The sequence below is a fragment of the Plantactinospora solaniradicis genome (assembly GCF_042658085.1).
Classification (GTDB): domain Bacteria; phylum Actinomycetota; class Actinomycetes; order Mycobacteriales; family Micromonosporaceae; genus Plantactinospora; species Plantactinospora solaniradicis.
Genome location: NZ_JBHSPR010000039.1, coordinates 1 through 54,683, shown reverse-complemented (window position 1 = coordinate 54,683; position 54,683 = coordinate 1). Strand labels below are relative to the sequence as shown.

The window sequence follows — 54,683 nt, the reverse complement described above, 5'->3', positions numbered from 1 at the left end:
TGGGCCCGGCCGGCGTTGCGCCGGACGAGGACGTCCTCCGGAACCAGCAGCACGGCGTGCGTGGTCAACGCGTCCCGTCGGCGGGCCACGGCGTGCACCAGGGAACGCTGCTGCCGGTTCAGGCCCGTGGCGTCCCAGACGGTCGTCCCGCCGTCGGCGAGTCGCCGGTCGAGCCGGTGCAGGCCCTCCCGGAGGACGGCCGCGTTCGCGCGCTGGTCGGCGCGCGAACCCCGGGCCTGTCGCAGGTCGTCCAGGGACACGACGCCGTCGACGCCGGGAAGGCTACGGGCGACGGTGCTCTTTCCGCTGCCGGACGGCCCCACGAGCATGACGAGGCGGGGGAAGTCCCCGGACCGCCACCGCCAACTCGCCGCAGGTGCCTCGCCGGGTGTGCGGATCCGGCCCTGCGCGTACGCCTCCCGGGTCTCGGCCCAGCACCGGTCCGCCACGTCCGGAGCGTGGTCACGCAGTGCCGACCGCAGTTCCGCCCGCAGCGGCTCCAGCGGCGCCACCCCGAGCAGGTCGGCCTCGTCGGCATGCAGCTCCGACCAGGCGACCTCCTCGCGCGCCCGCACCGCGGTCCCGTCGGTACGGCCGGCGAGTACCGCGACGGCGACCGCGTGCAGGACCGCGAGATCGGCCGCGACGGCCAGCCGGACCAGACCGGCCCGACGCTCCTCGTCGGGAAACCGCCGCTGCAGGCCGGGGTACAGGCCGACGAGATCGGCCACCCGCCGCGCCAGCGGCATCCCGACCGGCGACACCAGCCGGGATGCCAGCCACGTCCGGGGGCTGCCGTGGAACAGTGCGGCCAGCACACCGGCGAGCCGGAGATCGCCGGCCCGGCCCAGCAGCGCGAGTCGCGCGCTGACGTCGGCCACCGCCGCCTCGGCACGGTCGACGGCCACCGCCCCGGTGCCGGTGGTGCCGTCGACCGCGACGCCGTTCACTGTGCCGCCGTCGACCGTGGTGCCGTTCACTGTGCCGCCGTCGACCGTGAAGCCGTCGATGGCGGCCCCGCCGATCCTGACGGTGTCGTCGTCGACAATGGTCGGCTCGATGGCGCCGGGACGGCTGGCCGTCCGCAGGTCGGTGCCCGTCATCCCGGTAGCGGCCAGCAGCCGCGGTACGTCCACGGTGCCACCGGACCGGACCTCCCAGAGCGGGGCGAGCGGTCCGAGGCCGTTCTCCACCACCGGGGCGAGCATCCAGTGTTCGTCCGTGCGCACGTGGTGTCGCCGTACCCACTTGGCGACGCGCCGGCCGAACTCGTGCTGGGGAAACCCGGCGACGGTCCGCACCACGTACCCCTCCTGGCGGGCCGGGTCCAGCCGCAGCGTACGCAGGATCCGTTCGTCGAAGGTGCCCCGCCACAGCACGGGCGGAACCGGAAGGCCCAATCCCCGGGTGAACCGCACCGTCCGGTCCCAGTCCAGGCAACGGTCGCCGGCCCAGACCGAGAAGGCGTAGAACCAGCTTTCCAGATTGTGATACCCGATCGAGTGCCGGGCATAGACGTTCTCCCCGCAGATCCGCCACCCCGACGGCACCCCGGCGGCGATCCTGCCGTGCAGGGCCTTGATCCAGGCGCGGGACGGGTGGTGCGCCGAGTCGAGGGAGCGGGCGTGCAGTCCGTCCCGGTACAGCGTGGTGTTCTCCCCGTCGAGTTTCTCGGTGACCACGACCTCCCGGCCCAGCAGCCCCGCCAGGCCGCTGACCCGCAGGTCGTCCGGGGCAACCCCCGCCGACCATGGCAGGTGGGGGGTGCGGGGGTAGGGCACTCGCATGATCCGCTTCCGTGACGACGTGGCGATCGGGAACGGTACGCAACTCCGGCAGCCCCGAACCACCCAATTAGGTCAGCGGTCCCGTATGGCACCCTCGGTTCCCGGAATCCGGACCGTGGATTCCGACGCGTGAAGGGGGCCGACAGTGAGCGATCCGACGGCGACCCGGGCCGACCGGGATACGGCGGTACGGAGCCCGACGTCGACCTCCCGTTGGCTGGCCCGGGTTCCCGGCTGGGGCGGCCGCGCCGGCTGGGGTGCCGATCCGCGCGGGCGGTCGGGCTGGCAGCGGGGCCGGATCGTCGCCTCGCTGGCCGGGCTCGTCGCCTGCCTGCTGGCCTTCCACGACGTCGTACCCAACAGGGTCGGCCGGCTCGGCAGCCTGCTGGAGACGTTTCTTCCCTGGCTCGGCCTGGCGATACCGGTACTGCTCGGCGCGACGGTGCTCCGTCGCTCGTTCGTCGCCCTCCTCGCCCTGTTGCTGCCCGTGGTCGCCTGGCTCGGCGTCTTCGGTGGCCTGCTGCGGCCGGGGGACGGCACGCCGTACGACCTCACCGCGGTCGCGCACAACGTCAGCGACGAGAACCGGGACCCGGCGGGCACCGCGAGGGCCCTGATGGAGGTCGAGCCCGACCTCATCGCCCTGGCGGAGTTGACCCCGCCCGCACTGCCGGGCTACGCGGAGACACTGGCGTCGACGTACCCCCACCACGCGGTGCGGGGCACGGTCGGACTCTGGTCGAAGTTCCCTCTTGCGGACGTACGCCCGCTGGAGATCAGACCGGCCGGGCTCGGCGCGGACTGGAACCGTGGTCTGAGGGCGACGGCCCGGACGTCGCGGGGCGACGTCGCGGTGTACGTGGCTCACCTGCCCTCGCTGCGGCTCGGGTTGCCGGACGGCTTCGGATCTGCCCGGCGGGACGAGAGCGCCGCCCTGCTCGGTGCGGCCGTCGCCGCCGAGCAACTGGACGAGGTGATCCTGCTCGGCGACCTCAACGGCACGGTCGACGACCGTGGGCTGGACCCGGTCACCTCGCAACTGGGTACGGCGGGACCGGGTTTCGCGTTCAGTTGGCCCGCGACGTTGCCGGTCGCCCGGATCGACCAGATCCTGGCCCGATCGGCGACCGTCACCAGGGTCTGGTCGCTGCCCGCGACCGGCAGTGACCATCTGCCGATCGCGGCCCGCATCCGGTTCTGAGGTGTTAAGAAGGGGCCCTTCCTCTACAGAAAGCGATAAGAAGGGGCCCTTCCTTACGAGCGACGCTGGCGCACGTACGCGAGCACCGCCTCTCGGGTGGTACGCACCCCGAGTGCCTCCCGGGCCTGGGCGATCCGCCGGTTCGCGGTCCGCAACGACAGGAACTCGGCCGCTGCCGCCGCGGCGATCGTCTCGCCGTCGGCCAGCCGTTCCAGCAGCGCCCGTTGCTCCGGGATGAGCCGGCTCAGCGCCGACTCGTCGTCCGTCTCCGGCTCGTCGTCCGGGTCCTGGTACACCGGTCCCAGCCGGCTGAGGTCGTCGACCAGGGCTCGGCCGATCTCGCCGGTCGGGTCCACGATGGCCACCACACCCGCGCCCCGGGCGGCGGCCAGCACCGCCAGCCGGACCGTTTCGGTGTCCGGCACCCGCCCGAACAGCACGAGCTTCGCCGTGGCCAGGTCCCAGCTGGGCTCGGCCACCGCGAAGCCCTCCCGGGTCAGCCAACCGTCCCGGGCCAACCGGCGCAGCACGCTGGTCGCGTCCGTCGCAGAGGGCACGACGTAACGCGGTGGATCATTCATCGCCGCATCCTCCGCACCCGTCACAGCACCTCCAGCGCCAGCGCAGCGGCCTCGGTACGGGTGCGTGCTCCCAGTTTGCGCATCCCGGACCGGACGTGGGTTTCCACCGTCTCAGCGGATATACCCAGTTGGCCGGCGATTCGTCGGGTCGGCTCGCCGGCCGCGACGAGGCGCAGCACCTCGCGTTCCCGGTCGGTGAGGTCGCCGTCCGAGCGGGCACCACGGTTGTCGCGGCGCACCGCGTGCCGGCGAAGTGCCCGACGGGTCCGGCCCAGCAGCACCACCAGCCCGGCCTGCTCGGCGCGCTGTTCGGCGGTCAGCAGCGACGGAACGCCCCGCGCCGGGTCCGGCTCGTGCAGTCCGGCGGCCAGCAGGCAGCGCACTTCCTCCCGGACCGCCAGTTCCCGCCAGGCGTCGGCGGCCAGGGTGAAGCCGGCCGGGTCGCCGCCCGGCGCGTCCCAGGCGGCCAGCGTCTGGCGGACCGGGGACGGGCCGGTCGGGCCGTTGCCGGGCCACGGTGCGGCGTCGTCGCCCGGTGCCGGTCGGGGCTGGCTGCCGCCGGGCATCGGGTCACCGTCCGGTGCGACACCGGACAGGTTGCCGGATCCGGTCGCCGCCGCGTCGCTCCCGGGTTCGGCACCGGCGGCGCGGGCGCCGTCGTAGGCCGCCCACCGGGCGGTGATCTGCCGGAGGCCGTCGATGAGTGGCGGCCCGCCGGACGGTGGCCAGCCGGCCCGTTCCGGTTGACCGTCGAGCCAGGCCGCCTCCCGGCTGACCCAGTCGAGCAGCGCGTCGAGCGTCGCGGACCCGATCGTGGTCGCCGCGAGCCGGGCGCGGGCCGGGCCGAGCAGTCCGCCGTCGGCCTCGACCAGGCTGGCGGCGGCCACCGCGTATCCCCGGGCCGGACCCGGGAGCGTGCGGTCGGTCAGGTCGCCCGCCCGGCGCAACGCCTCGTCGGGGCCGAGGGTGGGCAGCCCGCCCCGCAGCGCCGCACACCAGAGCCGGGCCGCGAGGAACCGGGTCTGCCAGCTGTAGGCCAGGTCGGCGACGCATGCCTGCTCGGCCGCCTCGGCGACCTGGCCCGCCTCGCCGAGCCGACCGTCCGCGATCAGCGTCTCAACGAGCGACCAGGCGCTCCACCGCGCCGACAGCGGGTCGCCGGCCGATCCCGCCGCCGCGGCGGCGGTGGCCAGCGCGGCCTCCCAGCCCGGGTCACGGTTCGCGGCCTGTGCCGCCGCCAGCGCGGCCCGCAGCCCAGGATGGGCCGGTTCCCGGCCGTGGGCGGCGAGCAGCCGCGCCGTGGTCCGGGCCGCTTCGGCCGGCTCGGTGCCGAGTTGGGCGAGCAGCACGATCCGGTCCCGGGCGGCGAGCTGCTCGGGGGTGGCCGAGTCCGGTATCCGGGCCACCGCCGACCGGGCGCCGGCCAGGTCGCCGAGTTGGACCAGCGCCTCGCCCCGGAGCAGGTCCGGATCCACCCCGAGCGGTGTGGCGGTGGTCAGCACCCGGACCGCCGCCCGGGGGCGACCGCAGGCCAGCGCCGCCTGGGCGGCCGCGACCCGGACCGCCGGTTCCGGCTCGACTCCGGGCAGCCCGCAGGCGAGCAGCAGCGGTTCGGCGCGGGCCCCGGCGGTGTCGGCGGCGTTCGCCGCGACAAGTGCCAGCCGGTACGCGGCCGCGCCGTCACCGGCCGCGGCAAGGTGCCGGACCGCCTCCTCGGGTGGTACGAGTTCGGCCAGCCGACGGTGCAGTGCACGGCGACCGGCGTCGTCGAGCAGGCCGGCGGCGATCTCGGCGACGTACGGCGACACCGGGGCGACGACCGCTCCGACACCACTGGCGGATTCGCGGGTCACCAGGCCGGCGTCGGCGAGTTCGTCGACGCCGGTGCCGAGCACGGTGGCCGCCGCCGGCCGGCCGAGCAGTCCCAGCGCGGCCATCGCGGTCCGGGCCGGTCGGGTCAGGTCGGCCAGGGCGGTGGCGACCGCGTAGCCGACCTGCTCGACATCGCGCCCCGCCGGATCGGGGCCCGGTGCGTCGACGTCGGGCCGCCGAGCGGCGGACTCGTGGTCGGACCCTTCCGGCTGGTGGGGAACGCCGGGCCGGGTGGCCCGCCGGCTCGCGGCCCGGCGGGCCAGCGTCACCACGGCCAGCGGTACCCCGCCGGCCCGCCGGACCACGTCCGCGACGGCCGTGGCACCCAGCCCGGGAGCGACCCGGGCGGCCAGGGCGGTCGCCGGTTCGACCGGCATCGGCGGCACCGCGAGCCATCCCGCCGCGGTGGCGCGTAGCGCTGTCACCGCCGCGGCCGGCAGCCGGTGCGGGGTACGCAGCGCGACCGCCACCCGGCAGTGCGCGGCCAGCGGCAGCAGGGCGGCGAGGGTGGCCGGATCGACCCATTGCAGGTCGTCCAGGAGCAGCAGGCCGGTGCGTACCCGCGACCGCACCGCCTCGGCGAGCAGCGCCGGATCGTGCCCGGGAAGCCGGACCCGGACCGCCCGGGCCAACGCGAACGCCGGCTCGGTCGGCAGACTGGCGAGGCCACCGCCGGCGAACACCGGTCCCCGGAACGCGGCGCCGAGCCGGGCCAGCGCGGTGCTGCGTCCGCCGCCGGGCCCGCTGTGCAGGACGACCAGGCCGGGCGTGGCGAGCAGCGCGGAGCCTACCTCGACGACGTCACGGGCCGCGTCGCCCGGCCCGTCGCGGCCGATGTCCGAAAGATCACTGGCTCGGAACTGATCGGACAGGTCGCCGACCGACGCGTGCCGCACTGGTCCTCCCCGCCCGGATTGGCGGCCACCGCCGCGTGAGACGGTGGCACGAACATGGGATCCTGCGCCGGCAGGATATTCGTAGTGTGATGTCCGGCAGGGACAGCCCGCCCCTGCCGCCGTGTCGGAAGGACAGCAGACGAGATGAGCGCGTGCCACCACCGGGTTCCGACCATTGTCGCCGACCGCACCGCCGGCTGACGAGTCATGGGCCCAGGTCCGCTCAGCGCCCGGGTCGCCGGCCTCTGCGACGAGGTCGGGCCCCGACTCGGCCCTGCTACCCAGAACCAGGTGCTGGCGATACGCCGGCGGCTCGACGAACCGCTGCGGGTGGCGATCGCCGGCCGCCTCAAGGCCGGAAAGTCGACACTCGTCAACGCGCTGATCGGCCGGCGGGTGGCACCGACCGAGGTCGGCGAGTGCACCCGGATCGTCACCCAGTTCCGCTACGGCACCGCCGACCGGGTCGACGTGGTCCGGCGGGACGGCAGCCGGGTCAGCCTGCCGCTGGACGACGCCGGCATGATCCCGCAGCGGCTCGGCGTGCCACGCGCCGAGATCGGGTACGTCGACGTGACGTTGACCAGCGACCACCTGCGGGACCTCACCGTGCTGGACACCCCCGGCCTGGCGTCGACCAACACCTCGGTCAGCGCCGGGGCGCGACGGTTCCTCTTCGAGGCGGCCGCCGCCCCGTTCGACGACAACATCGACGACGACTCGGCCGGCGCGATCGCCGGTGCCGAGGCGATCATCTACGTGTTCACCCAGTCGGTCCGGGACGACGACGTGGCCGCGTTGGAGGCGTTCCGATCGGTATCCGCCCGGCTGGCCAGCAACCCGATCAACTCGCTGGGACTGTTCAACAAGGTGGACAAGCTCGTCGGTGGGGCGGCCGACCCGTGGCCGGTGGCCGGACCGCTGGCCGCCGACCAGACCGGGGTGCTCCGCCGGGTGGTGTCGGAGGTGGTGCCGATCGTGGGGCTGCTCGCCGAGACCACCGAGGCCGGCCGGTTGACCGCCGCGGACTGTGAGGCGCTGCGGGCGATGGCCCGGCTGCCGCAGAGCGAGCGGCTGGTGCTGCTCGCCTCGGTCGACCTGTTCACCTCGCGGGACGCTCCGGTGCCACGGGAGCAGCGGGAGCGGCTACTGCGGCTGCTGGACCTGTACGGCATCGGTTTCGCCATCGCCCAGTTCGCCGCGCAGCCGCAGTTGGCCAGCGGGGACCTGGTCCGGCTGCTGTTCCAGGCGTCCGGCTTTCCCCGGCTGCGGAACACGCTCGACCAGGCGTTCCGGTGGCGTACCGATGCGATCAAGGCCGGCTGGGGGTTGTCGAGCCTGGAGAAGCTGGCGAGTCACGCCGCCCGCCCCGAGGACCGGGAACTGCTCCGGGACGCGATCGAGCAGGTGCTCCAGCAGCCGGACTACCACCGGCTGCGGTTGCTGGAGGTGGCCCAACTGGTGAGTTCCGGATCGGTGGAGCTGCCGGAACCGATGGAGCAGGAACTGACCCGGCTGGCGCTCTCCACCGATCCGCGCTGGATCCTCAGCCTGCCGGCCGCCGCTCCGGAGCAGCTCACCCGGGCGGCACTGGAGGCCGCCACCAGGTGGCGGGTCTACGCCGTCGCCGGAGCCAGCCCGGCCCAGTCCCGCGTGGCGCAGGTCGCCCACCGCGGCTTCTTCCTGCTCTCCCAGCGGGTACGGGCCGAGGGAGGTGTCCGGTGACCGCCGGCCGTACGGTCGCCGGGACGCCGGGTGCGCGGACCGGCGGCAGCGGCGGCGGTTCTCCGGAGGCCGCGCTGGGCAGTGCCCTGACCGGTGCGGTGGACGGCGGGCTGGCGTTCCTGCGTAAGGTCGCGCCGGATGCCGCGGCCGAGGTCGACGGGCTGCGCCGCCGGGTGGTGACCCGGCCGTCGGTGGTCGTCGTCGGTGAGACCAAACGCGGCAAGAGTTCGCTGGTCAACGCCCTGGTCGGGGTGCCGGACCTGTCGCCGGTCGACGTCGCGGTCGCCACCTCCTGCTATCTGGAGTTCCTGCCCGGCGCCGAACCCGGGGCGCGGGCCTGGCTGCCGGGGCGGGCCGAGCCGGTCGCGCTGGCCTGCTCGGACCTGCGGAACTGGGCCACCCCGCTCGGGCGGTTGCCCGAGGACCAGCGGCCGCCCCGGCACATCGAGGTGACCCATCCGGCGCCGCTGTTGCAGTACCTGAGCCTGGTGGACACCCCGGGTACCGGCGGGCTGGACCCGGCGCACGCCCAGATCGCGCTGGACGCGGCCAGCCGGGCCACCGCCCTGCTCTTCGTGGTCGACGCCGCCGCCCCGTTCGCCCAGCCGGAGCTGGACTTCCTGATCGAGGCCAGCAAGCGGGTGAACCTGGTGGTGTTCGCGCTGACCAAGACCGATGCCTATCCGGGCTGGCGGACGATCCTGGCCGACAACCGGGCGCAGTTGCAGGCGCACGCGCCCCGGTTCGGCTCCGCGCCGTGGTTTCCGGTCTCGGCCCGGCTGGCCGAGCTGTCCCGGACGATGCCGGCGGAGGCGGCCCGGGAACTCGTCCGCGAGTCCCGGATCGCCGAACTTCAGCACGCGCTGATCGGCCTCGCCTCCCGGGGACACCTGCTGCGGCAGGCCAACCTGCTGCGCACGGTACGCAGTGAGCTGATCCGCTGGGACCTGGAACTCGGCGAACGGCTCCGGGCCACCGATCCCGACCCTGCTGACGTGGCCCGGATAAAGCAGGAGCGGGCGGCGCTGGCGGCCCGCAAGCGTACCGAGTCCCGGCAGTGGTCGCTGGCGCTGAACACCGAGACGCAGCGGGCCCGGGTCGAGGCCACCGGCCTGCTGCGGGGGTACGTCGGCGCGTTGCAGGAGGACTTCCTGAACCGGGTCGACCGGGCCCGTGGCGACGAGATCAGGAGCCTGCCGCAGCAGGTCGACGAGGCCCTGCACGCGCTCTCGATCCGGCTGTCGGAGGATCTGGAGGTCCGCTTCCGGCAGGTCGGCGAGCGGGTGTTGGCGGAGGTGTTCCAGCCCGACGAGCTGCGGTTCGTGTTGGGCCGGCTGAACGCGACGCTGCGGCACGCCCTGGCCAGCAAGCCGCGCCGCGAGGGTGGCGGACCCGACAACATGATGATCGCGCTGTCGGCCGGTTCGATGGCGTTCATGGCCGGCCGTGGCGCGATGGCGGGTGCGTCCGCGCTCGGCGCGGGGGCACTGGTCGGCGGCAGCCTGCTGATCCCGTTCGCCGGGCTCGGGCTGGGGCTGGCCGCCGGTGGCTTCATCCTCTACCGGCGTCGGGTGCAGACCGACCGGCAGCAGGCCCGGATGTGGCTTCGGGAGGTGGTCGCCGACGCCCGGGCGGCGCTGTCGGACGAGATCACCCACCGGTTCACCGACCTGCAGTACGGGCTCACGCTCGCCCTGGACGACGCGATCGAGCGGCGGCTACGGCAGCTCGACGAGCGGATCGCCGAGATCGACTCGGCGGCGGCGATGGACCAGGCCAGCCGGGCCCGGCGCCGGGCCGCGACGCAGGCGGAGCGGGAAACCGTCCGGGCCCGGGTAAAGAACGTCGACGAGGTACTCCTGCGGGCCCGGGCGCTTGCCCCGGCGCCGGCCACCGACTTCTCGGGAGCGGGAACATGACTGACCACTGGGCCGGTTGGCCGGAGGACCAGCCGGACTTCGACGGCCCGGACGGCGGGGAGTTCGGTGACCTGGGCCCGGACCAGCCCGAGGGCGACGGCTACCCGGTCGAGGGCTTCGGCCCGGCCGACGCCGCCCCGGACGATCTGACCGGGGCGTCCGATGCGCCGCCCGAGCCGATCGGGTACGACGGCTTCGGCACCGGATCGCCCGGGTTCGACCCGTACGCCGACGGTGACCCGTACGCCGACGGCGAGGCCGGGACCGGGCCGGACGGGTCGACGGAGGTGCCCGCCGAGGCCGGCTTCGGTTCGGCCGACCCGCCGATCGGCGCGGACCCGGACCTCGACCCGTACGGCGACGAGGCGCAGTGGTCGGAACCGGCCTGGCCGGCGCCGGACGCGTCCGATCTGGGTCCGCCGCCGGAGCCGGTCGACGGCTTCCCGTGGGCGGATCCGGGCCTGCTCGGCGCCCCGTACGCCGGTACGCCGGTCGATCCGACGACGATGGCGGGTCCGGCACCCGTACCGGACGAACTGGCCGACTACGCCGGAACGGAGCTGCCGGCCGACGGCGACCCGTGGGCGACACTGGCCGATTCCGAGGATCCGGCGACGAGCGCGCTGGCCCGGTTCTGGTCGCCGGACAACCGCTGACCGTCGGTCCGGTCCGCCACGGCGGGGGCAACCCTTCGGTGGCCGCCGAAACGTGCCTGTCGCAGACTGGGTGGATGCCCCGCGCCCCGCACGTCGCCGCCCGCCTGGCCGGACTGGCCGCCCTGCTTGCCGACGAGACCCGGGCCGAGTTCTGTCTGGCCCTGCTCGACGGCCGTGCCTGGACGGCGGGCGAACTGGCCCGGCGCGCCGGAGTCGCCGCCTCCACCGCGAGCGAGCACCTCGGCAAGCTCGTCGAGGGCGGACTGCTCAGCGAGGACCGGCAGGGCCGGCACCGGTACGTACGGCTGGCCGACCCTCAGGTCGCGCACCTGGTCGAGGACCTCGCCGCCCAGGTCGCACCCGGGGCGGACCGGCCGGGCACGCTGCGCGCGGCGAGCGCGGGCAGCGCCATGGCGCGGGGACGTACCTGCTACGACCACCTCGCGGGGCGGCTCGGTATCGCGATCGTGGCGGCGATGACCGAGCGTGGGCTGCTGCACCAGCATGCCGGATTCGCGCTCACCGACGCCGGACTGCGCTGGTTCGCCGACCAGGGCCTGGTCCTGGAACGTGCCGGACGCCGGCCGCTGGTCCGGAGTTGCCTGGACTGGACCGAGCGGAAGCCGCACCTCGCCGGGATCGCCGGGGCGGTGCTGTGCCGGCACGCCCTCGACACCGGGTGGTGCGTCCGGATCGGAACCGAACGGGCGGTGAAGGTGACTCCGGACGGCGAGCGGGCGCTGGGCGTACTGCTCGGGATCGCTCCGGCGACGTTGCGCTGATCGGACAGCGACGGCTCCGGCTGGGGGTCGCGGAGTCCGCCGGGCAGGTCGGAACCTCCCGCTGGCACCCGAATACTTCGGTCGGCGCCGAAATGTGCCCAGCCTAGCGTCTCCCGCATGACAAACTCGTCGGACTCCGGCGGTCGGCGGGACTGGCCCGCCCTCGCCGCGGCAGCCGTGACCGCGGTCCTGTGGGCCTCGGCCTTCGTCTCCATCCGCAGTGCCGGATCGGTCTACTCGCCGGGATCGCTGGCGTTGGGACGACTTCTCGCCGGCGCGACCGTGCTGGGGGCGATCAGCCTGCTGCGCCGTACGGGGTGGCCGCCCCGGGCCGCCTGGCCGGGAATCGTCTGCTCGGGTGTCCTGTGGTTCGGCGGCTACATGGTGATGTTGAACTGGGGCGAGCGGGAGGTCGACGCGGGAACGGCGGCGATGCTCGTCAACATCGGGCCGCTGCTGATCGCGTTGCTGGGCGGCAGGCTCCTCGGTGAGGGTCTGCCCGGTTCCCTGCTGGTCGGCATGGCGGTGTCCTTCGCGGGCGCGGTGCTCGTGGGGATCTCCACGTCCGACACCGGCCGGACCTCCGTATCCGGTGTCCTGCTCTGTCTGCTGGCCGCCGTGGCGTACGCCGTCGGCGTCGTCGCCCAGAAGCCGGCGCTCCGGCACGCCGGGGCGCTACCGGTCACGACGTTCGGTTGTCTCATCGGGGCCGTCGCCTGCCTGCCCTTCGCCGGCACACTCGTGTCGGAGGCCGCGCACGCGCCGCTTCCCGCCACCCTCAACATGGTCTACCTGGGCGTCTTCCCCACCGCGCTGGCCTTCACCACCTGGGCGTACGCGCTGTCCCGCACGAGCGCCGGCCGGATGGGTGCCACCACGTACGTCGTGCCGGCGCTGGTGGTGCTGCTGTCCTGGCTGCTCCTGGACGAGGTTCCGGCACCGCTCACCCTGGTCGGTGGCGCCCTGTGCCTGGCCGGGGTCGCGGCGGGCCGCCGCCGGCCGCGACCCGGACCGCCACCGACGCTCCGCACCGGTGCCGGTGCCGAAGCTGGCCCCGGGCTCGTGGTGCCGCGGCGGTGAGCGGTCCGGTGGAGTCGAGCCAGCACCGGGCCGAGGGCCGAAAGTGCCGGTCAGCCGGCCCCCGCCACCACCACGAGCACGACGAGCGCGACCGCCACCAGCACGGCCAGGGATCCGGTCCAGACCAGCCCGGTCGTTCCGTACCAGAATCCGCCGGCCCGGGTGGTGGGCGCGGCGCCGGTCCGACCCGGACCCGGTGCCGGCTGGCCCGTCGGCGGCCCGGCCGGTCCGGCGCCCGACCAGACCGCGCCGGGCCCCGGTCCGGAGGGAAGCACGGGACCCCCGAGTTCCATCGGACCGCCACGCCGCGCCGCCACCAGGTCGCCGGGTTCCGCCGTCGAACCGCCGGGACCGGGGTGGCGGGGTGCCGGATCCGCGGGATGGCCGGGCGACTGCGGGGTGCCGTGGCACAGCGCTCCCTCGGCGACCACCGTCTCCGGCTGGTCGAGCGTGCTGGGGACGATGCCCAGTTCGGCATGGATCAGCCGGGCGGCGAGCGGAATCCGGCTCGAACCGCCGACCAGGAAGATTCCGACCAGGTCGGCGGGATCCAGCTCGGCGGCGGCGATGGTCCGGGCCAGGCAGTTGACCGTCTGGAGCAGCTGCCGACGGATCAGCGACTCCAGTTCCTCCCGGGTGAGGTGGGCCCGGATGTCCAGCGCCGGCAGGTGCACCTCGGCGCTGGACATCCGGGACAGCAGCTCCTTGGCGCCCCGGACGTCGTCGTAGAGCAGCGCCCGCTGCCGGCGCCGCTCGGTGTCGGCCGGGCTCACCAGGCCGTGCCACAGCTCGGGCCGGGTCCCGGCGTAGCCACGGCCGAGATGCTCGACCAGCGCCTGGTCGAAGTCGAGCCCGCCCAGGTCGGTCAGGCCCAGCTCGGCGAGCACCTCGAAGCCGCCCACGGTGCGGCGTACCACGGCCGCGTCGAACGTTCCGCCGCCCAGGTCGTAGACGGCCAGCGCCCGACCCGGTTGCATCGCCGCGCCGAGCACCGTCGGGTAGTACGCCGCCGCCGCGACCGGCTCGACGACCAGGCGCGGGGGCGGCAGGCCGGCGGCGAGCGCGGCGGCGACCAGCACCGAGCGACGCCGCTCACCCCACCGGGCCGGATGGGTGAGCCGGACCTCGTCGACGCCACCGAGCTGCCGCTCCGCCTCCACGGCGACCCGGCGCAGCACCGCCGCGACCAGGTAGGTGACCGGCACCTCCCGGCCGCCGAGCAGCACCGCACCGTCGTCGATCCGTCGCTTCGGATGCGGCTCGAACCGGGCCGGATCCAGCCGGGCGGCCCGCTCGGCGTCCCGGCCGACCAGCAGCGCACCGGCCGGGTCGAGGCAGACCGCCGACGGCAGCAGCGGGGTGCCGTCGAAGAGCAGCGGCCGGCTCCGGCCGTCGGCGTTCCGCACCACGGCGACGGTGTTGGACGTGCCGAAGTCGATGGCGAGCAGCCGCATGGCAGCACCCTACTGTCCCCGGGGTTCACCGTCGGCCGGGTGAAAGCGCCGCCCTCCGGTCATCCGACGGCCAACCGCGCCGGGCATACTCGCTGCGTGATCCGGGACTTCGCCTACCTCGACGCGCCCACTCCGCTGGCCTTCGCCCACCGGGGTGGAGCCGCACGGGGCGACGAGAACACCACCGAGGCGTTCGCCCGGGCGGTCCGGCTCGGCTACCGGTACGTCGAAACCGACGTCCACGCCACCGCCGACGAGGTGCCGGTGGTGTTCCACGACGCGACACTGGACCGGATGACCGGCGAACGGGGCCGGATCGCCGGACTGCGCTGGGCCGACCTGCAGACGATCAGGATCGGCGGTGCCGCGGCGGTACCCCGGCTCGACGACGTCCTCGGCGCCTGGCCGCAGATCCGGTTCAACGTCGACGTCAAGGCCGACAGCGCGGTCGTCGCCACGGCGCGCACGGTCGAACGGGTCGGCGGAGGCGACCGGGTGCTGCTCGCGTCGTTCAGCGACACCCGACTGGCCCGGCTGCGCCTCTTGGCCGGGCCGAAGGTCGCCACCTCGCTGGGCCTGCGCGGGGTGGCCCGGCTACGGCTGGCCTCGCTCGCGAACCGGCGGCTGGCGCTGCCGCCGACGGTGGTGGCCGCCCAGGTCCCGGTCCGGTACCGGGGCGTACGGGTGGTCGACCGGCGATTCGTCGACTACGTCCACCGACTGGGCCTACAGGTGCATGTCTGGACCATCGACGAACTCGCCGAGATGAACGAGTTACTGGACATGGGTGTGGATGGCATCATGACCGATCACGTCGACGTACTGCGCGAGGCGTACCTCAGTCGCGGACACTGGCCCTCCGATCGGTAGGTCGGCCCGGACCACACACCGCCCGACCCCCGCCGAAGGACCGATCATGGCCGAGACACTTCCCGCGACGGCGGAGGACGCGCCACCCAGCACCCGCCACGAACGCGTCGGCTGGTACTTCTACGACTGGGCGAACTCGGCGTTCAACACGACGGTCATCACCGTCTTCCTCGGCCCGTACCTGACGTCGATCGCGAAGGCCGCCGCCGGGTGCGCCTCGGACGACCCGTGCCGGGGCCAGCGGATCGGCCTGCTCGGCATCGACATCGCGCCCGGTTCGCTGTTCCCGTACATGGTGTCGCTGTCGGTGTTCCTGACCGTCTTCGTACTGCCGATGGTGGGCGCCGTCGCCGACCGGTCGGCGCACAAGAAGGAAATGCTGGCGCTGTTCGCCTACATCGGTTCGGCGGCCACGATCGGGCTGCTCTTCCTCACCGGTGACCGCTACCTGCTCGGTGCGGGGCTGTTCCTGGTCGCCAACATCTCCTACGGCGCGAGCATCGTCGTCTACTACTCGTTCCTGCCCCAGATAGCCGGGCCGGAGGACCGGGACAGCGTCTCCAGCGTCGGCTGGGCGATCGGGTACATCGGTGGCGGGCTCCTGCTCGCGATCAACGTGGCGGCGGTGCTGTTCAAGGACTCCCTCGGAATGGACACCGGCGAGGTCGCCCGGTACAGCATGGTGTCGGCGGGCATCTGGTGGGCCGCGTTCACCACCATCCCGCTGGTACGGCTCCGCAACCGCCCGCCGGTGGCCGGGCCGGCCCAGGGACCGCTGCTGGTCGACGGGTTCCGGCAACTGTGGCACACGCTGCGCAGCCTCAAGGCGTACCCGTTGACGTTGTTCTTCCTGATCGCGTACCTGATCTACAACGACGGCATCCAGACGGTCATCTCGCTCTCCGCCGTCTACGGCACCGAGGAGCTGAAGCTCTCCGACGACGTGCTGGTGCCGACCATCCTGATGGTGCAGTTCCTGGCCTTCGCCGGGGCGCTGGGGATGGGTGCGTTGGCCAAGCGGATCGGCGCCTGGAAGACGATCCTGATCAGCCTGGTGCTCTGGACGGTGGTGCTGGCGGTCGCGTTCCGGCTGCCGGCCAACCAGGCGATCCCGTTCGTGCTGCTCGGCGGCGGGATCGGCATCGTCCTCGGCGGCAGTCAGGCGCTGAGCCGGTCGCTGTTCAGCCAGCTGATCCCGAAGGGCAAGGAGGCCGAGTACTTCGGGCTCTACGAGATCTCGGACAAGGGCACCAGTTGGCTCGGGCCGCTGCTGTTCGGCCTGGCGTACGGGATGACCGAGAGCTACCGGGTGGCGATCATCTCGCTGCTGGCGTTCTTCATCGTCGGCTTCGTGCTGCTGCTCGCCGTGCCGATCCGCCGGGCGATCGTCGCCGCCGGAAACGTACCGCCCGCGCGGCTCTGACCTCGGCCGCTCCCGCTTCCGGCGGCGGCTGGCCGGACGGGTCGAGCCGGGACGGGCATCGGCCACCCGCCGCCCGGACCGCCCACTGTGCCCTACTGTGAGGCCGCAGAGCCGTACGAGGCAGGGGGCACGGGATGGAGCCGATCGCGGTGGCGGCCGGAACGACGTTGGTCGGCGCGTTGGCCGGCGACGGATGGCCGGCGGTCCGGGCCGAGGTGGTCGCGTTCTGGCGACGGGTCCGGGCCGGCGAGGCCGACGCCGTGGCCGACGACCTGGCCGAGTTGCGCGCCGAGGTGCTGGCCGCCCGGCGGGCCGGCGATCCCGAGCTGGAGCGGGCGCTCGCCGAGATCTGGCAGCGCCGGTTCCAGGAGCTGTTGCGCCCCGATCCCGGCCTGGCCGGTGAACTGCGATCGATTCTCGAACAGCACCTCACCCCGGCGCTGGCCCCGGACGAGTGGGCTGACCAGGACGAGCGGCCCGACCGGGGGCGGTGACCGGCAGATGACCAGCGGACGACCAGAGTGGTGATCAACACGGCGGGTCGTACGAAAACGCCGGGTGGCCTAGGCTCACCGACCGTGACCGACGACATCCGTACCGACCGGGCCCAGCCGGTCGGAGCCGAGTCCGCCCTGTCCGCCGCGTGTTTCGCCGCCGGCGACGGTCGGTTACGCCACGGTGCCGCCCTCAAGTTCTTCTGGGGACCGATGGACTGCGGCAAGTCCACGATGGCCCTGCAGATGAACTACAACCACGCCCGGCAGGGGCGGCGCGGACTGGTGCTGACCCGGATCGACCGCTCGCTCGGCCCGCAGATCACCACCCGGATCGGGCTGGCCCACGAGGCGATCGAGGTCACCGAGGAACTCGACCTCTGCGAACTGGTGCGGTCGCGGTGGGCGGCGGGCATCCGGGTCGACTACCTGATCTGTGACGAGGCCTGCTTCTACACGGTGCGGCACGTCGAGCAGATGGCGGAGCTGGTCGACCGGTACGACGTCGACGTGTTCGCGTTCGGCCTGGCCAGCGACTTCCGCTCCTGCCTGTTCCCGGCGGCGCAGCGATTGTTCGAGCTTGCCGACGAGGTGTGCCGGATCCAGGTCGAGGTGCTCTGCTGGTGCGGCCGGCCGGGGCTGCTCAACGCCCGGGTGGTGGCCGGGACGGTGGCCCGGGAGGGCGAGCAGGTGGTCATCGGCGACACCGTCGACGCGGCCGAGGTGCGCTACCAGGTGTTGTGCCGGCGGCACTACCGCAACGGCGACCTGGGCGGCAACCGCTGACCGTCGGCCCACGGGACCCCTGACCTCCGGACCGCTGACCGTCAGCCCCAGAGGGCTTCCACGGAGGTCTCCAGGGTGCGGGCGATCCTGATGGCGAGGTAGACCGACGGTGCGTAGTCGCCGGTCTCCATCGCGATGATGGTCTGTCGGCTCACCTCGACCGCGTCCGCGAGCTGCTGCTGGGTCAGTCCGGCCGCCCGGCGCTGGACCCGTATCCCCGCGCCGGCCGCACTGTCCGGCCGTCCCCGTACCGGCCCACCGGTGCGGACCATCAGTCGAGTTCCTCGGCGTCGGCCGCACGCTGCCGGCGGCGGGCGTCCAGGCGTACGCCGACGGCGGCTCCGCCAACGCCGATCGTCGCGCCGAGCGGAACGGCCCAGGCGGGTGGGCCGGTGAGGAGCTGGTAGGCGTGGGCCAGGCCGGACAGGAAGAGCAGGTACGGCACACCGGCGAGCAGGGCCGTGCTGATCGTCCGGGTCGTCCAGCGGACCTGGTGGGGGTTGACCCGACGCCGGGCGACGTACCGGGCGCAGAGCAGGATCGGCAGGTAGAGCAGGACCATCAGCACCACCAGGGACGGCGCCACGGGTCGGCCGCCGATCCACACCAGCGCCGCCGCCGCCCACGGCAGGGCGATCCACTGGATCATGGCGGCCGTCGCCATGCCCTCGTACCAGCGCAGCCGTTCGCGTTCGTCGCCGTAGGTGCGCCCGTCGGGGTCGAGGGCCCAGTCGGCGATCCGGTCCAGCACGGTGACGCGGCTGGTGGGGGCGGGTGAGGTGGTCATGACGTCGAGCGTGACGTCAACTCTTCTTTACGTCAAGAGTTCTTGGCATCAGGTGCGGCGGGTCACGTTCAGAACGGATCGCCGCAGACCTGCCACCGGTCGCCGTCCTTCACCATCGGCATCTCCCGCACGTCAACCGCACCGGAGCGGCGGGTCAGCCTGGCGGTGACGGTGCCCCGGACCTGGCCCCGGTCGGTCGCGACCGCGACGTCGTCGATGGCGTACCGGTTGATCGTGGGCGGCACCGACATCCGCTGGACGAAGTCGTCCCGGCTCCACCGCGCCCGGGTGTCCCCGCAGAGCTTGTCGTAGGCCCCGGCCGCGTCGCCGCTGGTCAGGTCGTGCAGGAACGCCTCCGCCGCGTCCCGCGCCCCGCCGGAGGACTGTCGGACCTGCTGGTAGTTCCAGGCGCCGAGCCCGGCCGCGCCCACGCAGCAGACGAAGAGTCCCGCCGCGGCCAGCGACAGGACGCCCCGCATCCGGCGTGGCCGCCGGGCCGGACGGGCCGACGGCACCTCGTACCCCATGGCACCGACGGTAGAGACGCCACCCCGATCGGCGCAGCGAACCGGCCCGTTCCGGCCCGGTGACCGCCGCCGAGGTACGCCAACCATGATCGGCTCGGGCGGTGCCGTCGGGGACGGCCGTGGTCTACCGTCGGGATCATCCCCGTCACCGATCCCGCCCCTCCGCCGGCTCGACTCCAAGGATCAGACCATGGTGCGTTACGTCCAGGCGGTACCCGCTCCCGCCGACCCGTACTTCGGTGACCGGCTGCTGCGGTCCTGGCTCGACCGCCAACTCGGCGCGGACGGGCATGCCGCCGCCGCCGATCGGCTGACCGCGCTCGCCACCGACGTCACCGGGCCGCTCCGGGCCGCGCACGCCGTCGCAGAGGCGCAGCCGCCGACGCTGGTCCGCTACAGCCCGTGGGGGGCCAGGATCGACCGGATCGAGACCTCGGCCGGCTGGCGGGCGCAGCGCGAGGCCGCCGCCCGGCACGCCGTGGTGGCGCTGCCGTACCTGGCGGAGGCCCGGAGCACCTGGGGGGCGGCGGCCCGGGTCGTCCAACACGCCCTGCTGCATCTGTACGGCCCGGAGTCGGCCACCTTCTCCTGCCCGGTCGCGATGAGCGACGGCGCGGCGGCACTGCTCTCCCGACCCGAGGTCGACCCGACGCTCCGCGACGCCTGGCTGCCCCGGCTCACCTCGACCGATCCGAGCCGGGTGGTCAGCAGCGGACAGTGGATGACCGAGTCGCAGGGCGGCTCCGACCTGGCGCGGTCGACCACCATCGGCCGCCCTGCCAGCGACGGCTCGTGGCGGCTGACCGGAGAGAAGTGGTTCTGCTCGGCGGCCGACGCCGAACTGGCGGTAGCGCTGGCCCGCCCCGACGGCGCCGGTCGGGGCAGTCGGGTACTCGCCCCGTTCCTGGTTCCGCGCTACGCCGCCGACTCGCCGCTGGCGCTGCCGAGTGCCGAGCCGGACGCACCGGCGCCGGGGGTCACCGTGCACCGGCTCAAGGACAAACTCGGCACCCGGGCACTTCCGACGGCCGAGATCGGGCTGCACGACGCGTACGCCTGGCCGCTGGGTGACCCGACCCAGCCCGGCCTCACCCGGGCGATGACCCTGGTCGTGGTGACCCGGGTGCACAACGCGGCGGCCGCGGCGGCGGGCATGCGCCGAGGACTGGCGTACGCCCGCGCGTACGCCGACGCCCGTCAGGTCGCCGGCGGACGGATGATCACCTCGCCGCTGCACCGGGCCACCCTCGGCACCCTCGCGGTGGACGCGGCGGGCGCCTTCGTGCTCGCCGGGCACGCGTTCGCGCTGCTCGGCCGGGTCGAGGTCGGCGCGGATCCCGATGCCGAGGCCGAGCTGCGGATCGTGGCGCCGCTGGCCAAGCTCGCCACCGCCCGGCTGGCGGTCTCCTCGGCCAGCGAGTACGTGGAGAGCTTCGGCGGCGCCGGCTATGTCGAGGACACCGGCGTACCCCGACTGCTCCGGGACGCGCAGGTGCTGCCGATCTGGGAGGGCACCACCAACGTGCTCGCCCTGGACGTGCTCCGGGCGGTGGTCCGGGACGACGCCGCCACGCCCCTGCTGAGTCGCCTCGACGAGGCGGTCGACACCGCCCGTCGGCTGCACCCCGCGCTGGCCGACGCGCTCGGCACCGCAACGGCCGAGTTGCGGAACTCGCTCACCGAGGTCGCCGCCGATCCGGAGGCGGTCGGCGTGGTCGCCGGAGCCCGAGGGTTGGCCCTGCGGATGGCGTACGCGCTCGGCACCGCGCTGCTGGTCGAGCAGGCGGCCTGGGGTGACGAGACGGCGGAGGTGGCCGCCCCGCTCTGGGCGCGGCGCTGGCTGCGCGGCGGCGACATCGCGGCCGACGCCCACCAGGAACTCGACTCACTCGGCTGACATCAGGTCAGGAACAAGCCAGGCAAAACCGGGTGTTCTGCCTAACATTTGGCGTGAATGCCGCCTCGCCGTGTCGGTACGGCGATACCGTATCTCCATGCCGGCTGACCGGTTCCGCTGGAACGACACCATCCCACCGCAGGTGTGACGCCATGGCGATTCGGACAAGGCGTGCGGGCGGGGCGAAGCGGATCGTCGTCCTGGAAGCCGTGGCAGGTGTGCTCGCCGCTCGCGGCTACGAGAACACCCGGTTCACGGACGTCTCGGCGGCCAGCGGCGTCGCGATCAGCACCCTGCAGAACTACTTCGGTTCGCGCGAGGACATGGTCATCGAGGCCATGGAGGTCTTCACCGACCGCGAGGTTAATGCCCTGGGAGCGGTGGCCGCCGCCGAAGCCGATCCGTGGCGCCGACTGGTCGCGCTGGTGGACCGGAGTCTGAACAATTCGGAGAGCACCAGGCAGATCCTCGTCGAATTCTGGCGATCCGCCATGCGGGACGACGACCTCCGCGACTACAGCGCGGAAGTGCAGCTGCGTTACCGGGCGCCGTTTCTGGCCGCCGTACGGGAAGGCAGTGAACGGGGTGAGTTCAGGCTCGCCCACGACGCCGAGGCCGTAACGGACTTCCTGCTTTCGGCCCTGGCCGGGCTGATCATCTCTCGCGTCCAGCACCACTCCACGACGTCGCCTGCGGAGTTCCGCGATGTCCTGCTTACCCAGCTCAGGCTGATGCTGGGCGTCGAAGGCCGACCGTCCGGTACCCGAAAGATCGAGGATCGATGACCACCGTCGAAATCACCCGTTTCCGCTTCTGGCGCTCGCCCGACGATTTCGCCGAGTCCCGGCGCCGGGGCGGTGACCGGCCCGGCATCCAGGCGTTCTTCCCACTGATCGACGAGGTGATCAGCGTCGAGCAGGGAACCACCACCGAACCGGCAGGTGCGTGATGCGCGCAGCGTGGTACGACCGGCAGGGCCCGGCGCGCGAGGTGCTCCAGGTCGGTGAGTTGCCCGATCCGTGGCCGGGCCAGGGCGAGGTCCGGGTCCGGGTGTCGATTTCCGGGATCCACGTCGGCGACCTGGGCAAACGGCAGGGCTGGTGGGGGTCGACGATGTCGTTCCCTCGGGTCGTCCCGCACGGTGACGGTGCCGGGACGATCGACGCCGTCGGACCGGGCGTCGACCCGTCCCGGATCGGCGAACGGGTCTGGGTCTACCTCGCCCAGTCGTACCGCCCGTTCGGCACCGCCGCCGAGTACACCGTGGTGCCAGCCCGGCACGCCGTGACGCTGCCTGCCGACGTGCCGGACGAGCAGGCCGCCGGGCTCGGCATCCCGGGCATCACCGCCCACCGGTCGATCTTCGCCGACGGGCCGGTGACCGGCCAGCGAGTACTCGTCACCGGAGCGCTCGGTGCGGTCGGCCGGGCCGCGTTGGCGGTTGCCCGCCGGGGCGGCGCCACCGTGATCGCGACGGTACGCACCCCGGACCAGGTCGAACAGGTACTGGCCGCGGGAGCGCAGCACGCGGTCGACACCGCCGGTGGCGACCTGGCCGCCCGAATCCTCGAACAGACCGGTGGGGAATTGATCGACCGGGTGGCCGAGCTGGCTTTCGACGCCAACCTGGCGACCAACCTGGAAATCCTCCGGTACGGCGGCGTGATCGCCACCTACGCCACCGGTGCGGCGGAGCCACGTATCCCCTACTGGCCGCTCGGCTTCAAGAACATCACGGTCCGGTTCCTCAGCAACGACGACTTCCCGGAGTCGGCGAACGAGGCCGCCGCGACCGAACTGACAGCCGCGTTGGTCGCCGGTGACCTGCGCTACCCGATATCCGCCCGGTTGCCGTTGGCGGAGATCGCACAGGCACACGAACTGGCCGAACACAGTTCAGCCAGGGGCCGGGTTGTCCTGGAGATCGAAGAAGCCGCGCGATGACCATCCTGATCACCGGCGCGATCGCCGCGTGAGCAGCACGAACCATTGGAACGACCATGATCTGGACAGCCGGTTTCCGTACCGCCGTCATCAGTCCCTACGAGCAGCTCCAGTTCGGTGAACCCCGTGGCTTCGCCGACCAGACCGTACGTCAGGTGCTGCACATGGCCGGTGGCGGAGAAGCCCTCCGCGTACGCCTGACGAACCGTTACGGCCGTACTCCGTTGACCATCGCCGCCGCGACGGTCGCCGTCGGGCACCGGCGGGCCACCCTCACCTTCGACGGCGTCGAGCAGTGCGTCGTCGCGGCGGGCGAAGAGCTCGTCACCGATCCGGTCGATCTTTCCGTTGCCGCCGGGGCAGACCTGGTCGTCAGCCTCCACTTCCCGAAGAAGACCGGCCTGGCCACCTATTCCCACATGCCGGCGGAGGTCGCTCGGATAGCCGAGGGAAATCACGTCACGTCTTCCGCATTCCCTCCGGCCGAACAGGTGGAAGCCAGGTTCTACATCTCGGGTGTCGACGTGCTGGCCCCGCCGGACACCGCGATCGCCGTGGCCTTCGGCGACTCCTGGTTCGAAGGGGTCGGCACCACGACCAGCGCGAACCATCGCTCCGTCGACTTCCTCAACCGGCGCCTCACGCGGGGGTGGGTCGTCAACCAGGGCATCGCCGGAAACCGCCTCCTGCGCGACGGGGTCGGCGAACACGCGCTGGCGCGCTTCGACCGCGATGTTCTGTCGATACCTGCCCTGACCCACGTTCTGGTGCACTTCGGCATCAACGACATCGGTCTTCCCGGCATGCTGGGCGAACCTCCCGCCACCGCCGACGTCCTCATCGAAGGTTTCACCGCTCTGGCCGACCACGCCCACCGGGCCGGCCTGAAGATCCTCGCCGCCACCATCGGCCCCTTCGCGGGCGCCGGGCCCGAGATCAGCACGCCCGAGAACCTTGCCATCCGACGCGAGGTGAACGACTGGATCCGCACGACCGGCGCCTTCGACACGGTATTCGATGTGGCCCGAGCTGTCGCAAACCCTGATGCCCCCGACTACATCCACCCCACGCTGGACAGCGGCGACGGCATACACCTGAACGACAAGGGCGCCGAGGCCATGGCCGACGCCGTCAACCTGGACGACCTCGCGCTCTAGACCAGGTCGACGGCTGATCCTGGCTGCACTCACCTCGATCCAGGCCAGCAGCGATGCCGCTGTGCCGCGAGCGGCTGCGGCGGACCGGTACAGGTCCGGCGCGCCTCGGCAGTCTGGTGGCGAGCAGCCCGCCGAGCACCGCGACGCCGGTGAGCACCCACAGCGTCGGGCGCATGGCGGCGGTGAAGTCGGCCCCGGTCCAGCGCACCTCGCCAGCGCCCGGCCATTCGGCGGCGCCGAACGACATGGCGCCGGTCAGCAGCATGGTCGCGGTGGCGACGCCGAGAGCGGGGCCGACGTTCATGGCGGTCTGCTGGAGCCCGCCGGCCACCCCGGCGGCGTCGACGGAGGCCTGGTGCACGACGACCTCGGTCGCGGTGACCATCACGGTGCCGAAGCCCGCGCCCAGCAGTGTGAAGGCGCCGCCGATCGCGACCGTTGCCGATCCCGGACCGAGCTGGGACATCGACAGGATGCCGAGGGCGACGATCACGGCGCCGGTGACGCTGCTGGCAAGCGTCAGCCGCCGGTGCCGCCACGGACTCGTCGGCCGCACCTCGCTTCGCCCGGCGTTCCGACGGGTCTTCTCCGGCCGGGCGGTCCGCTCGCTGCGCCCGCTCATCGGTGCGCCGGTCCGAGGTGCGCGTCCAGGGTTGCCCGGAGCAGCGGTTCGATCTCGTCGAGCCCGGTGGCGAGTTGGAGGCTTCCCCATCCCCACAGTTGGGCGATGCCGTGCAGGTTCGTCCACAGCGCACCGGCGACGACCCGTGGCGCAGCGCCGGTGCGCTGGGGTCGCGCCCGGACGACCAGGTCGACGAGGGCCTCGAAGAGCGGCAGACTCGTCTCCCGCAGGCCGAGCTGGTTGCTCTCCAGTAGATCGTGCCGGAACATCAGTTCGAACATGCCCCGGCGGGACTGCGCGAAGTCGAGGTAGGTCCGGCCCAGCGCCAGCAGTTGGGCGCGGGGATCGGCCTGGCCCGTCCCGATCGCCTCGGTGGCCCTGTCGCTCAGCTCGGCGAAGCCCTGGCGTGCGATCGCGGACAGTAGGGCCAGGTGGGTCGGGAAGTAGCGACGGGGCGCTCCGTGTGAGACCCCGGCCCGCCGGGCGATCTCCCGCAGCGACAGCGTCGACACGCCCTCGCTGGTCAGCATGGCAACTCCGACCGCCACCAGGCGGGCCCGCAGTCCCTCGTCAGCTTCGCTCATAGACAGGGTCTACCACCGCGAGTAGACAGTGTCTACCAAGACCGTCCGAATCATCCGGGTCGCGTACCTTACGCGGGGCAGGCTGGCCCGCATGACCAAAATCGCCGACCTCATCATGGTCAGCCTCGACAGTCCCGATCCCCGCGCACACGCCGAGTTCTACCACCGGGTGCTCGGCTGGGAGATAACCGCCAGCGCGGACGAGTACGCCATGATCAGTGACGGACACACCTCGATCGGCTTCGGCCTGGTCGAGGGATACCAGCCGCCGGCCTGGCCGGACACCTCCGGCGGCAAGCGCTACCACCTCGACTTCTACGTCGACGACCTGGACAAGGCCGAAGCGAGCTGCGTGCAGGCCGGCGCGGCCAGGCCCGACTTCCAACCGGGCGGAGACCGGTGGCGGGTACTCACCGATCCGGCCGGCCAGCCGTTCTGCGTCTGCCTGCGACCGCAGGACTGATCGGGGGCGGTCACGGGTGCCGCCGTCGGAGGCTGCGGTCAGCTCCGACGGCGTGCCCGGGCCGCCCAGATCGCGTACGCCGGATCCCGGTCCAGGTTGTGCCGGTCCCGGTCGTACCGGCGGGTGGTCCGTGGATCGGCGTGCCCCATCGCGTCCTGCACGTCCTCCAGCGGCACCCCCTCGGCCCGCGCCGAGGTGGCGAAGGCGTGCCGCAGCGAGTGCGGGGAGAGCCGTTCCCAGGCCGGGATGTCCGCCACCCGGGCCAGTCGGCGGACCAGCCGGAACACGGCGTGCCGGTCCAGCCGGTTGCCGGTGGCGGTGACCAGTAACGCCCCGCCGAGCTGCTCCACCGGCCGCCGCTCGGCGGCCGACCGGGCGGCCAGATAGGCGTCCACCGCGTACGCCGAACCGGGCGTCAACGCCCGGCGGCGGGCCCGGCCGCCCTTGCCGACGAACCGGACGCTCCGGTGCCCCCGCTCGTATCCCAGGTCGGCCAGGTCCAGCGAGACCAGTTCGCCGACCCGCAGCCCGAGGTCGGCCAGCAGGGCCAGCACCACCCGGTTGCGCAGCGCGTTGACGCCGGTGTCCGCCTCGGCGGCGGCGAGCAGCGCGTCGACCTCGTCCGAGGTCAGCCCCACCGTGGCGGAATGGTCCCGGTCCACCCGGGGCCGGTCGGCGCCGGAGACCGGATTGGCCGGCACCGCACCCAGCCGACCGAGGAAGGTGTACCAGCTCGACAACGCGGAGAGCTTCCGGGCCACCGTGGCCGGGGTGAGCGGACGTCCGTTCCGGGCGTCGACACTCGACTCCAGGTCCCGGGCGTACGTGTTGACGTGCAGGAAGGTCGCCCCCAACGGGTCGAGTTCCCGGACCGTGCACCAGGAGAGCCAGCCGGCGATGTCCCGCCGGTACGCGGCCCGGGTGTGTTCGGACAGCCGGCGGTTACGCAGCCAGGACTCGGTGAAGTCGGCCGGGGAGTCGGCCACAGCGAGCCGACCGGCGGTCCGCCGGGCCAGGGTGGGAGTGGATCGGGGCACGCGAGAAAGGTTCCCAGATCGACCCGTCTCGGGACCCCAGGCGCGCCCAGGCAACCTTCGGAGCCTTCCCGCACCGGGATAGCCTTCCTGGCGTGCGCGCCAGCCGACTCGTCTCGTTACTGCTGCTCCTGCAGGCGCGGGGACGGATGACGGCCCAGGAACTCTCCACCGCGCTGGAGGTGTCGGTCCGGACCGTCTACCGCGACGTCGAATCGCTCGGCGCCGCCGGGGTGCCGGTGTACGCCGACCGTGGCCCGACCGGCGGCTACCGGCTGCTCGACGGCTACCGGACCCGGCTGACCGTCGACGAGGCGGAGACCCTGTTCCTCACCGGCATGCCCGGCCCCGCCGAGGAACTCGGCCTCGGCACCGTGTTGGCGGGGGCCGAGTTGAAGCTGCTCGCCGCGCTTCCCGGCGAGTTGGGCGACCGGGCCGCCCGGGCCCGGGACCGGTTCCATCTGGACGCCCCGGGCTGGTTCCGCGCCACCGAGCCCACGCCGCACCTCGCCGCGCTCGCCGACGCGGTGTGGCGGGAACGCATGATCGAGATCCGGTACCGCCGGTGGAAGGCGCCGCAGGAGGTGGACCGCCGGCTCGCCCCGCTGGGCGTGGTGCTCAAGGCGGGCCGTTGGTATTTGGTGGGCAGGGCGGATACGGAGGCCAGGGCGTACCGGATAGCCAGCGTGCTCGACCTGACGGTGCTGGACGAGGGGTTCGAAAGGCCGGCGGACTTCGACCTGGCCGCGTTCTGGCAGGGCTGGAGCCGCCGGTACGAGGAGAGCGTCTACCGCGCCGAGGCGACGGTACGGATGACGGTGGCGGCACTCGACCTGATGCCGTTCGTGTTTCCGCCCGCGATGTCCCGGGCGGCGCGGGCGGCGGCCGGTCCGGTCGACAACGCCGGCTGGCTCTACACCGTGGTACCGATCGAGTCGGTCCGGCACGGGCACATCGAGTTGCTGAAGCTCGGCGCCGACGTCGAGGTGCTCGCCCCGGCCGAGCTGCGGACGGCGTTCGCCGCGACGGCCCGGGCGCTGGCGCGGCGCTACCGGGTCGCCCCGGACTGAGCCGCGCCCGACTCCCGCCTCCGCACCGACGCGCGCCCCGGCGGAGGTCCGGGACGCGCGTCGGTGTCGGAGATCAGGACTTGATCTGGCGCTGTCCGCTTCCGGTGACGGTGACCTCGACCCGGCGTGGCTTGGCCCGCTCGGCCACCGGGATGCGCAGGGTAAGCACCCCGGCCTCGTAGCCGGCTTCGAGCTTGTCGGTGTCGAGGGTGTCGCCCAGGAAGAGTTGCCGGGTGAACAGGCCCATCGGCCGTTCCGCGGCCACCAGTTCGACGCCGTCACCGGCCGGGCGCCGACGCTCCGCGCGTACGGTCAGCACGTTCCGCTCTACAGTGCACTCGATGCTGTCCGGATCGACTCCCGGCAGGTCGAAGGCGGCGTAGAAGAAGTCGCCGTCACGGTAGGCGTCCAGGTGCATGACCGCGGGGCGGGTGTTCGTGCCGAAGAACTGCTCGGCGATGCGGTCGATCTCACGGAACGGGTCGGTACGCATCAACATGTCGATCCTCCTCGGTACTCCTGAGCCGAAGGTTTAAGTTGAGTCCAGGTGACTCAAGTCCTCTTCTTTAGTACCGCGATCGGGCGGCTCTCGTCAACCCCGGAGCCGCTTCTCGAACCAGTGCTCGGCGTACGGCGAGACGGAGAACGGCGCGACCTCGTGGTAGCCCTGCCGGGCGTACAGCGCCCGGGCCTCGACCAGATCGTGCCGGGTGTCCAGCCGCACCGTCGTCACGCCGTACGCGAGCGCGGCCGCCTCGACCGCGTCGAGCAGCTGCGCGCCGCCGCCCCGCCGTCGGGCCGACGGGCGGACGTACACCCGGGTTATCTCGGCCACCGGCAGGTCGGCGAAGCGGAGACCGACGCAGCCGGCCGGCTCGCCGCCGTACCGGCCCACCAGGAACAGGCCGGTCGGCGGTCGAAGATCGTCACTCGACTCCTCCGCCAGCACGGCGTCGACCTCGGCGGGTTCGGCCGGACGACGGTGGTACCGGCCGACGATCTCGGTGTAGTAGTCGCGCAGCAGGGCGCTGGCCGTCGCGCCGTCCACGGGTTCGTCGCGGACGGCCCAGGCCCGGGTCGTGATGATCTCCACCTGCCCAGTCTCACCGACGCGTCCAGGGGATATCCGGGCGGTACGCAACGGTGGCGACCCGAACTAACGGGCCGCCACCGCGGGCTCCGGCTCCGGGTTCGGCTCCGGCTGCGCTGCCGGACGGGTGGCGGTGAGTCGGCGTACGCCGGGGACGGCGGCGGTGCCCACGCAGGCCACCGCGACCAGCACCGCGGCGATGCCCAGTGGCACGGACGGCGACCAGGCATCGGCGGCCAGCGGGGCGAGCGCGTACCCGAGTGGCATCGCGGCCAGTGAGAGGAGCCAGTCGTACGAGGTGACCCGGGCGAGAGTGTGTGGCGGGATCTCCGCCTGGACAACCGTCTGCCACACGGGGTTGAGGAAGCCGAGGGCGGCCAGCGCGACGCCGTAGGAGACGATCACCGCCCAGGGTGGCGCCGCGACGGCGAAGAGGGTGAGCGGCAGCGCGTACGTGGCGAGACCCAGGTTCGCGACGAGGATCGGCCGCTTCAGCCGGGCCCGGCCGGCCAGCAGGGACCCGATCAGCAGACCGATCGCGCCCGCTTCGAGCACCAGGACCCAGACACCCTCGCCGCCCAGTTCGCCGATCGCCACCGCCGGCCCGAGGGTGACCAGCACCGCCGCCACACCGTTCCAGACCGCGTGCGCGACCAGGCTGCTCCAGTACCAGTCCCGGGACCGGACCTCCGTCCAGCCCTCCCGCAGGTCGGCGAGCAGTGACCGACGTTCGATCGGCGTGTGGCGTACCCGCAGAACGGCGAGCAGAGCGGCGCTGACGGCGAAGCTCGCGCCGTCGAGGACGAACGCCCAGCCCGGACCGGCCGCCCAGATCAACGCGCCGGCCAGGGCCGGGCCGGCCAGTCCGGTGGCGCTGCGGGCCGCGCCGAGCGCGGCGTTGGCCCGCTGCCGGCCGGGACCGTCGACGATGCCGGCGACCAGCGGCGACGTGGTAGGCATGGCGAAGGCCGACGCGACGCCGCCGACCGCGGAGGCGACGGCGATGGGTAGCAGCGTCGGAGCGCCGCTGAGCAACTCGACGCCGATGAAGACCTGCGTGCCGCAGTGGACGAGATCGGTGCTGATCGCGACGATCCGGGTGTTGAACCGGTCGGCGATCACGCCGCCGATCGGCAGCAGCAGCAGTCTCGGCACCATCGCGCAGCCGAGGACCAGGGCGAGCGCCGAGGCCGAGCCGGTGACCCGCAGCACGGCGAGTGCGAGGGCGGCCGGCACGACCGCGTCGCCGAGCGCGGACAGCGTTCGGCCGAGGAAGAGCAGTTGGAAGGCGCGGAGCCGGAGCGGGTGGGTCACGTCGGGGAGAGTATTTCGACATCGAACCTTTCGTCAACGAATAATTCTGCGTCGACGTAGAGTTGTGGCGTGGAACACCGTGACTGGACCGATGGGCACGTCGCGCGCTGGCTGCCCGTGCTGCCCCAACTCGACCCGGATGTCGAGGCCGCGGTCACCCGGATGAAACTGGTGACCAAACACCTGCGCCGGTTCCGGGAGAACTCCCTGGTCGACTTCGACCTCCAGCGGCACGAGTTCGACACCCTGCACGCGCTCGCCGGACGACACGGCCGGGCGGTGCCGTCGCAACTCGCCGACGACCTCGGCCTGGCGCCCCCGTCGGTGACCGCACGGGTCGACGCCCTGGTCGCCCGGGGATTCGTCCGGCGGACCCCGTCCGCCACAGACCGCCGCCGGATCGACATCGAGCTCACCGACGAAGGCCGGGCCGCCTGGCTCGGCGCGATGGACATCCTCGGTCACGAGGAGTACCGCCTGCTCGGCGCCCTGACCGCCGACGAGCGGAGAACGCTGTCCGACCTGCTGCGCCGGATCATGCTCGCCGCCGAGCAGCCTCCGACGGCCTGAAACAGCCTCCGGCGCCGTGAAAAGTCCGAACCCCGTAGACCCGGCGGTCGCCGCCCGGCCGGGGCAGGTGCTGGCGCAGCGCCGTCACGGGACCGGCGGACCGCCGGATCCTGGCGTCACAGCAGGCCGAGGGCGTGGGCGGCGCTCAGGGCGCCGGCCCGGTTCTGCGTTCCCAGCTTCCGGAACATCCGGGCCTGGATGTTCTGCACCGTCTTCTCCGCGATGCCCAGCCGCCGGGCGGTCTGCCGTACGGTGTGGCCGGAGGCGATGGAGCTGAGGATCTCCGATTCGCGTGCGGTCAGTTCGGGAAGCCCGTGCTGCACGTCGAAGAACCGGGAGCCGATCCCGGCCAGCAACGCGTCCGCGGCGCCGGGTTCGACGGTCACATGGCCGAGGTCGGTCAGCACCAACGCCGGTACCAGGGTCTGCACGACATCCTCCGCCGCCACGACGCCGGACACTCCGCAGCCCAGCGCCGCTATCGTCTCGGCCGGGCTCATCGGCTCGGACCGGACCAGCAGAGCCGGCGCGGTCACCTCGTCGACCCCGGGCCAGTCCGACGGGGCCGGATCGACCAGGACCAGCACCGGCCGACAGGTGGGCGGCCCGTCCTGCCCGGCCACTCGACCCCGGTACCGGACGCCGTCCTCGACGACGACGTCGATGCGGTTGGCCGCCAGCACCGCCATCACCTGGCGCAGCGTCGCCGTCATCGGCCCGCGCAGAACGACCAGCATCGCGCCACCGCGCGATCGGATCCGGGCCCGACGGTTCGGCGACCGGTTGACCAGGCCGAGCGCCGTGGCCCGGGCGATGGCGTGGCTCTGGCTGGACACCAGCAGTTTGCGGTAGATCTGGCGCTTGCGGTTCGCCACCGCACCGGATGACGTCCCGAGCAGCTCCGCGATGCGGCTGACGGTATGCCCGCCGGCGATCAGGGCGATGATCTCCTGTTCCTGATCGGTGAGTCCGGTGTCCGGGCGAACCGGGCCGGACTCCGAACGCAACGCGGCCGCGTGCTGGTGCAGGACCACCATCAGGGCGTCGAGGCTGTGCGAGCCGGGCAGGATCGCGTCCACACCGACCTGCCAGATCGCGGTCAGCTCCGCGCGGGAGAGTTCGTCGTAGACGACCAGCAGCCTCGTCCGGGGGCACCGGCGGTGCAGCGCGGCCAGTGAGGCGAGCGGCTTCGGGCCCACCGCCCCGCCGATGTCGAACAGCACGAGGTCCGGAGCGCGCAGAGCGCACAGCGCCAGCAGATCGGCCTCGTCGGGCACGTGACCGACGACGCTGAATTCCCGCTCGGCGGCGAGGCAGGTCGCCAGCGCGTCCCGGAAGAGCCGCCGAGCCGAGCGGATGGCGAGCCGAACCGACTGTTCCGGTGCGCGGGCTGCCTGCACGCTCGCCTCCCCAGGCTCGCGCCGCCGCCCCGCGTCGTTTGTGATGACGACTTATGAGCGACGTGTTAAGGATGCGTTACATCGAAGGCAATCATTCTTATACGAGTTCTGCGCGCGACGACACCCCGCCTAGGGGATTTCGGCATCCGTCGACCAACCGGTCGAAAAGGGGAACGCCGGGAGCGGCCCGGTGGGCTCGCCGCTCCCGGTCGTGGTCACTGCCCTCGACTCGCCGGATCCACCCCGGCGAAGCGCAGCAGATCAGTCATCCGGAAAGTGCCTGCGGTACGCGCCGGAAGGGTGGGGGTCCAGCCCGGCTGGGCAGCCAGATACGAACCCGGATCGAGCTGGAGGAGCCCGATGAACACCTCGCCGACGATCCGCCCACCCACCGGGCCGAGGTGCAGCCCGTTCGCGAGCATCTCCGCCTCGGCCAGCACGTAGTACCACAGTGGAGTCTGGTTCTCCAGCGCGACACCGGAGCTGGCCAGCTCCTGCAGGTGCAGCATCTGCACCCCCATCGTCTGGGCGATCCGTTGACCCGCCGGAATGCTCCAGGTCAGATGGCGGAGCAGGTTCCGCTGCGGCAGCGAGATCGGTGGAGCACCGCTGGAGATGGCCCCCAACGGCAACTGGAACAGGGGGGTCGAAATCCGACGGTCGATGCGCTTGTTCGGACGCATCTGCCCGTCCTCGAAGTCGAAGAACGTCTGCCACCCGATGAAGCGTCGCGGCGCGCGACGTCCACCCCGCAGGTCCACCGGGTCCGCCTGGCCCTCCCCCGCCGGGTCGAAGATGAAGCCGAAGAAGGCGGTGCCGTCCGGGTTGCCGGCCAGATTGGCCCGATAGGAGGGCCGGACCATGCTGTGCCCGAACCGGTACGCCGCGCCCTGGAACTCGACCGGGATGAACGCCGGCCCCGGCTCGGGGCGGTACCACCGGCGTCCCCGGGTCAGGATGTCCTGTACGGCCGCGGCGCCGATGACCTGCGGCAGGAACTCGTGCAGGATGATCCAGTGGTAGTGCCAGGTGACGAGCTGCCGGGCCCTGGCGAACTGGTCGGCCACCGGCACCCCCTCGGCGGCGAGCCGCGCCACCACCCGGTTGTGGAAGACGATGAACGCCGCGTGCATGCCGGAGATGATCAGGTTCTCGTCGTTGCGCGGATCGCCGATGATTGCCACCCCGTTCGACTGCCGGGGAACGTCCTCGAACAGGCCCCCGGACTCGATCCGTAGCCGGATCCGGTCGGGCTCGTACAGGTGTGGACTGACCACCGGCCCACCGCCGTACACGGTGTCCAGGTCCAGGGCCGGCGTACGGGTGTTCGGCGTGGACTCCGGAGCGGTCGGTACGCCCAGCGGCGACGTCGCGTCGAAGGTCATGTCATGGTCGAGGAACTGGCCGAAGAACGTGGTGCCCGCGGTGTGGGTCGGGTTGTCGGGATTGTTGACGCTCTGCGCCGGGTCGGTGATCAACAACACCGGCCCGACGGCGAGGTTGTCCCGGGCGTCCAGTATGCCGCCGGCCCGGCCCAGATCGGTGAGCGCGGCGCGGCGCCGGTCGTCGGCCGTCAGGAACGACGGAAGCTCCGGGAACATCCGTCCGAACCGGTCGGCCGGGGTCGCCGCGACCGCCGGTGGGGCGGCCACCGCCACGCCCGGCGCCGCGAGCGCGGCTCCGGCCGCGCCGGCACTCACACTGGTCAGAAAGCCACGGCGGCTGACCGCGCTCGGCCGCGCCGGTTCGGAATCCAGGGTCCTGTCCATGACACCCACCTGCCTCAAGCGGCACGACCGGCGCCGATCACACGGGCCGGAAAGCCGTGCCCCGAGCCGCGATTCTCCGCCGGTCCAGCCCGCCTGCGCAGCGCCCCCAAGGCTTTCCGGTGGACGACCGGCCCGCCGGTCCGCCAGCATCCACGCCTGTACAACGGGTTCCTTGCCGCCGGACTCGTCTGGTCGCTGCTGGCCGACGGTACGACAGCGTTCCAGGCCAAGGTGTTCTTCCTCGCCTGCGTACTGGTCGCCGGCCTCTACGGGGCGGCCACGGCCAGCCGGCGGATCCTGCTGGTGCAGGCCGTGCCGGCGGCGATCGGTCAGGCGCTCGTGCCTGCCGCGCACTGATCCGCCGCCGGGACCACCGCCCCGATGGGCTGGAACTGACCCTCGTCCTCCGGCCACGGACCGCACTCAGCCCGGCGGTGTCACCAGCCCCGTCTCGTACGCGATGATCACCAGCTGTACCCGGTCCCGGGCGGCGAGCTTGGTCAGCAGCCGCGCCACGTGCGACTTGGCGGTGGCGACCGTGATGAACAGCTCGCCCGCGATCTCGCTGTTCGACCGGCCGCGCCCGATCAGGGTGAGCACCTCCCGTTCCCGCTCGGTGATGCCCGCGACCGGCCGCGCGGACCGTGCGGCGCCCGACTCGCGGGCCTTGACGAAGTCCGCGATGAGACGCCGGGTGACGCCCGGCGCGATCAGGGCGTCACCGGCGGCGACCACCCGGATCGCCGCGAGGATGTCGTCCACCGCCATGTCCTTGACCACGAACCCGCTCGCGCCGGCCCGGAGTGCCCCGTAGACGTGGTCGTCGGAGTCGAAGGTCGTCAGCACGAGTACCCGGGCCGATCCTGGGCCGGCGGCGATCTGCCGGGTGGCCTCGATCCCGTCCATCCCGGGCATCCGGATGTCCATCACCACCACGTCCGGTTGGACGTCCCGGACGACCCGGACCGCGTCGGCGCCCGTCCCGGCCTCGCCGACGACCTCCAGGTCGGGGGTGTCGGCGATCAGCACCCGCAGACCGGACCGCACCAACGGCTGGTCGTCGGCGAGCACGACCCGGACGCTCATCGCAGCTCCGCCGGCGTGGTCACCGGCTCGTGCACCGGCAGCGTCGCCCACACCCGGAAGCCACCCTCCGGCCGTGACCCGGCGCTGAACTCGCCGTGCAGCAGCCCGACCCGTTCACGCATGCCGGTGATGCCGTGGCCGGCGCCGGGCGTCTGTGCGCCGTGCCCGTCGTCGGTGACCTCGATGTGCAGTTCCTCGGCCCGGTACTCGACGCTCACCCGGCACCGCGCGGTGCCCGCGTGCCGCACCACGTTGGTGACCGCCTCCTGGATGACCCGGTACGCCGACAGTTCGATGTCGGCGGGTACCGGGCGCCGGTCTCCCTGCCAGCGCACCTCCACCCGTACGCCGGCCGCCGACGTGGCGGCGGCCAACTGGTCCACGTCGGCCAGTCCGGGAGTCGGGTTCAGCGACGCCGTCCCGGGTTCGGTGTCCTGCTGCCCCGGTCGCAGCCCACCGAGGACCCGCCGCAGCCCGGCAAGGGTGTCCCGGCTGGTCGCCTCGATCGCCCGTAACGCGTTGCGGGCCTCGGCCGGCTGGGTGTCCATGACCCGGCTGCCCACGCCGGCCTGGATCGCGATGATGCCGATGCTGTGCGCGACCATGTCGTGCAGCTCGCGGGCGATCCGTAGCCGTTCGGCGGTGACCGCCTGGACCGTGGCCTGGGCGCGGAGCGCCTCGGCGTACTGCCGGCGGGCCCGGACGGAGTTGCCGATCATCCAGGCGGCGACCATCGCCAGGGTGGGGATCTCGGGTTGGAAGATGGGATCGTCGTTGACCGGGTGGGTGTAGCCGATGGCGATCTGGGCGCAGAGCGTCAGCACCGCGACGACGACCGAGATCCGGCGTGGCCGGCTCGCCGCGATGAAGCCCACGACGAGGTCGATGGCGAACAGTTGCAGATAGCGGAGGTCGCCCAGGTATCCCGGGGTGTCGAGGGTGATCGCGGCGGTCAAGCCGGCCGAGCCGACGAGCATCAGCGCGAGAGTGGTCAGCGGGCTGCGGCGAAGCATGCCGGCGGGTAGCGCCATCACGATGGCCGGTAGCAGGTAACGCGGAATGCTGTCCAGCACGTTGACGTACAGCCTGTCGTCAGCTGACAGCATCGATACGGTAAGAACCAGAAAGAAGGGGAATGCGACGATTCCACCCCAGGCCAGGGCCGTGCGCGCCGCTGGTGGCACGCGGTGCCGCAGCGGCGGACGGAGGGCAGGCGGGATGGCATCCACGCCGCGAGACTAGCCAGCTCGGGCCGGACCCGGCATCACACCACGGGCGTACGCCCACGGGCTAAGCCTGCTGGGCGATTACCGAGGCGGCCCGATGTCCGGATTCGGCTTCCCGGACAGCATCGACATCGTGATCGAAGTCAACGAAGTCACCAAGCGCTACGGCAGCAAGATCGCCGTCGACAACCTGTCCTTCACCGTCCGCCCCGGCCACGTGACCGGGTTCCTCGGGCCGAACGGGGCCGGCAAGACGACCACGCTGCGGATGATCCTCGGGCTGGACGCACCCACCGCCGGCACCGCGACCGTCTGCGGTGTCCCGTTCCGTACCCGCCGACGGGGGCTGCGCCACGTCGGCGCGCTGCTCGACGCGCACCACGTACACGGCGGGCGCAGCGGCATGGCTCACCTGGCCGCGCTGGCCCGGAGCAACGGCATTCCCCGGCGGCGGGTCGACGAGGTGTTGCAGGAGGTGGGCCTGACCGACGTGGCGCGGCGCCGGGTCGGCGGGTACTCCCTCGGCATGAAGCAACGGCTCGGGATCGCCACCGCGCTGCTCGGCGACCCACCGGTGCTGATGTTCGACGAGCCGATCAACGGGATGGACCCGGAGGGCGTGCTCTGGGTGCGGCATCTCTTCCGCCGCCTCGCCGCCGAGGGCCGGACGGTCTTTCTCTCCAGCCACCTGATGACGGAGATGGAGAACACCGCCGACGAGCTCGTCGTCATCGGGCAGGGCCGGCTCATCGCCGCGGAACCCCTGTCGCGGTTCGCCGCCCGCAGCACCCGGCTCAGCGTCGTGCTGCGTACCCCGCAGCCCGCCGAACTCACGGTGGTGCTGACCGCCGCGGGCGCGCAGGTCGAGCCGACCGGCTCGGACGGCTCGGACGGGGCCGGGCGGCTGGCCGTGACCGGGCTGTCGGCGGATCGGATCGGCGTACTCGCCTTCGAGAACAAGATCTTGTTGCACGAACTGACCACCCGAACCGCCTCGTTGGAGGAAGCATTCATGGAACTCACCGCCGACAGCGTCGAGTACCTGGCCGGGCAGCAGCGATGACCCTCTCCACCGCCGTCCCACCGCCCACCTCGAGCGGGCCCGTCATCGATCCGCCCGCCCGGTTCCGCGACCTGCTCGCCGCCGAGTGGATCAAAATGCGGTCGCTGCGCTCCACGCCCTGGACGCTCGGCCTCGTCACGCTGTTCGTCATCGCCGCCGCCGCCGTCGAGACGTGGGACAGCTACACCGACTTTCCGAGCCTGAGCCCGGAGGACCAGCGGGAGCCGATGCTCGCGTTGGCCGACGCGTTTCCGCTGACCGGGTACTGGACGCTGGTGTTCGTCGCGGTCAGCGCCGGCGCGATCGCCGTCGTCAGTGAGTACGGCAGCGGCCTGATCCGCACCACGACGGTGGCGGTTCCCGCCCGTGGCGCGGTGATGCTGGCCAAGGCGGCCGTGGTGACCGTGGTCTGGACCGTGGTCGGCACGGTCATCGCGGTCGGTTGCTTCGCGGTCTCCCAAGCCATCTACAGCGGGCAGGACGTGTCCGTACCGATCAGCAACCCGATCGCGGTCCGGGCCCTGGTGGCGTCCGCGTTGTTGCCGACGGTCTGCGCGCTGATCGGCCTCGGGCTCGGCGTGCTGATCCGGCACGGCGCCGCCACCATGGTCACCGGCATCTTCACCCTGATCGCGCTGCCGTCGTTCTTCTCGATCACCACGCGCTGGTCCGCCGGGATCAACCACGCGATGGTGCTCACCGCCTGGGATCGCCTGACCGCGCTCTGGCCGCAGCCGTCCGGTGACGGCTTCTACCGCCCCACAGTCACCGAGTCCTGGATCGTCTACGCGGCCTGGCCGCTCGTTGCGGTCGTCGTCGCCCTGCTCGTCGTCCGCCGCCGCGACGTCTGAGGTCCGGGCCGCGACGCCGGAGATCTCCGTACCCCGCGACGCGGAAGATCGACGTGCCCACCTGGGGCCGCTCCCCCGCGTGGGTACGTCGATCTCACCGATGGCTGCCGCCCCACTGGGTTCCCGGGCCGGCAGCCGGGTTCGCGGGCGGTACCGCCCGCAGCCAACGGGTCACCGCCCTGGGTGAGCGGAACAGCAGGACCTGAATGCCGCCCGGATCGGAGTGCCACTGCCGCATGCGCTGTCGCTTCCGGCCGAAGGACGTGAAATGCCATCTGAAGATCGATTCCTTCGAGAGCAGCATCCTGAACGACTCCCGGTTGCCGTTGCACACCGGAGTTCTCGCCAACAGCCGTCCCGCGGTCCGGCGAAGTAGCCGGGACAGCGACACCCAGCGCGGGAAGTCAAGGCACACGATGAGGTCGACCGAGCCGAGCGGAACGTCCATCCAGTTGCCGTACGCCGCGTCCAGCACCCAGGCGTCCCGGTCGCAGATCGCCGCGATCCGCTGCCGCTGCAACGGTTTCGGAACCTGGACCCAGCCCGGCTCCCAGGTCAGGTCGTCGACCGGGTACAACGGCAGGTCCAAGCGCTCAGCGAGCTGTCTGGCCAGGGCGCTCTTGCCCGAACCGCACACGCCGTAGACCAGGATCCTCGACGGAGGGGCGGGTCCGACGGTCATCGGCCAAGGCTAACCGGCGTCCGGTGGCCCGGTGTCCGTCTGCGACCCGTCCGGCCGGGTCGCTCGCGGACGCCCGTCCATCGTGGCCAGCGCAGCCGCCCGCCCCCACAGGTAACGCTGTTCGGGAAGGCTGGTGGTCAGCCGGGCGGCCGACCGGTAGCAGCGACCGGCGCCCTCGAGATCGCCGGCCATCTCCAGCAGGTGCGCCCGGACCGCGTGGAGCCGGTGGTGTCCGGCAAGTTGGTCGTCGGTGTCCACGGTCGCGAGGAGGGCGAGGCCGTCCTGCGGGCCGCGCAGCATCGCGACCGCGACGGCGTGGTTGAGCGTGACGATGGGACCGGGCGCCAGGTCCTCGAGCAGCCGGTACAGCGCGACGATCTGCGCCCAGTCGGTATCCTCGGCACGGGACGCCTCCGCGTGCACGGCGGCGATGGCCGCCTGGACCTGGTAGGGGCCGACCGGGGCGTGGGCCAGCGTGTGGGTGATCAGTGCGACGCCCTCGTCGATGGAACTCCGGGTCCACCGCCCGCGGTCCTGTTCGGCGAGCGGGACGAGACTGCCGTCGGGCCGGGTACGTGCGGGCCGACGTGCCTCGGTGAGCAGCATCAGCGCGAGCAGCCCGGCGACCTCGCCGTCATCGGGCAGCAGCGCGCGTACGGTCCGGGTGAGCCGGATCGCCTCCCGGGTCAGATCACCGCGATGCAGGTCCGGGCCCGAGCTGGCGGTGTAGCCCTCGTTGAAGATCAGGTAGAGGACGTGCAGGACGGAGCGAAGCCGCTCCGGCCGCTCGGCCTCGGGCGGCAGCCGGAACTGGGCGCCGGTCGCCTTGATGCGTTGCTTGGCGCGGCTGATCCGCTGGGCCATCGTCGCCTCGGGCACCAGGAACGCCCGGGCGATCTCCGCCGTGGTCAGTCCGCCGACGGCACGCAGCGTGAGCGCTACCTGCGACGCCGGGGTGAGACTGGAGTGACAGCAGAGCAGCAGCAGGGTCAGGGTGTCGTCGTCCTCGCCCGACAGGTCCTCGGCGTCGGCGGCCGGCGCGAGAAACGCGTCCGGCGGAGTCTGCGCGGCGATCCGGTCCGCCCGGCGCCTGCTCGCCGATTCGCTTCGCAACTGGTCGGTCAGCCGGCGGGAGGCGACCCTGATCAACCAGCCCTCCGTGCTGTCCGGCACACCATCTGCTGGCCACTGCACCGCAGCGGCCAACAACGCCTCCTGCACGGCATCCTCGGCGATATCGAAGTGTCCGTAGTGCCGGGTGAGCGCGGCGAGGACCCGGGGCGCCAGCCGGCGCAGCAGGTCCTCGAGGTCGGCGCCGACGTTCACATCTCCTGGCCGGACATGTCCATGATCGGGCGTACCTCCACGGCGCCGGACCGGGCGGAAGGGAACCGCGCCGCGATCTCGCCGGCCCGGTGCCGGTGCTCGCAGTCGACGACGACGTATCCCGCCAACTGCGCCCGCGTCGCATCATGGGGCCCGTCCTCGACGGTCGGAACGCCGTCGTGGACCCGAACGGTCCGGCCGTCGAGCGGATCGGCCAGGGCCGTACCGGCGACCAGTTCCCCGGACTCCGTGAGCTCGGTGAACAACGTCTCGGTCGGCCCGGCACGGTCGACCCGCGACATAGCCGGTGCCTCGGGTGATCGTAGGAACCCGGGAAGCATCCAGCCGCCCGGCCCGCAGTAGATCAAGATCAGGAACTTCACCCCGACTCCTCCGGCACTCACGATACGGCGGACACCCACGCAGCAGAGGTCGGAGCGGAGCGACCGGTCTCGACATCGCGCCGCGAACCGCCCCCGGACGCTCCGGTGACGACCCGCCGACGCGGCACCGGGCGGGGCAGGACTCGGGAGAACGCGCCCACGATGCCACCGGGCGGCGCGACGAGAGACCTCAGATGCGTTGGTCGCCGAGGACCGAGAGCAGTTGCAGCTTCTCGTAGCTCTCGCTGCCCGGTACCGCGGTGTAGACCAGGAGCGCCTGGGACTGGTCGGGATCCACCAGTGTCTGGCAGTCCAGTTCGAGGAGCCCGACCTGCGGATGCTGGATCCGCTTCGGGGCGCAGTACGGGCCCAGGATGGGATGTTCCCGCCAGATCTCGGCGAACTCCGGGCTGACCGCCAGCAGCGCGTCGACGATGGCGGCCGCACGCGAGCCCCTGCCCTCCCGGGTGTACGCGTCGTGCAGGCTGGCCGCGAAGAGTCGGCTGTGGGTCGGGTGGTCCTCCTCGGGGTAGCTGCGCCGGGTGGCCGGGTCGGTGAACCACCGGTAGTGCAGGCTGCGCGCCAGCCCGGTGTGTCGGCTGTCGTCGCCGAGCAGCGCGATCGCCAGCCGGGTCTGGGTCAGCGTCTCGCCGAGCAGGTTCACCACCTGTGCGGGGGTGTCCTCCAGCCGGTCGAAGATGCGCATCATCCCGGGATTGATGTGGTCCGTGCGCAGGACCCGTCGCGGTGTGGCGTAACCGGCGAGTCGGAACAGGTGGTCGCGCTCGTCGAGGGACAGCCGCAGGCCACGAGCGATCGCGGCGAGCATCTGCTCGGACGGGTGCGGCCCGCGCTGCTGCTCCAGCCGACTGTAGTAGTCGGTCGACATGCCGGACAGCGCGGCGACCTCCTCCCGACGCAGCCCGCCGGTACGCCGTCGCCGTCCCCGGGGCAGTCCGACGTCCTCCGGTTGCAGCGCCTCGCGCCGGGTCCGCAGGAAGGCCGCGAGCCGGTCCCGTTCCATGATTCTCAGTCTTCCCTCCTGTGCCGGCGGCCGGCGGTGAATCCCGACGGCGGCGGACCCGGTCGACGGCGGACCCGGTCGGTGACGGGTTCCGACAGCAGCGGCGATCTCAGACGGCGGCGAAATCGACCCGGGCCAGCCGCTCGGAGAGGTCCCAGAGCCGTAGCGCGTCGGCCTGGTCACGGGCCGACCTGTAGATGGCGAGTTCCGTCGGGCCACCGGTGAACTGGCCGAAGCCGTCCGGGCCGTAGAAGCGCCCGCCCAGCGCCTGCGGGCTGGTGGCGGCGTACAGCGCGGGCAGCAGACCGGCATCGACGGGCTGCACGAATACTCCCCATCCGGCGAGTCGCTTCATGATCGACTCGACGGGCGAGCGGCGTCGGCGGCCCAGGTTCGGGCCGGAGGCGTACAGGTTCGTCAGGGTGGTGCCGGGGTGCGCGACGTTGCTGACGATGCCCCAGCCGCCCGCCGCGCTCCGCCGGTCGAGTTCCAGGCCGAACAGCAGATTGGCCAGCTTCGACTGACCATACGACCGCATCGCCGAGTACCCGCGCTCGCTCTGCGGATCGGCCCAGTTGATCTTCCCGGAGCGGGCGGCGGCGCTCGACATGGTGGTGACCCTGGCCCGGCCCGCCCGCAGCAGCGGCAGGATCCGGCCGGTGAGCGCCACGTGCCCGACATGGTTGGTGCCGAACTGGAGTTCCAGGCCCTCGGCCGTGGCGTGTCGGGTGGCCGGCATCATCACGCCCGCGTTGTTGATCAGAATGTTGATCGGCCGGCCCTCGCGGTTCAGCGTGTCCGCGAGCGCGGCCACGGAGTCCAGCGAGGCGAGATCGAGTTCCCGGACGGCGACGGCGGCCCGCGGCACCGCCGCGCGGATCTTTTCCAGCGCCGTGGCGCCCTTGCCGGGATTGCGGACCGGCAGGACGAGTTCGGCACCGGCGCGGGCCAGGCGTACGGCCAGGCCGAGGCCGATGCCGTCGCTCGCACCGGTCACCACGGCGAGCCGTCCGGTCAGATCGGGTACGGACACGTCCTTCACAACTACTCCCTGGTCAGCGGTGTTCCTCTCGGTCGGCCAAGAGTGGCAACATCCGCCGGTGGGATCCAGGCGACATCTATCCAGGGATCGGTGATACCTGGATAACCGCCGGCCCGCCTGCCATATCGGGGCGGGAACATCCCGTCGTGGCGACGTCCCGGCGCGGACTATCCGCGCAACAGGTCACGCACGTCCGGCCAGACGTAGCGCAGTTTCGCCGGACGTCCGTTGAGGCGGCCCGGTACGTCGCCCGGCGACCGCGCGAATCCCCGCTCGGCCGGCTTTCCACCGTGCGCCGCGTAGAAGTCCTGTGCCGCGGTGTTCTGCTCCAGCACCCACAGGTACATGGCGGCTGTCGCACCCTGGTCCCGTACCGCGCGTGCCGCACGGGTGAGCAGGCCGGTGCCGATCCCGTGCCGCTGCCGGCCCCGCGTCACGTGCAGGTTGTCGACCAGCGAACCCCACCGCTCGTCGTCGTCGAGGACGACGTGGACGAAACCGACGATTCCAGTCCCGACCCCGACCTCGGCCCCGACCTCGGCCCCGGCCCCGGCTTCGGCCCCGGCTTCGGCTTCGGCGAGGATCGTGACCCGGTCCGCTCCCGGTGCCGCGAGTCGGCTCGACCACAGGGTCCGCCGATCGGTCAGCACGTCGCCGTCGAGATACGCGTCCGCGTACGCGCCCCGGTAATGGCGGCGCCAACTGTCGGCGTGGAGTGCCGCGACACTGTCGGCATCAGCGGCGACAGCGGATCGGAACGACACCGTCGACAAGCCCACCGCGACCTCCGCTGACATACCGGAATGGACGCTCGACCGGGAACGCCCACCCTCGCCGGATACGGGACGCTACCAGCCGGCACCTTCCGGCCCCCACTCGTGTGGCGCCGGATCGGCCGCCGGGATGCCGTACGACCAGTGCGCCGAGGTTGTCGGCGCGTCCGAGACCACCGGGCGCCGGACGCACCATCGGGCCTTCACGGTCGGTCAGGGCGTCCCGGTGTAGCGGCCGGCGAGTTCGGCGCCGATCCGCGCCAACTCGGCCTGGACGGATCGCGGCTCGACCACCTCGATCATCGCGCCCCAGCCGGCGAGGTGCCGGGCGATGTCCAGCGGAGTCGGTGCGCCGAGCCGGACCCGGGCGCGCCCGTCATCGAGTTCGGCATCGGTGTGGCAGTGCCGTCCGAAGTGGTTGCGCAGCACCGGTACGAACCGGGCCTCGACGAGGACCGTCGCCCAGGTACGGGAGCGCCGCTGCTCCACCTCCCCGACGACCTGTTGCCAGGCGCTGGCGAGGGTGAAGTCGTCCGGCCGATCGGCGGGCTGCTCGGTCGGCTCGGCCCCGACGATCCGATCGACCCGGAAGGTTCGCTGGCCCCGGTCGGTACCGGCGAGCAGGTACCAGATTTCGTCCTTGTCGACCAGGCCCCACGGGTCGACCAGCCGCTCGGTTCGCTCCCGTGCGCTGTTGGTGTAGGTCAGCAGCACCTTCCGCCGACGGACGACGGCGGCCTGCAACAGGTCGACCATCTCGGGCCGGCGGCGGTCGCGTTCGCCCCACCGGGTGGGGTCGATCATCGTGGCGCTGGCGGCGGCCTCCGCGTCGGCCCGGAAGGTCTGTGGCAGCGCGCGGACGAGTTTGCGCAGGGCCATCTTGGCCTCTCCCGAGACTGCCGCAGCAGGGCCGACGAGCAGGAACAGCGCCTGCGCCTCGGTCGCCGACAGGCCGCTGAGGTCGGTGCGCGCACCACCGACGAGTGACCAGCCGCCGCCCCTGCCGGGCTGCGGGTACACCGGGATGCCCGCCGTCGAGAGTGCCTCCAGGTCGCGGCGGGCGGTCGCGACGGACACCTCCAGTTCGTCGGCCAGCTCGGCGGCGGTCACCCGGCCACGGGCCTGCAACAGCAGGAGTACGGCGACGAGGCGGTCAGCGCGGATGTTCTCGATCCCTCCAATAAAGTGCTCAATTGGTGAGCACTTTATGCCGGAGGATGGTCACTGTCATCCACTGGAGAAGGGAAACAGCCCATGTTGCGCGGACTCACCACCGTCAACTTCTTCGCCGACGACCTCACCGCCGCGGTGGCCTGGTACACCGAACTGCTCGGCATCGAGCCGTACTTCGTCCGTGCCGTCGAGGGGACGCCCGCCTACGCCGAGTTCCGGATCGGCGACTACCAGCACGAACTCGGCATCATCGACAGCCGGTTCGCCGCACCCGACCGGTCCGACAAGACCGGGGGCGCGATGGTCTACTGGCACGTGGACGACGTCCGGGCCTCCTTCGAGCGGCTGGTCTCCATCGGCGCCACGGCGTACGCGGAGCCGGTCGAGCACGGCCCCGGGTTCGTCACCGCGTCCGTGGTCGATCCGTTCGGGAACGTCCTTGGCGTGATGTACAACCGGCACTACCTGGAGATTCTCGGTTCGCGGACGGAGGCGTGACGTGAACACCTCCCTCGCGAACACCACCGTGAACACCTTCGTCGCGAACAGCGCCGCCGACTGGCGCGGATGGCTGGCCCGAAACTGCCGGTCCGAAAAGGAGGTGTGGCTGATCATCCACCACAGGGACAGTGTGACGCCGAGCGTCCGGTACCACGAGGCGATCGAACACGCGCTCTGCTACGGGTGGATCGACAGCCAGGCCCGCAAACACGATGCGGACAGTTGCCGACTCCGGTTCACCCCGCGCAACCCGCGCAGCACCTGGAGTCGGGTGAATCGGGAGCGTGCCGCGAAGATGACCGAGCTGGGCCTGATGACCGAGCACGGGCAGGCCCTGATCGATCTGGCCAGGGCCAACGGCACCTGGCAGGTCCTCTCCGACGCGGAAGGCTCGGCGATGCCCGACGATCTGCGGGAACTGCTGGACCGGAACGAGGCCGCCCGGACGAACTTCGAGAACTTCCCGCCATCGTCGAAACGATTGATCCTGGAATGGGTGGCGACGGCGAAAAGAGCGGAGACCAGGCGGCGCCGGATCGCGCAGACGGTCGACCTCGCGGCGGTGAACCTCCGCGCCAATCACCCCGGGATCCGGGTACGGGCCGCCGGTGAACCCGGCGTCGCCGCCACCTGATCGAACGGCTGCCTGGCCAGGGCGCGTCTGGTCAACGCCGGGGTCACCAACCCGGTCGCCGCGAAGACGACGGCCAGGACCACCCACCCGGCGATGCCGCCGTCGAGAAGCAGCAGCGTGAGCAGAGCCGGGCCGATCGCCTCGGCCAGGCCGGTCAGCAGACCACTGACTCCCTGGTACTGGCCGATCGCGTGCGGCATCGCCAGTTCGTAGGAGAGGCCGGCCGAAGCCGTCGCGTGGAACAGGTCACCGATGGTGTAGACCACGGTCGCGAGCAGGAGCAGCGTGACGGTGCCGCCGGGGCCGGACCGACTGGACGTCGGGTAGGCGAGCATCGCGACCGCGAGCACGAACCCGGCACGGCGCATCGTCCGGGCGGCCGCGACGGCGTTCTCCACGGCGCGGCTGATCCGCACCGCCAGGAACACGGTCAGGACGGTGTTCGTCACCAACACCGCCGACACCATCGCCCGGGGCGCGGAGGTCTGGGTGGCGATCCACAACGGCACCACCAACCCGAGAACGACGCTGTGCGACGCCATGACCGCCGACACCGTGCCCACCGCGAGGAACCGTCCATCCCGGAGTGCCGCCCCACGAGCCGCACCGGGCGCGGCAGGGATCGGCGGTAACGGAGGCAGCCGCATGATCAGGCCGGCCGAGATGAGATAGGTGAGCGCGTTGCCGAGCACCAGCAGGGTGTAGCCGAACCGGGTGTCGGCGGCCAGTGCGAGCCCGCCCAGCGCGGCCCCGGCACTGATCCCGATGTTGGCGACGGCCCGCAGCGTCGCGAAGGCGTGGACGCGGCCAGCCGGACCGGCCACGGCGGCGACGAGCGCCGCCCGCACGGAGAGATTGCCGGCGACCAGGAGGGCGTCGAGGACCGCGACCAGCAGGAAGGTGGGAAACGACTGGACCAGCAGGTACGACGCCGCGACGGCCGCCTGCAGCAGTTGCAGCAGGGCGCGCAGCGACCGTGGGTCCCGTCGATCGGCGAGGTGGCCCAGCGGCACGCTCGCCGAAAGCCCGATCAGCCCGGCGACGGTGAGTCCCAGCCCTACCGAGGTGGCGGGCAGACCGACGCTACGGGTGAGGAACAGGGCAACGCCGGCGAGCCACAGCCCCGACCCGACGGTGTTGACCAACGTGCCCCACGCGAGGGTCCGTAGCTGTCCTGGCGGCGGGATCGGCGACCAGCGCCGAGGCATCCCGTCGCGCACGCTCATCAGCTGACCATACGAGGCCGGGCGGGTACCGACCGTGGCGCCGGTCACAAGCACACAGGCAGCCCGCCTCGCTGGCCGGCGGACCAGCGAGGCGAGGCATGTCCCTACCGGAACGCGTGGATGTGGCGCTGGACCCAGTCGTCGAAGGTGCGCGGTGCCCGCCCCAGGATCTGCTCCACGTGCGGGCTGATCCGCTGCTCCGCCGGGGTGGGTTCGCCGAGGATGTCCAGGGTCCCGTCGGCCACGGGCTCGGGCATGAACCGCACCATCCGCGCGCGAGCCTCCTCACGGGTCTGGTCGACGAACCGGACCGGTTGGCCCAGCGCCTCGCCGATGCTCCGAGCCCGCTCTCGCGGCGTGGTCAAGGCCGGCCCCGTCAACTCGTAGATCCGGCCAGCGTGCCGGTCCTCCCGCAGGACCACGGCTGCGACCTCGGCAATGTCGCCCGGATCGACGATCGGCAGGCCGACGTCGCCGAACGGCGCGGCCACCGTCCGCTGGGTCCGCACCGGCTCCGCCCACGCGTAGGCGTTGGACGCGAAGCCGCCCGGTCGCAGGAGCGTCCAGGCCATGCCGGATTGCCGCACGACATCCTCGATGCCGCGCAGCGGTGCATGCGAGACGGACTGCGGGCGTGTTCCGGCGGCCTGCGAGGACAACAGGACGATGCGCTCGACTCCACCGGCTTTCGCAACGTCGAGGATGTCGCCGGGGCTCAGATGCGCACCGGCACCCTCGACCAGCAGGAACAGCGCGCGGGCTCCGTCCACAACCGGCCGCAGGGTCTCCGGTTCGGTCAGATCAGCCTGTTGATGTCGCGCCCCTTCCGGCATGGACACCGGCAACGTTCCTCGTGACACCGCGGTCACCCGCTCACCAGCCGCGGCCAGTGTCTCGACAAGTACGCGACCGACATTTCCGGTGGCCCCTGTTACGACAATCATGAACGGCTCCTCTGTTTGGGGATCACCCATGCGATCAATGGGTACGACCGCCGCCGATTCGATCTCTTCGGCGGCGACCCGGAGAAGCTAGCATCGTCGGTATAGTAGGTACCTAGAGGAAAGTGACTATGTCGGAGGAGCCGTAATGCAGGACGATCAAGCAGCCTGGCCACCCGCGGCGGCATCTGACCCCGAGCAGGTGTGCCCCGTGGCCCCGGTCGTGGACATCGTCTTCAGCCGGTGGACCACCCCGATCCTGTGGACGCTGAACTACCAGGGACGGCAACGCTTCGTCGAACTGCAGCGACGGATCAACACCATCACGCCGAAGGTCCTGACCCAGCGGCTGCGGCAACTCGAACGCGACGGACTTGTCGTGCGCACCTACCACCCCGAGGTCCCACCCCGGGTCGAGTACGAGATAAGCAACCTCGGCCGCAGCCTCGCCCCCCTCTTCGCCCACCTCGCCGGATGGGCCACCAGTCACCTGGACGACGTGGAACAGGCGCGGCGCACCTACGACATGAACTCGGGGGCGACGGTGCCGGCGGCGCTGTCCACCCCGAGCGCATCGGGGTGACCCGGCAGACCCTCATCATGTTCGGCGTACCGCTCGACGACACGTTCCAGTACCCCGGCTCCCCCGAGGAGAAGCCATGAGGGCGATCGCCCACGATGTGTACGGACCGGCCGACCTGCTCGAACTCCGCGACATCGACAAGCCCCCGATCGGCGATGACGAGGTGCTCGTCGAGGTGCGTGCCGCCGGCGTCGACCCCGGCGTATGGATCCTCATGACCGGGCGGCCGATGGCCGTACGGCTCGCGGTCGGGCTACGCCGACCCAGGGTGGCGGTGCTCGGTCGGGCCGTCGCCGGTGTGGTGGCGGCCGTCGGTGCCAATGTGACCCGGCTGCGTATCGGCGACGACGTCTACGGCACCTGCGAGAGCGGCTCGTTCGCCGAATTCGCGATGGCACGGCAGCACAGGCTGGCACCCAAGCCGGCCAACCTCACCTTCGAGCAGGCGGCGGCGACGCCCATCTCCGCGGTGACGGCGCTGCAGAGCGTCCGCGATGCCCGGGTGCAGCCTGGGCAGCGGGTGCTGATCACCGGCGCGGCCGGGGGCATCGGGTCGTTCGCCGTCCAGCTCGTCAGGGCGTACGGGGGAATCGTGACCGGGGTATGCAGCGCTGCGAAGGTCGAACTGGTGCGTTCCCTCGGCGCCGAGGACGTCATCGACTACACCCAACACGAGATCGACCGTGGTGGCGTGCGGCACGACGTCATCATCGACACCGCCGGCAACCGGCCCTTGTCACTGCTCCGCCGCGCAGTCACCCCGCGCGGGACGATTGCCCTCGTCGGCGGCGGGCACGCCAAGGGCTGGCTGCTCGGCGGCTTCCAGCGCCAGATGGCCGCGCCACTGGTCTCGCTGTTCGGCAGCCAGCGGGTATGTGGCGTGACCGCTCGGGAGCGCCACGAGGATCTGGACGAACTGACCCCGCTCATCGAGTCGGGCACGGTGACCCCGGTCATCGACCGCACGTACGCCCTCGCCGACGCGCCCGACGCGATCCGTTACCTCGCCCAGGGGCACCCGGCCGGAAAGGTCGTCGTCACGATGCAGAGCGCTGCGAGCCCACCAACAAAGTGACCGTCGCCGAGGCCACAGAGCCGGCCGGCCCCGATGCCACCGCCGATTCCGGGCAGCGGGCGTCATCGCCGACCGCCGAACTGCCACCTGTGCACCTCGATCCCGGTGTACCGGTCGGGAACGAGGGCGGTACGGGCGGCGGCGGCCGGATCGGGCGCCTGAACCAGGGCGGCGGTACCCAGCCACACGGCACCGTCGTCGGACAGCAGCGGCCCGTAGGCGATCAGTGACTCCCGATCCTGCGGGACCGGCTCCGGGGTCGTCCCGGTGCCATGGCCGAGCACCAGGTAGCGGATGCCGCCGGACCGACCGCCGGGAAAGTCCCACATGGTGCGCCCCAACTCGTTGCGCCACCGATGCAGCAGCACCTCGGGCCAGTACACACCGGCCCGGTAGTTGGGCTCGTCGAGCGCGAACGCGCGGGCACCTTCGACGTCGGGCAGGTCGACGATGTGTACGCTGCCGGTCGGCGTCTCACCGTCGTCCGTGAGGGTGGGGCCCCGGGCGATCATGGCCGCCGCGTGGCGGTCTATATAGGACCAGTGTTCCTCCAGCAGTTCGTCGCGCAGGTCCCTGGAACCGGGCCGATCGCGGTGGTAGCAGAAGAACTCCATGCCGCACAGTCTCGCCCACCGGTAGCGCGACGCCCGCTGGCCGGTCGTCCCCCCGCGCGCCACGTCCCCGGGTCAGAGAGCGCTGTACGCGCCCGTTCGGTGAGTGGGCCGGTCAGCGGCAGGTACGCCTCGGGAATCTCCTCTGGTGAGACCGGCCGCCGCGAGGAGTTCATACGTCGCTTGTCCCGCTCTGCGTACCGTCTCACGCATGGCCACCAGGCTATGAGCCGGATCTCGGGTACGCGGTTGAGCGGGCATCCCCAGAGGGGTGTAGCCACTACACCCCGGATTCGGGAGGGTGCACCGCCAATTCGACGGCCGTGAGGCAGTAGGATTACCTAGCGGAACGCAAGAAATCCGCCGGCTCCGGAGACCGGACTCCGAACTTCGCATCCGGTGCCCCCGAAAGCTGATCCTGACCAGCCGCAAGCGCCGTTGAAGCCCACGCACTTCCGAAGCTGCTGCGTAAGCGCAGGCAGCTCTCCGGTCGATGCCTCGCCCAACTGCGCCACCCCGGCGGGGCTATCACTAGGAGACGTTCGCCTCGCCGATCCCGCTTTGTCGGCGGGCCCGGGCCGCCCAGATGACGTACGCAGGATCGCGGTCGAGGTTGTGCCGGTCCCGGTCGTAGCGGCGGGTCGTGCGCGGGTCCGCGTGTCCCATCGCATCCTGCACGTCCTCCAAGGACACTCCTTCGGCGCGGGCCGTGGTGGCGAACGCGTGCCGCAGTGAGTGCGGCGACAGCCTCGCCCAGGCGTGAATGCCCGCTGCCTGGGCGAGACGGCGGACCAGCCGGAACACCGCGTTCCGGTCCAGCCGCGCGCCGGTCGCGGTGACTAGTAGTGGACCGCGCAACTCCGGCACGCTCAGCCCTTGGGCGGCGGCCCGGGCGGCCAGATAGGCGTCCACTGCATACGCGGTGCCGGAGGTGAGGGCGCGGCGACGGACCTTGCCGCCCTTGCCAACGAAGCGGATGCTGCGATGCCCACGCTCGGTGCCGAGGTCGGTCAGGTCCAGCGAGATCAACTCCCCGACCCGCAGCCCCAGATCGGCCAGCAGGGCGATGGTAACCCGGTTCCGGATGGCGGTCGGTCCGGTGTCGGCCTCGGCTGCGGCCAGCAGCGCATCGACCTCGTCGGGGGTCAACCCGACGGTGGCGGAGTGGTCTCGGTCGACCTGCGGGCGGTCGGCGGCAGGCACCGGATTGGCTTCGACAGCGTGCAGCTTGACCAGGAAGTCGTACCAGCTGGACAAGGCGGAGAGGCGGCGGGCGACGGTGGCCGCGGTGAGCGGGCGTCCGCTACGGAGCCCCAGCGTCGCCTCCAACTGACGGGCGTACGCGTTGACATCGAGGAACGTGGCCCGCAGCGGATCGAGGCCTCGGCTCTCGCACCAGCTCAGCCAGCCGGCGACGTCCCGCCGGTACGCGTCGCGGGTGTACTCGGACAGCCGCCGGTTGTCCAGCCAGGCTTCGGTGAAGCCGGCGGACCCGGCGGCCGTCAGGGCGGAGCTGCTCGACCTGCGGAGGACCACTTCGGGAGACGGCACGTGAGGAAGACTCTCAGCTGACATACGGATTCGTACAGAGGCGCGCCCGGCAGAACGCCGTCGTCGGATGACCGGCGGTCAGGTCAGGTAGGCGGGGGTCTGCCGCCGACCGCGGGGAATATCGGAGGTGCCCACTATTCTCCTGTCGTGCTCTCCCAGATCAGAGGCTTGTCCCGCCATTTCACGGAGGAAACGCTCCGGACGTACCTGCTGGACCGCTCGGCGCGCATGGACGACGGCTGCCTCGTCGTACGCGGCTACGGTAGTCAGCGAGGCGTGTACCAGAAGGTCGCGGGTCGGGCATGGGCCCACATCGCCGCGTATGTCGCCTTCGTCGGCGACTACAATCCCGAGTTGGAAGTCGACCACGTTTGTGGTGTGCCGGACTGTATCGAGCCGACCCACCTGCGCCAGGTCAGTCATGCCGAGAACTGTCGTAGCCGCAAGCAGCAACCTCGGTGCCGCAATGGACACGACCGTGAAATCGATGCCCGTACCGGCCGCTATCGCAAGGTCTGCCGACGCTGCAACGGCGACGCGCAGAAGCGGTGGCGCGAGCGGCAAGCGCTCCAGGTTGCCGAGGGCCGCGCCAGCTACGGTCGCGTAGCGGATTGACGCCGACGCACTTCGGTCGCAGGGACCGGGTTCCGGCGTCTCCGGGCACTTCTGTCGAGCGCTACCGGAACGCCAGTGGGAAGCGAGCCCGTCCGACCGATCACCACCCCCGACGGTAGGCCAGCAATCCTTGTTCACGAGTTTCGACACCACTGCGTGGCAACCTGCGCCAAGGTTCTGGCAGGTAAGCGGTCTGGTTGAGCCGTCAGCCAGGTCGGTCGATTAGGGCCGGCCATGACCCCAGCCCTTGCCGCCAGTGCCTTCGCCAGCCCTTGCCGCCAGGGCCTTCGACCCGCTGCGCCTCGACGCCGTGCCCGACCAGGAGGCGCTGCGCCGGGCCTACGAACTTCCCAGCGACGCGGCCGTGCGGAAGCAGATGACCGAACTCACCGAGCAGACCCGGCGGTTGATCGGCTGCTCGTCGCTGGTCCTGGTCACCAGCGTGGACGCCGAGGGCAACTGTGACGTCTCCCCACGCGGCGGCCCCGCCGGGTTCGTCGCCGTCCTGGACGCACGGACGGTGGCGGTACCGGACGCGACCGGCAACAAGCGTCTGGACACCCTGCAGAACGTCGTCGCCACCGGGCGGGCCGGGCTGCTGTTCGTCATCCCGGGACGCACCACGACGCTCAGGGTGAACGGCCGGGCCTGCGTCTCCACTCGCCCCGAGCTGCTGTCGCAGCTGACCGCCGTGGGCAAGCCGCCGGCCAGTACGCTGGTGCTGGGGATCGAGGAGGTCTACCCGCACTGCCCCAAGGCGCTGCTGCGCGGCGGGGCCTGGAAGCCGGAGCAGTGGCTGCCGGCGGACGCCCAGCCGACCTCGGCCGAGGTGACGCTGGCCCAGCTGCGGATGCCGGAGCTGATGATCGCTGACATCGAGCAGGCGGAGGCGGACTCGCTGAAGTACCGGTACGAGTGACGGGCCGCACAGCGATGGTGCGAGCACTGCGGTCGCCTGCGGGGTCGTTGTCACAATCGGGTCTGAGTGGCTTTGACGTGGGGTTGTCCGCCCATTTCGAGACCACGGAAGGTGGACGCTTGATCGAATTGATTCAATGCCCGCAAGTTTCGACGCGACGCCTGCTGCTGGGAGCATCAGCTGACCCGAGACGAAGGCGAGCCGATGCCGCGGACCCGCCCGGCGGCACGCAGCTCGCGCGAGTCGGGGACGGGGTTGTAGAGGGTGCCGGGGCTGACGCCCAGGAGCCGGGCGATGGAGGCGACGCTGGCGTCGGGGTTGGGCAGCAGGTCGCGGGCGGAACGTATGCGGTCGGCGTTGATGACGGTGGGGCGGCCACCGAACAGATATAACGCCTCCAGGGCCGGGTGCCGGCCGGTACCCCACTGGCGGGAGCGGTAGCCCGTGCCGATCCGACCGGACAACCGTGACCGGTGCCCGACGGGGACACCGACGTCGAAGAGGCATGGTTTGGCCGTAAGACCTCAGGTGATGACGACTTCCACACCCGACCCGGGCCGAAAATGATCGGGATTACGGGCGGCCTCTCGGGCGCGGAGTTGGCGCTGGACCACCGCGTAGAGTCCGGGTCGGCTCGTGGAACTTCCATTCCTCAGGCCAACACGGATCGTCGTCATCTTCGACAGCAGCCGCGTACAGGTCCGCGTGCGTAAGGCGGGCTCTTAACAGGTTCGCGCCTCGCAGGTCGGCTGCAAAGAGATCCGTGTGCTCAAGGCCAGCTTCGAACAGGTTTGCGCCCACAAGATCGGCCGCGTACAGGTTCGCATGGTCAAGCCGGGCTCCGGAGAAGTCCACCCACCTCAGATGTGCCCAGGCCAGGTTCGCGCGCTGAAGGTCAAGGTTTGCCAGGCGGATGCGATGGCGTTCACGGCGAGGTCGGTTTGGACGATAGGCCAAGGCTGTCAGCGCGGCTTGCACGTCGGCATCGGGCTCGGAAGGCGGGCCGGGGCGGAGGTAGGTCGGGGACCCGATGTCCTCCTGTGCTCGAGGCGCACGGTCGCGGATGAACGCGACGAGGACCTCGACGATGTGAGCGTGGTGCTCGGGAGAGTCCAGTAGGACGTGTTCCAACGCATGGATGCCGCCAATCCGAACGTACAACTTGTCGGAGTCGAGCCGTTCCAGTGCCTTCGTAAACCGCTCGGTGACCTGGCCACGATGGCTGAGGCGGTAATTCCGGGCGGTGTAGAGCAGACCGACGAGCACGACCAGGGCACCGCCAAAGGAGACCGCAAGCAGCCGGGCATTGTGAGCTGCGATCAGCTGTTCGGCTTGGGTCATCGCCGCGGTATCAGCTGGCAAGAGGAGGTCCGGTGCCAAAAGCACCAGGAAGGCATACGCGAGTAGGCCCGCCATCCCTACCACAATGAGTACCGAGACGACCAACGCCGGGTACCAACCGGACGGCTTGACCGCCGTCGTCGGTCGCGTCCACCAGACGTGGAACCTGACCAATGACAGTGGGCGTGCGCTAATGGGTTTCACGCGGCTTGTAGTCCTCCACCGTACGAACGATGGTGCCCGCTAGTGCCTCGTCATGCAGCCTTGAACGGGTAATCCGGGTGTCGGATCTTGGAGTTGATA

The 54,683-nt window shown here is 71.8% G+C and carries 57 protein-coding genes (1 of these 57 running past the window's edge); 27 read left to right on the top strand and 30 right to left on the bottom strand.

What is annotated here, in order from left to right; translation table 11 throughout:
- Positions 1–1,787 carry the 5' portion of an RNA ligase family protein gene (locus tag ACFP2T_RS33960; protein ID WP_377429084.1) on the bottom strand. 283 nt of this gene lie to the left of the window's left edge, so only the first 1,787 of its 2,070 coding nucleotides appear in the window; the start codon lies at positions 1,785–1,787; the stop codon falls past the left edge of the window.
- Positions 1,788–2,085: 298 nt separating this feature from the next.
- Here ACFP2T_RS33960 and ACFP2T_RS33955 point away from each other — a divergent pair, with 298 nt between their 5' ends.
- Positions 2,086–2,988 (top strand): endonuclease/exonuclease/phosphatase family protein, encoded by a 903-nt coding sequence (locus tag ACFP2T_RS33955; RefSeq protein WP_377429247.1) that lies wholly within the window; start codon positions 2,086–2,088, stop codon positions 2,986–2,988.
- A 53-nt stretch (positions 2,989–3,041) separates the two neighbouring features.
- On the opposite strand, the gene ACFP2T_RS33950 is transcribed toward ACFP2T_RS33955, so the two are convergent.
- Both ACFP2T_RS33950 and ACFP2T_RS33945 read right to left on the bottom strand, forming a co-directional pair.
- Positions 3,042–3,569 (bottom strand): LuxR family transcriptional regulator, encoded by a 528-nt coding sequence (locus ACFP2T_RS33950; protein ID WP_377429082.1) that lies wholly within the window; start codon positions 3,567–3,569, stop codon positions 3,042–3,044.
- Between the two features lie 20 nt (positions 3,570–3,589).
- The gene (locus ACFP2T_RS33945) at positions 3,590–6,337 is read right to left on the bottom strand and encodes a helix-turn-helix transcriptional regulator (protein WP_377429080.1); all 2,748 of its coding nucleotides are present in this window, start codon (positions 6,335–6,337) and stop codon (positions 3,590–3,592) included.
- Between the two features lie 207 nt (positions 6,338–6,544).
- On the opposite strand from ACFP2T_RS33945, the gene ACFP2T_RS33940 reads away from it, so the two are divergent.
- From ACFP2T_RS33940 to ACFP2T_RS33920, 5 genes are all read left to right on the top strand, one after another.
- Entirely contained in the window at positions 6,545–8,062 is a 1,518-nt protein-coding gene (locus ACFP2T_RS33940) for a dynamin family protein (RefSeq protein ID WP_377429078.1), read from the top strand.
- The gene (locus tag ACFP2T_RS33935; protein ID WP_377429076.1) at positions 8,059–9,981 is read left to right on the top strand and encodes a dynamin family protein; all 1,923 of its coding nucleotides are present in this window, start codon (positions 8,059–8,061) and stop codon (positions 9,979–9,981) included. The genes ACFP2T_RS33940 and ACFP2T_RS33935 overlap by 4 nt, the downstream gene beginning before the upstream one ends.
- Positions 9,978–10,637: a hypothetical protein gene (locus tag ACFP2T_RS33930; protein WP_377429074.1), complete on the top strand. Its 660-nt coding sequence runs from the start codon at positions 9,978–9,980 to the stop codon at positions 10,635–10,637. Before ACFP2T_RS33935 ends, ACFP2T_RS33930 begins: the two co-directional genes overlap by 4 nt.
- A 74-nt stretch (positions 10,638–10,711) precedes the next feature.
- Positions 10,712–11,419, top strand: coding sequence for an ArsR/SmtB family transcription factor (locus ACFP2T_RS33925; RefSeq protein ID WP_377429072.1), 708 nt, complete (start codon positions 10,712–10,714; stop codon positions 11,417–11,419).
- Between the two features lie 117 nt (positions 11,420–11,536).
- On the top strand, positions 11,537–12,499 hold the full coding sequence (locus ACFP2T_RS33920; RefSeq protein ID WP_377429070.1) for a DMT family transporter: 963 nt from the start codon (positions 11,537–11,539) through the stop codon (positions 12,497–12,499).
- Positions 12,500–12,549: 50 nt separating this feature from the next.
- On the opposite strand, the gene ACFP2T_RS33915 is transcribed toward ACFP2T_RS33920, so the two are convergent.
- Positions 12,550–13,953, bottom strand: a complete 1,404-nt coding sequence (locus ACFP2T_RS33915; protein ID WP_377429068.1) for an Hsp70 family protein — start codon at positions 13,951–13,953, stop codon at positions 12,550–12,552.
- Between the two features lie 96 nt (positions 13,954–14,049).
- Between ACFP2T_RS33915 and ACFP2T_RS33910 the strand changes: the two genes are divergently transcribed.
- The 4 genes from ACFP2T_RS33910 (at position 14,050) to ACFP2T_RS33895 (ending at position 17,526) form a co-directional block, all read left to right on the top strand.
- Entirely contained in the window at positions 14,050–14,823 is a 774-nt protein-coding gene (locus tag ACFP2T_RS33910; RefSeq protein ID WP_377429066.1) for a glycerophosphodiester phosphodiesterase, read from the top strand.
- A 46-nt stretch (positions 14,824–14,869) separates the two neighbouring features.
- A complete protein-coding gene (locus ACFP2T_RS33905; RefSeq protein WP_377429064.1) occupies positions 14,870–16,246 on the top strand; it encodes an MFS transporter in 1,377 nt (458 codons plus the stop codon).
- 134 nt (positions 16,247–16,380) lie between these two features.
- On the top strand, positions 16,381–16,740 hold the full coding sequence (locus tag ACFP2T_RS33900; protein WP_377429062.1) for a hypothetical protein: 360 nt from the start codon (positions 16,381–16,383) through the stop codon (positions 16,738–16,740).
- A gap of 138 nt (positions 16,741–16,878) precedes the next feature.
- Complete coding sequence (locus ACFP2T_RS33895) at positions 16,879–17,526, top strand: thymidine kinase (RefSeq protein ID WP_377429245.1); 648 nt, start codon at positions 16,879–16,881, stop codon at positions 17,524–17,526.
- 41 nt (positions 17,527–17,567) lie between these two features.
- Here the strand turns inward: ACFP2T_RS33895 and ACFP2T_RS33890 are convergent, their stop codons facing one another.
- The 3 genes from ACFP2T_RS33890 to ACFP2T_RS33880 form a co-directional block, all read right to left on the bottom strand.
- Positions 17,568–17,798, bottom strand: coding sequence for a helix-turn-helix transcriptional regulator (locus tag ACFP2T_RS33890; RefSeq protein ID WP_377429061.1), 231 nt, complete (start codon positions 17,796–17,798; stop codon positions 17,568–17,570).
- Positions 17,798–18,313, bottom strand: a complete 516-nt coding sequence (locus tag ACFP2T_RS33885; protein ID WP_377429059.1) for a hypothetical protein — start codon at positions 18,311–18,313, stop codon at positions 17,798–17,800. The genes ACFP2T_RS33890 and ACFP2T_RS33885 overlap by 1 nt, the downstream gene beginning before the upstream one ends.
- A 68-nt stretch (positions 18,314–18,381) precedes the next feature.
- A complete protein-coding gene (locus tag ACFP2T_RS33880; RefSeq protein WP_377429057.1) occupies positions 18,382–18,840 on the bottom strand; it encodes an Rv0361 family membrane protein in 459 nt (152 codons plus the stop codon).
- Between the two features lie 190 nt (positions 18,841–19,030).
- Here ACFP2T_RS33880 and ACFP2T_RS33875 point away from each other — a divergent pair, with 190 nt between their 5' ends.
- The 5 genes from ACFP2T_RS33875 to ACFP2T_RS33855 all read left to right on the top strand — a co-directional run bounded on the left by ACFP2T_RS33875 (position 19,031) and on the right by ACFP2T_RS33855 (position 23,838).
- Positions 19,031–20,737 carry an acyl-CoA dehydrogenase family protein gene (locus ACFP2T_RS33875; protein ID WP_377429056.1) on the top strand — a complete coding sequence of 569 codons (1,707 nt, stop codon included), beginning with the start codon at positions 19,031–19,033 and terminating at the stop codon, positions 20,735–20,737.
- A gap of 53 nt (positions 20,738–20,790) precedes the next feature.
- Positions 20,791–21,522 (top strand): TetR/AcrR family transcriptional regulator, encoded by a 732-nt coding sequence (locus ACFP2T_RS33870; RefSeq protein ID WP_377429054.1) that lies wholly within the window; start codon positions 20,791–20,793, stop codon positions 21,520–21,522.
- Positions 21,519–21,686, top strand: a complete 168-nt coding sequence (locus ACFP2T_RS33865) for a hypothetical protein (RefSeq protein ID WP_377429052.1) — start codon at positions 21,519–21,521, stop codon at positions 21,684–21,686. The genes ACFP2T_RS33870 and ACFP2T_RS33865 overlap by 4 nt, the downstream gene beginning before the upstream one ends.
- On the top strand, positions 21,686–22,681 hold the full coding sequence (locus ACFP2T_RS33860; RefSeq protein ID WP_377429051.1) for an NADPH:quinone reductase: 996 nt from the start codon (positions 21,686–21,688) through the stop codon (positions 22,679–22,681). Before ACFP2T_RS33865 ends, ACFP2T_RS33860 begins: the two co-directional genes overlap by 1 nt.
- 164 nt (positions 22,682–22,845) lie before the next feature.
- Positions 22,846–23,838, top strand: coding sequence for a GDSL-type esterase/lipase family protein (locus tag ACFP2T_RS33855; protein ID WP_377429243.1), 993 nt, complete (start codon positions 22,846–22,848; stop codon positions 23,836–23,838).
- Here the strand turns inward: ACFP2T_RS33855 and ACFP2T_RS33850 are convergent.
- Together ACFP2T_RS33850 and ACFP2T_RS33845 are read right to left on the bottom strand one after the other, a co-directional pair.
- A complete protein-coding gene (locus ACFP2T_RS33850; protein ID WP_377429049.1) occupies positions 23,813–24,460 on the bottom strand; it encodes an MFS transporter in 648 nt (215 codons plus the stop codon). The genes ACFP2T_RS33855 and ACFP2T_RS33850 overlap by 26 nt on opposite strands.
- Positions 24,457–25,044: a TetR/AcrR family transcriptional regulator gene (locus tag ACFP2T_RS33845; protein ID WP_377429047.1), complete on the bottom strand. Its 588-nt coding sequence runs from the start codon at positions 25,042–25,044 to the stop codon at positions 24,457–24,459. The genes ACFP2T_RS33850 and ACFP2T_RS33845 overlap by 4 nt, the downstream gene beginning before the upstream one ends.
- Positions 25,045–25,135: 91 nt before the next feature.
- On the opposite strand from ACFP2T_RS33845, the gene ACFP2T_RS33840 reads away from it, so the two are divergent.
- Positions 25,136–25,507, top strand: coding sequence for a VOC family protein (locus ACFP2T_RS33840; protein ID WP_377429045.1), 372 nt, complete (start codon positions 25,136–25,138; stop codon positions 25,505–25,507).
- A 38-nt stretch (positions 25,508–25,545) separates the two neighbouring features.
- Here the strand turns inward: ACFP2T_RS33840 and ACFP2T_RS33835 are convergent, their stop codons facing one another.
- Positions 25,546–26,523 (bottom strand): tyrosine-type recombinase/integrase, encoded by a 978-nt coding sequence (locus ACFP2T_RS33835; protein WP_377429241.1) that lies wholly within the window; start codon positions 26,521–26,523, stop codon positions 25,546–25,548.
- Positions 26,524–26,636: 113 nt separating this feature from the next.
- Here ACFP2T_RS33835 and ACFP2T_RS33830 point away from each other — a divergent pair, with 113 nt between their 5' ends.
- Positions 26,637–27,611, top strand: coding sequence for a helix-turn-helix transcriptional regulator (locus ACFP2T_RS33830; RefSeq protein ID WP_377429043.1), 975 nt, complete (start codon positions 26,637–26,639; stop codon positions 27,609–27,611).
- A 73-nt stretch (positions 27,612–27,684) separates the two neighbouring features.
- Here the strand turns inward: ACFP2T_RS33830 and ACFP2T_RS33825 are convergent, their stop codons facing one another.
- The 3 genes from ACFP2T_RS33825 to ACFP2T_RS33815 all read right to left on the bottom strand — a co-directional run bounded on the left by ACFP2T_RS33825 (position 27,685) and on the right by ACFP2T_RS33815 (position 30,015).
- Positions 27,685–28,110, bottom strand: coding sequence for an Hsp20/alpha crystallin family protein (locus ACFP2T_RS33825; RefSeq protein ID WP_377429041.1), 426 nt, complete (start codon positions 28,108–28,110; stop codon positions 27,685–27,687).
- A gap of 93 nt (positions 28,111–28,203) precedes the next feature.
- On the bottom strand, positions 28,204–28,704 hold the full coding sequence (locus ACFP2T_RS33820) for a GNAT family N-acetyltransferase (protein ID WP_377429039.1): 501 nt from the start codon (positions 28,702–28,704) through the stop codon (positions 28,204–28,206).
- A 63-nt stretch (positions 28,705–28,767) separates the two neighbouring features.
- Positions 28,768–30,015 (bottom strand): MFS transporter, encoded by a 1,248-nt coding sequence (locus ACFP2T_RS33815; RefSeq protein ID WP_377429037.1) that lies wholly within the window; start codon positions 30,013–30,015, stop codon positions 28,768–28,770.
- A gap of 69 nt (positions 30,016–30,084) precedes the next feature.
- Between ACFP2T_RS33815 and ACFP2T_RS33810 the strand changes: the two genes are divergently transcribed.
- Positions 30,085–30,585, top strand: coding sequence for a MarR family winged helix-turn-helix transcriptional regulator (locus ACFP2T_RS33810; RefSeq protein WP_377429035.1), 501 nt, complete (start codon positions 30,085–30,087; stop codon positions 30,583–30,585).
- Between the two features lie 116 nt (positions 30,586–30,701).
- Here ACFP2T_RS33810 and ACFP2T_RS33805 read toward each other — a convergent pair whose 3' ends face one another.
- Together ACFP2T_RS33805 and ACFP2T_RS33800 are read right to left on the bottom strand one after the other, a co-directional pair.
- Positions 30,702–31,985, bottom strand: coding sequence for a LuxR C-terminal-related transcriptional regulator (locus ACFP2T_RS33805; protein ID WP_377429033.1), 1,284 nt, complete (start codon positions 31,983–31,985; stop codon positions 30,702–30,704).
- Positions 31,986–32,200: 215 nt separating this feature from the next.
- Positions 32,201–33,754 (bottom strand): peroxidase family protein, encoded by a 1,554-nt coding sequence (locus ACFP2T_RS33800; RefSeq protein ID WP_377429032.1) that lies wholly within the window; start codon positions 33,752–33,754, stop codon positions 32,201–32,203.
- Between ACFP2T_RS33800 and ACFP2T_RS33795 the strand changes: the two genes are divergently transcribed.
- Positions 33,737–34,111, top strand: coding sequence for a DUF1304 domain-containing protein (locus ACFP2T_RS33795; protein WP_377429239.1), 375 nt, complete (start codon positions 33,737–33,739; stop codon positions 34,109–34,111). The two genes, ACFP2T_RS33800 and ACFP2T_RS33795, sit on opposite strands and share 18 nt — an antisense overlap.
- Before the next feature lie 66 nt (positions 34,112–34,177).
- Here ACFP2T_RS33795 and ACFP2T_RS33790 read toward each other — a convergent pair whose 3' ends face one another.
- Together ACFP2T_RS33790 and ACFP2T_RS33785 are read right to left on the bottom strand one after the other, a co-directional pair.
- A complete protein-coding gene (locus ACFP2T_RS33790; protein ID WP_377429031.1) occupies positions 34,178–34,840 on the bottom strand; it encodes a response regulator in 663 nt (220 codons plus the stop codon).
- Positions 34,837–35,946 (bottom strand): sensor histidine kinase, encoded by a 1,110-nt coding sequence (locus ACFP2T_RS33785; protein WP_377429029.1) that lies wholly within the window; start codon positions 35,944–35,946, stop codon positions 34,837–34,839. The genes ACFP2T_RS33790 and ACFP2T_RS33785 overlap by 4 nt, the downstream gene beginning before the upstream one ends.
- 217 nt (positions 35,947–36,163) lie before the next feature.
- Between ACFP2T_RS33785 and ACFP2T_RS33780 the strand changes: the two genes are divergently transcribed.
- A complete protein-coding gene (locus ACFP2T_RS33780; protein WP_377429027.1) occupies positions 36,164–37,129 on the top strand; it encodes an ABC transporter ATP-binding protein in 966 nt (321 codons plus the stop codon).
- The gene (locus ACFP2T_RS33775; RefSeq protein WP_377429025.1) at positions 37,126–37,980 is read left to right on the top strand and encodes a hypothetical protein; all 855 of its coding nucleotides are present in this window, start codon (positions 37,126–37,128) and stop codon (positions 37,978–37,980) included. The genes ACFP2T_RS33780 and ACFP2T_RS33775 overlap by 4 nt, the downstream gene beginning before the upstream one ends.
- Before the next feature lie 94 nt (positions 37,981–38,074).
- Here the strand turns inward: ACFP2T_RS33775 and ACFP2T_RS33770 are convergent, their stop codons facing one another.
- The 7 genes from ACFP2T_RS33770 to ACFP2T_RS33740 all read right to left on the bottom strand — a co-directional run bounded on the left by ACFP2T_RS33770 (position 38,075) and on the right by ACFP2T_RS33740 (position 44,374).
- On the bottom strand, positions 38,075–38,662 hold the full coding sequence (locus ACFP2T_RS33770) for a P-loop NTPase family protein (RefSeq protein WP_377429023.1): 588 nt from the start codon (positions 38,660–38,662) through the stop codon (positions 38,075–38,077).
- 9 nt (positions 38,663–38,671) lie between these two features.
- A complete protein-coding gene (locus tag ACFP2T_RS33765) occupies positions 38,672–39,988 on the bottom strand; it encodes an RNA polymerase sigma factor (RefSeq protein WP_377429021.1) in 1,317 nt (438 codons plus the stop codon).
- A complete protein-coding gene (locus ACFP2T_RS33760; RefSeq protein WP_377429020.1) occupies positions 39,985–40,371 on the bottom strand; it encodes a YciI family protein in 387 nt (128 codons plus the stop codon). The genes ACFP2T_RS33765 and ACFP2T_RS33760 overlap by 4 nt, the downstream gene beginning before the upstream one ends.
- A gap of 190 nt (positions 40,372–40,561) precedes the next feature.
- Positions 40,562–41,395 (bottom strand): helix-turn-helix transcriptional regulator, encoded by an 834-nt coding sequence (locus ACFP2T_RS33755; RefSeq protein WP_377429018.1) that lies wholly within the window; start codon positions 41,393–41,395, stop codon positions 40,562–40,564.
- Between the two features lie 109 nt (positions 41,396–41,504).
- Positions 41,505–42,437 carry an SDR family oxidoreductase gene (locus ACFP2T_RS33750; RefSeq protein ID WP_377429016.1) on the bottom strand — a complete coding sequence of 311 codons (933 nt, stop codon included), beginning with the start codon at positions 42,435–42,437 and terminating at the stop codon, positions 41,505–41,507.
- A 167-nt stretch (positions 42,438–42,604) separates the two neighbouring features.
- A complete protein-coding gene (locus tag ACFP2T_RS33745; RefSeq protein WP_377429014.1) occupies positions 42,605–43,216 on the bottom strand; it encodes a GNAT family N-acetyltransferase in 612 nt (203 codons plus the stop codon).
- Between the two features lie 207 nt (positions 43,217–43,423).
- The gene (locus ACFP2T_RS33740; RefSeq protein WP_377429238.1) at positions 43,424–44,374 is read right to left on the bottom strand and encodes a helix-turn-helix transcriptional regulator; all 951 of its coding nucleotides are present in this window, start codon (positions 44,372–44,374) and stop codon (positions 43,424–43,426) included.
- A 90-nt stretch (positions 44,375–44,464) separates the two neighbouring features.
- Here ACFP2T_RS33740 and ACFP2T_RS33735 point away from each other — a divergent pair, with 90 nt between their 5' ends.
- The gene (locus ACFP2T_RS33735; RefSeq protein ID WP_377429012.1) at positions 44,465–44,881 is read left to right on the top strand and encodes a VOC family protein; all 417 of its coding nucleotides are present in this window, start codon (positions 44,465–44,467) and stop codon (positions 44,879–44,881) included.
- A gap of 1 nt (position 44,882) precedes the next feature.
- Positions 44,883–45,518, top strand: a complete 636-nt coding sequence (locus ACFP2T_RS33730; RefSeq protein WP_377429010.1) for a YdeI/OmpD-associated family protein — start codon at positions 44,883–44,885, stop codon at positions 45,516–45,518.
- Here ACFP2T_RS33730 and ACFP2T_RS33725 read toward each other — a convergent pair.
- Both ACFP2T_RS33725 and ACFP2T_RS33720 read right to left on the bottom strand, forming a co-directional pair.
- Positions 45,464–46,744: an MFS transporter gene (locus ACFP2T_RS33725; protein ID WP_377429008.1), complete on the bottom strand. Its 1,281-nt coding sequence runs from the start codon at positions 46,742–46,744 to the stop codon at positions 45,464–45,466. The two genes, ACFP2T_RS33730 and ACFP2T_RS33725, sit on opposite strands and share 55 nt — an antisense overlap.
- Positions 46,745–46,848: 104 nt before the next feature.
- A complete protein-coding gene (locus ACFP2T_RS33720; RefSeq protein WP_377429006.1) occupies positions 46,849–47,688 on the bottom strand; it encodes an NAD(P)H-binding protein in 840 nt (279 codons plus the stop codon).
- Positions 47,689–47,896: 208 nt separating this feature from the next.
- On the opposite strand from ACFP2T_RS33720, the gene ACFP2T_RS33715 reads away from it, so the two are divergent.
- Both ACFP2T_RS33715 and ACFP2T_RS33710 read left to right on the top strand, forming a co-directional pair.
- Entirely contained in the window at positions 47,897–48,268 is a 372-nt protein-coding gene (locus tag ACFP2T_RS33715) for a winged helix-turn-helix transcriptional regulator (RefSeq protein ID WP_377429004.1), read from the top strand.
- A gap of 76 nt (positions 48,269–48,344) precedes the next feature.
- Positions 48,345–49,343 (top strand): NAD(P)-dependent alcohol dehydrogenase, encoded by a 999-nt coding sequence (locus ACFP2T_RS33710; RefSeq protein WP_377429002.1) that lies wholly within the window; start codon positions 48,345–48,347, stop codon positions 49,341–49,343.
- A gap of 62 nt (positions 49,344–49,405) precedes the next feature.
- Here ACFP2T_RS33710 and ACFP2T_RS33705 read toward each other — a convergent pair whose 3' ends face one another.
- Together ACFP2T_RS33705 and ACFP2T_RS33700 are read right to left on the bottom strand one after the other, a co-directional pair.
- Positions 49,406–49,957, bottom strand: coding sequence for a YciI family protein (locus tag ACFP2T_RS33705; RefSeq protein ID WP_377429000.1), 552 nt, complete (start codon positions 49,955–49,957; stop codon positions 49,406–49,408).
- 528 nt (positions 49,958–50,485) lie between these two features.
- A complete protein-coding gene (locus tag ACFP2T_RS33700) occupies positions 50,486–51,505 on the bottom strand; it encodes a tyrosine-type recombinase/integrase (RefSeq protein WP_377428998.1) in 1,020 nt (339 codons plus the stop codon).
- Between the two features lie 147 nt (positions 51,506–51,652).
- On the opposite strand from ACFP2T_RS33700, the gene ACFP2T_RS33695 reads away from it, so the two are divergent.
- Complete coding sequence (locus ACFP2T_RS33695; RefSeq protein WP_377428997.1) at positions 51,653–52,120, top strand: HNH endonuclease; 468 nt, start codon at positions 51,653–51,655, stop codon at positions 52,118–52,120.
- A gap of 256 nt (positions 52,121–52,376) precedes the next feature.
- Positions 52,377–53,039, top strand: coding sequence for an MSMEG_1061 family FMN-dependent PPOX-type flavoprotein (locus ACFP2T_RS33690; protein WP_377428995.1), 663 nt, complete (start codon positions 52,377–52,379; stop codon positions 53,037–53,039).
- 176 nt (positions 53,040–53,215) lie between these two features.
- On the opposite strand, the gene ACFP2T_RS33685 is transcribed toward ACFP2T_RS33690, so the two are convergent.
- Complete coding sequence (locus ACFP2T_RS33685; RefSeq protein ID WP_377428993.1) at positions 53,216–53,503, bottom strand: hypothetical protein; 288 nt, start codon at positions 53,501–53,503, stop codon at positions 53,216–53,218.
- Between the two features lie 109 nt (positions 53,504–53,612).
- The gene (locus tag ACFP2T_RS33680) at positions 53,613–54,455 is read right to left on the bottom strand and encodes a pentapeptide repeat-containing protein (protein ID WP_377428991.1); all 843 of its coding nucleotides are present in this window, start codon (positions 54,453–54,455) and stop codon (positions 53,613–53,615) included.
- Positions 54,456–54,683: the final 228 nt, after the last annotated feature.

What these genes read in the sequence shown, in the direction of transcription:
- ACFP2T_RS33950 (WP_377429082.1), bottom strand. Translation starts at nt 3,569, where the DNA reads ATGAATGATCCACCGCGTTACGTCGTGCCCTCTGCGACGGACGCGACC.
- ACFP2T_RS33940 (WP_377429078.1), top strand. Translation starts at nt 6,545, where the DNA reads ATGGGCCCAGGTCCGCTCAGCGCCCGGGTCGCCGGCCTCTGCGACGAG.
- ACFP2T_RS33930 (WP_377429074.1), top strand. Translation starts at nt 9,978, where the DNA reads ATGACTGACCACTGGGCCGGTTGGCCGGAGGACCAGCCGGACTTCGAC.
- ACFP2T_RS33925 (WP_377429072.1), top strand. Translation starts at nt 10,712, where the DNA reads ATGCCCCGCGCCCCGCACGTCGCCGCCCGCCTGGCCGGACTGGCCGCC.
- ACFP2T_RS33920 (WP_377429070.1), top strand. Translation starts at nt 11,537, where the DNA reads ATGACAAACTCGTCGGACTCCGGCGGTCGGCGGGACTGGCCCGCCCTC.
- ACFP2T_RS33915 (WP_377429068.1), bottom strand. Translation starts at nt 13,953, where the DNA reads ATGCGGCTGCTCGCCATCGACTTCGGCACGTCCAACACCGTCGCCGTG.
- ACFP2T_RS33905 (WP_377429064.1), top strand. Translation starts at nt 14,870, where the DNA reads ATGGCCGAGACACTTCCCGCGACGGCGGAGGACGCGCCACCCAGCACC.
- ACFP2T_RS33900 (WP_377429062.1), top strand. Translation starts at nt 16,381, where the DNA reads ATGGAGCCGATCGCGGTGGCGGCCGGAACGACGTTGGTCGGCGCGTTG.
- ACFP2T_RS33890 (WP_377429061.1), bottom strand. Translation starts at nt 17,798, where the DNA reads ATGGTCCGCACCGGTGGGCCGGTACGGGGACGGCCGGACAGTGCGGCC.
- ACFP2T_RS33885 (WP_377429059.1), bottom strand. Translation starts at nt 18,313, where the DNA reads ATGACCACCTCACCCGCCCCCACCAGCCGCGTCACCGTGCTGGACCGG.
- ACFP2T_RS33880 (WP_377429057.1), bottom strand. Translation starts at nt 18,840, where the DNA reads ATGGGGTACGAGGTGCCGTCGGCCCGTCCGGCCCGGCGGCCACGCCGG.
- ACFP2T_RS33875 (WP_377429056.1), top strand. Translation starts at nt 19,031, where the DNA reads ATGGTGCGTTACGTCCAGGCGGTACCCGCTCCCGCCGACCCGTACTTC.
- ACFP2T_RS33865 (WP_377429052.1), top strand. Translation starts at nt 21,519, where the DNA reads ATGACCACCGTCGAAATCACCCGTTTCCGCTTCTGGCGCTCGCCCGAC.
- ACFP2T_RS33860 (WP_377429051.1), top strand. Translation starts at nt 21,686, where the DNA reads ATGCGCGCAGCGTGGTACGACCGGCAGGGCCCGGCGCGCGAGGTGCTC.
- ACFP2T_RS33855 (WP_377429243.1), top strand. Translation starts at nt 22,846, where the DNA reads ATGGCCGGTGGCGGAGAAGCCCTCCGCGTACGCCTGACGAACCGTTAC.
- ACFP2T_RS33850 (WP_377429049.1), bottom strand. Translation starts at nt 24,460, where the DNA reads ATGAGCGGGCGCAGCGAGCGGACCGCCCGGCCGGAGAAGACCCGTCGG.
- ACFP2T_RS33845 (WP_377429047.1), bottom strand. Translation starts at nt 25,044, where the DNA reads ATGAGCGAAGCTGACGAGGGACTGCGGGCCCGCCTGGTGGCGGTCGGA.
- ACFP2T_RS33840 (WP_377429045.1), top strand. Translation starts at nt 25,136, where the DNA reads ATGACCAAAATCGCCGACCTCATCATGGTCAGCCTCGACAGTCCCGAT.
- ACFP2T_RS33825 (WP_377429041.1), bottom strand. Translation starts at nt 28,110, where the DNA reads ATGTTGATGCGTACCGACCCGTTCCGTGAGATCGACCGCATCGCCGAG.
- ACFP2T_RS33800 (WP_377429032.1), bottom strand. Translation starts at nt 33,754, where the DNA reads ATGGACAGGACCCTGGATTCCGAACCGGCGCGGCCGAGCGCGGTCAGC.
- ACFP2T_RS33790 (WP_377429031.1), bottom strand. Translation starts at nt 34,840, where the DNA reads ATGAGCGTCCGGGTCGTGCTCGCCGACGACCAGCCGTTGGTGCGGTCC.
- ACFP2T_RS33785 (WP_377429029.1), bottom strand. Translation starts at nt 35,946, where the DNA reads ATGCTGTCAGCTGACGACAGGCTGTACGTCAACGTGCTGGACAGCATT.
- ACFP2T_RS33780 (WP_377429027.1), top strand. Translation starts at nt 36,164, where the DNA reads ATGTCCGGATTCGGCTTCCCGGACAGCATCGACATCGTGATCGAAGTC.
- ACFP2T_RS33775 (WP_377429025.1), top strand. Translation starts at nt 37,126, where the DNA reads ATGACCCTCTCCACCGCCGTCCCACCGCCCACCTCGAGCGGGCCCGTC.
- ACFP2T_RS33770 (WP_377429023.1), bottom strand. Translation starts at nt 38,662, where the DNA reads ATGACCGTCGGACCCGCCCCTCCGTCGAGGATCCTGGTCTACGGCGTG.
- ACFP2T_RS33755 (WP_377429018.1), bottom strand. Translation starts at nt 41,395, where the DNA reads ATGGAACGGGACCGGCTCGCGGCCTTCCTGCGGACCCGGCGCGAGGCG.
- ACFP2T_RS33735 (WP_377429012.1), top strand. Translation starts at nt 44,465, where the DNA reads ATGTTGCGCGGACTCACCACCGTCAACTTCTTCGCCGACGACCTCACC.
- ACFP2T_RS33725 (WP_377429008.1), bottom strand. Translation starts at nt 46,744, where the DNA reads ATGAGCGTGCGCGACGGGATGCCTCGGCGCTGGTCGCCGATCCCGCCG.
- ACFP2T_RS33720 (WP_377429006.1), bottom strand. Translation starts at nt 47,688, where the DNA reads ATGATTGTCGTAACAGGGGCCACCGGAAATGTCGGTCGCGTACTTGTC.
- ACFP2T_RS33710 (WP_377429002.1), top strand. Translation starts at nt 48,345, where the DNA reads ATGAGGGCGATCGCCCACGATGTGTACGGACCGGCCGACCTGCTCGAA.
- ACFP2T_RS33705 (WP_377429000.1), bottom strand. Translation starts at nt 49,957, where the DNA reads ATGGAGTTCTTCTGCTACCACCGCGATCGGCCCGGTTCCAGGGACCTG.
- ACFP2T_RS33680 (WP_377428991.1), bottom strand. Translation starts at nt 54,455, where the DNA reads ATGGCGGGCCTACTCGCGTATGCCTTCCTGGTGCTTTTGGCACCGGAC.